Raw genomic sequence first — 47,406 nt, 5'->3', positions numbered from 1 at the left:
GCGCGTCACCTCACGGCGGGGTGGCCGCCCCGATCCGGTAGGGCGGCGGCGTCGCGCCCATCAGATGCGTGACGAAGTAATCCCACATCCGGCGCATGTAGTAATCGTCGTTGCGGAACAGTTCGTGGTCCTGGTTGGGCAGGTAGAGCAGGTCGTAGTCCTTGTTGGCCAGCGTGAGGGCGCGCGCCAACTGGAGGGTCAACGCCGGCATCGCGTTCTCATCCAGGTCGCCGTAGACCAGCATCAGCCGACCCTGCAGGCGATCGGCCAGTGCATCGTTGGCCAGCGGCTGGAACAGCGCTGGCACTGCATCCGCTGCTGGGCGCACGGCGGTGCCGTCTGCATAGACCGGCTGGCCGCCGACCAGGCGGTCCATGCCGTGGATCGCGCCGCCGTACATGCCCTGGAAGCTGTGGCTGCCGGCCGAAGCCACGCCGACTTTGTAGAAGGTCGGATGACGCAGCAGCGCACGCGCCGCACTGTAGCCGCCGAAGGAATGCCCATAGATGCCGACCCGCGTCAGGTCCATGCCCGGATAACGTACGGCAAGCGCGCCGATCGCCGCGACGTGATCGTCCAGCTGCAGATCGGCCGCGCTCAGGAAGCTGGCATCGTGGAAAGCCTTTGAACGTCCGGGTGTGCCGCGCGCATCGATGCTCACCACCACGAAGCCGAGCTGGGCCAGGCTGGAGCGCGCGACGGGGTTCATCGTCGCGGTGGCGTCGACGAAGCCCACCGGGGTATTGGTGATGTGCGGTCCGCCGTACATGGCATCGATGACCGGATGCCGTCCATCCTCGCGGTAGCCAGGCGGCAGATAGACCGTGGCCTGCAGTTCGGTGCGTCCATCGGCGGCCAGGACACTCACCCGCTGTGGTGGCGTCCAGCCGGCGGCGCGCACGGCGCGGTCGTCGCCGCGCTCCAGTTCCAGCACGACCCGGCCATCGGCCGTTGAGCGCAGCACGCTGACTGGCGGCTGGTCCACCCGCGAGTAGCCATCGACAACGTACGCCGCCGAGGGCGACAACAGGTGGGAGGGACGCCCGCCCATGAGCACACCGGTTCCGCCGTCGATCGCATGATCGGCCGCTTCAGGTGTGAGGAGGACCGGCGCGCCACCATCCAGCGACACGCGGTACAGGCGTCGTTGATACGGATCACCCGGCTCGCGCCCGCCCGCAGTGAACAGTACCTGGCGACGCACCTCATCGACGCCGACCACATCGCGCACCAGCCATGCGCCCTTGGTGAGCTGGCGGACCACACGTCCATCGCGTCGATCGACCAGGTACAGATGGCCCCACCCATCGCGCTGCGAGAACCAGACGATGCCGTCGTCGTGCTGCAGGACGTGCACCGCCGGCCGGTTGTAGGGATAGCTGTTGAGCTGCACGCGGGTATCGCTGCGCTCCTCCTGCACGGTACGCACGCTGCCGGTACTGACATCCACCTCGACCAGACGCAGCCGTGCTGGGTGGTCATAGCGCGCGATCGCCGTATAGACCTTGCCGGCATCGGCCGACCAGCCCAGCACGCCGGCTTCGGTCAATGCATGCCAGCCCTCGGGAACGGGGATGCTGCGTGTGGCGCCATCCACCTCGCTGACGAACCACGCATCGCGGACCTGCTCGACGTCGCCCAGCAGGCCCAGCCGTACTTCGTGCACGACCGGGCGGAAGCCGGTGGCCGGCGCGGTGGCCAGGTAGGGATAGGGCAGGACGCGGCGTTCGTCGTAGCGCACGCCGAACAGGCGCTGGCTGTCCGGAGACCAGGTCACCGCGAACGGTGGTATCTGCATCCGGCCTTCCCGGCGCGGAATGCCGCGCAATGCAAAATCGGGCAGTACCCCATAACCGTACGAAGGCTCACCATCAAGAGTGAGCGCCCGTCGTTCGCCGTCGGCGCCGCGCCGCAGCCACAGATTGTCCTGCTCGACCCGCACGCTGTGCCGACCGTCAGGCGCAGGCAGGTCGCGCGGATCGACGGCAGGCGATGACTGCACCTTGCACGGCATCGGCAGCGTGCATGCCGCCACCCGCTGTGCGTCCACGCGCAAGGTAATCCGTAGTCCATCGTCGCCGCTGGCGACGCGGTCCACCTGCTGCATGACGTTGCCCGGATCAGCGACCCCGGCAGCCTGCAGCGCCGTACGCATCACGTCGTCGTCAAACAGCGCCGCGCGCGTGGAGCCCACCGGATCGACCAACACGTAGCCGGTGCGGCCATCGTCCTCCTGGCGGGCATACCAGAAGCGGCCGTCCTGCAGCCAGCGCGGCGCGACGCTGGCATTGCGGACCTTGCCGCGCAGCTGCTGGTCGAGCACGCGCTCGGCGCGCTGGTACTGCACTAGGCCCGGCGCCTCGGCCCCGGCCGGTGGGCTGGTGATCGCGGTGACCGCCACGCCGAGAAAGAGCAGACAGTGAAGCATCCCCGAACGTGGTGTGGCCATGCGTATCGCTCCCTGATGACGGTCGCCCGGCAGGCGGCATCGTCATCATGGCGCGCGCTCCTGCCAGCCTGGAGCACCGAGCATGCCGGTGCTCCAGCGCGCACTCAAGCGGCGCTGCGGCAGCGGGTGCGCCCCTCGGGGCCCCCCGCTTACTGTGTCAGTTCCACCACCGGCACGAAGCCACCGTAGATCATCCGCTTGCCGTCGAACGGCATCGGATTGTTCTCCGGGTTCATCCGCGGGTCCTCCATCATCTTCTGCATGCCGGCATCGCGGGTGGCTTTGTCCGGCCATTCGATCCACGAGAACAGCACGGTTTCATCGTCCTTGGCCGCCACCGCGCGATGGAAGTCGGTCTGCTTGCCATGCGGGACATCGTCGCCCCAGCACTCCACCACGCGCAGCGCGCCATGCTCGATGCAGATCGCATCGCCCATGTGCGCGTGTTCCAGGAATTTCGCTTTGTTCGCGGTGGGCACGGCAAGTACAAAACCATCGATGTAGGCCATGGCAGAGCTCCAGATGACGCGCCGGGATGGGCGTCTTCAAGACATACGACGAACCGGGGGACGGAATCTCGACACTGCGCCCGGTGGCCTTTGCGGCCAGTGAAGTTGTCCAGACGGGTCATGGAGTGAACAAATTCAGCATCCGATACGTCCTTTAGGGCTGCCTTTGGGACAAATGTCAGAAAAGTCTGAGTCATTGAGGGGAACATCCTGATAGTCCAGCTGACGCATTCAGCTCATGATGGCCTTGCCGGGCAGGACGCCCCACGGCGCCCTGCGGTCCAACGCCCCACGGCACGGACCTCGGTGCATCCAGGAGGATGGACGCGTTAGCCGATAACTCCCCAAGAGCGGCTTCCCCAGCGCGTGACGCCCCGAAAGGGCACCGTCGTGACCAGAATCCTTTCCCGCCCCGTCCACCTGCGCGCCGCGCCTTCCCCTTTGCATGACGCCCCCGCGTGATCCCCGCGGCAACGGGCGCTCACGCCGTCCTCGCCTGGAAAAAGTCACGCGCGTATGCCAGAGCGCGTCTGAACGCCGCCCCAAAATTCACTTTTGTGGACCCGGTCAACTTCAGGGCGGGTTGTGTCGAATAACGGAGAATTTACATTCCCGATGCAGTCCGGCCTCCATGCCGGGTGCAAGTAGTCCAAGACATAAAGGTGTACCCCCATGAAGACTTCGTTGATTGCTCTGGCCCTGGCCGCCGCCCTCCCGTTCACCGCTTCGGCGGCTGAAGGCCTGTCCTACAACTACGCTGAAGCCGACTACGTCAAGACCGACGCAGATGGCGGCAAGGCCGATGGTTGGGGCGTGAAGGGTTCCTACGCCTTCCACCCGAACTTCCACGCCTTCGGTGAGTACAACCAGCAGAAGACCGACATCGGCGACTTCAAGATCGACCAGTGGCGCGTGGGCGTTGGCTACAACCAGGAAATCGGTAACAGCACCGACTTCGTGGGCCGCGTCGCCTACAACAAGTTCGACCCGAAGGAAGGCCAGGACTTCAACGGCTACAGCGCTGAAGCCGGTATCCGTACCGCCTTTGGCCAGCATGCCGAAGTCTATGCCATGGCCGGCTACGAGGATTACAGCAAGAAGCACGGCGTCAATCCGGATGGCCAGTTCTACGGCCGCCTGGGTGGCCAGGTGAAGTTGAACCAGAACTGGGGCATCAACGGCGACATCAAGATGGATCGCCATGGCGACAAGGAATGGTCGGTCGGCCCGCGCTTCAGCTGGTAATCCCAGCGTGACCGCATCGCCACGCGCCTGACCGGCGTGGCAGGAAAGGCCCGGCATTGCCGGGCCTTTTTCGTGGGCGCGATCCAGGCACGGGCCCCGAGGGATAATGAAGCACCGCCATGGAGATGCCCGATGCCCCCGTCCTCTGATCTGCAGCACCCCCGCCTCGGCTGCGGTGCCGTCATCCAGCGCGCCGATGGCGCGATCCTGTTGATCCAGCGCGGGCGTCAGCCTGAGCAGGGGCATTGGGGCCTGCCGGGCGGCAAGGTGGACTGGATGGAGAAGGTCGAAGATGCCGTGGTGCGCGAGGTGCAGGAGGAAACCGGGCTGCGCGTCGCAGTGACGCGTTTGCTGTGCGTGGTCGACCACTTCGAGCCGGCACTGGGGCAGCATTGGGTCGCCCCGGTGTATCTGGTGCGTGCGCTCGACGCCACCATCGCATCGGTGAAAGAGCCCGAGGCGTTGCTCGGGCTGGGCTGGTTCATGACGGATGCGCTGCCGGCGCCGCTCACGCTTTCTGCGCGGAAGGCCCTGGAACACCTCTCGATCGCGACTTGAGCTGCACCGTGGCGGCGCTCAGCGCCGCGCCGCCGCCCCATCGCCGCGCGCCACGGCCTCCACTTCAGCCAGGCTGGTGACAGCGCAATCGCCCGGCGTGGACATCGCCAGCGCGCCATGCGCGGCGCCCAGGTCCACCGCTGCCTGCTCGCCCTTGCCGCCGAGCAGGGCATGCACCACGCCGGCCACGAAGGCGTCGCCACCGCCGACACGGTCGAGCAGGTCTACTTCGCGTGCGGCGGAGACATACAGTTGCGACCGGGTGCGCAGCGCGCCGGCCCAGCCGTGGCGGGCGGCGTTGGCGGCGTCGCGCAGCGTGAACGCCACCGCCTGCAGCGCCGGGAACTGCGTCATCGCGCGCTCGGCGGCTGCCTCGGCCGGACCGACATCCATCGGCGTGTGGCGGCGACCGAGATCGCTCAGGTCCATGCCCAGGCATGCGGCGAACGAATACTCATCGCCGATCAGCAGATCGCATTCGGCGGCGATGGCGCAGTTGGTGTGCCGCGCGGCCTCCGGGTCCGGATGGCTGTTCCAGAGGCTGGCGCGGTAGTTGAGATCGTAGGACACCGCCACGCCGTGCCGGCGCGCAGCACGCACCGCCGCAATCGCCGTCGCCGCGCTGTGCTCGGACAGGGCGGCGAAGATCCCACCGGTATGCAGCCAGCGCACGCCGTGCTGGCCGAACAGCGCGTCCCAGTCGAAGGCCTCCGGCTGCAGTTGCGAGGCCGCCGAGTACGCGCGGTCGGAAATGCCCAGCGGCGCACGCGCCCCGAAACCACGCTCGGTGAAGTTCAGGCCCATGCGGGTGTTGCGGCCGATGCCATCGTAGTCGCGCCAGAGTATCTGGCTGGCATCCACGCCACCGGCCTGGATCAGCTGCTGGGCGAGCAGGCCGAGCTCGTTGCGCGGCAGGGCGGTGAGCACCCCGGTGCGGTGTTCGAACGTGCTGCACAGGCCGCGTGCGACGTTGTATTCGCCGCCGCCTTCCCACACGGTGAACTGGCGCGCGCTGCGGATCCTTCCCTCGCCGGGATCGAAGCGCAGCATCACCTCGCCCAGCGCCAGTGCGTCCCAGCGCTGGCCGTTGTCAGGCGCAACGACGAAGCTCTGGGCCGTCATCGCACCGGGCACCCGAGCAGGGCCAGATCGATGCCGTCGGCCATGCGCCGGTAGCCTTCATCGTTGGGATGCAGGTGATCGCGGGTGATGTCCTCGGGCAGGTTCTCCGGGTTGGCCGGATCGCGCAGGATCCGGTCGAAGTCGATCAGGCCATCGAAGCCGCTGCGGCCACCGCGCATCCAGGCGTTGAGGGTGGTGCGGGTGGCGGCCGCGATCGGCTCGTAGCGGTCCGAACCACCGAACGGCGTGATCGTGGCGGCGATCGGGCGGATGCCGTTGCTGTGCAGGCGTTCGGCGATCTGCCGGTAGCCCAGCACCATGTCCTCGGCGTTGCGGCCGGGCACGGGTGGGGTGCCGCCATCATGGCGGATGTCGTTGATGCCTTCGAACAGGATCACGCGGTCCACGTTCGGCAGCGCGATCACGTCGCGGTCCAGCCGCGCCAGCGCGCTGTGGCTGCGGCCATGGTCCATCACCTTGTTGCCGCTGATGCCGGCGTTGACCACCACCACCTGGTCCGGGCAGGCCTGCTGCAGGCGGGCGGACAGCAGTGCGGGCCAGTCGCCGTTGCTGCCGCGGGTGGCGGTGGCCCCTTCGGTGATGGAGTCGCCCAGGGCCACCACGACGATCGGCTTGCGGGTGCGTTCGGCCAGCACGGCCGAGACCACGTTCTGCCGGTAGGCGAGTTTGACCGCATCGCCGACCGTGGCAGCGCGGCCCTCGGCAATGCGCAGCGCGGTACGCCGGACGGCCGGGCGGGTGGCATCCGGGAAGTACACGGTGAGCGAGACGTCGGCCAGCGCCGGTGCGGTGATCGCGACCGGGTCGCTGAGCAGGGCGGCGCCGACCGGCACCACCACCTCGCCACGTCCATTGAACGTGACCGGCCTGGCCGCGGTGGCGGTGCCGGTGAGATGGGCCGAGGCACTGCCGATATGCAGCGGCGCCTGGCCGAGTTCATTGCTGATGCGGAAGCGCAGCGCCCTGGCCGAACTGGCCAGGCGCATGTCCTGGCGCACGGTCTGGCTCGCGAACTGCACCGGGGCCTCGGGGGTGCCATCAAGACGGTCCGGGGCCGGCGAGGCGGTCCAGGCCGGCACCCAGACCTGGGCCTGGGCGGGCAGCGCCGCAGCGCTGGTAGCGAGTGCAAGAGAGAATGCAGTGATCCAGCGCAGCATGGCGGCCCTCCCAGGCGGTCAGCGGGTCAATCAGGAGAAGTAGGTGCCGCCGTTGACGTCGACGTTGGCACCGGTGATGAAACCGGCGGCGTCGGAGGCCAGGTACACCGCGGTATCGGCGGCTTCCTGCGGACGGCCCTGGCGGCGCAGCGGCGTATTGCCGGCCACGGCAGTGCGTACTTCCGGCTTGGTGAATTCATCATGGAAGCGGGTGGCGATCATGCCGCAGCACAGCGCGTTGACGCGGATGCCGCGCGGGCCCAGTTCCTTGGCCATGGCACGGGTGAAGGTCATCACCGCGGCCTTGGCGGTGGCGTAGATCGCCGCGCCGGGGCCACCGCCATCGCGGCCGGCCTGCGACGCGAAGTTCACGATCGCACCGCCCTCGGGCATGTGCGGCACCACCGCATGCGTGGTCAGGTAGACCGAGCTCATGTTGAGGTCCATCACCTTGTGGAAGAAGGCCTCGTCGATCTCGGCCAGCGGACGGCGCTGGACCATGCCACCGGCGACGTTCACCAGCACGTCGATCTGCGGGCCGAACGCGGCCTGGGTCGCGGCGACCATCGCCGCCACCGCCTTGGCATCGGTGACATCGGCGCGATGCACGATCGCCGTGCCGCCGGCGGCTTCGACCTGCTGGAGGGTCTCCTGCGCGCTGGCGTCGTCGTTGGCGTAGTTGATGCACACCTTGGCACCGGCCGCGGCCAGCTTGAGCGAGATCTCGCGGCCGATGTCACGGCCGCCACCGGTGACGATCGCCACCTTGTCCTTGAATTGGGTCATGAAACACTCCTGTGATGCGTTGGGGGAAAGGGAAGAAGGGAATTCAGCGGCGCTCGACCGGGCCGTGGATTTTTTCCACGCGACCGGTGACCAGCCACAGCGCCAGCAGGGAGGCCGGCACCAGGGCCGCCACCAGGATGAAAATCGGTGCGTAGGAGTCGTGGGTCATCACCGGCACCAGCCAGGTGGTGATCAGCGTGCCGGCCACCGCGGCCATGCCGCCCAGGCCAGCCACCGAGCCGACCGATTTGCCGCTGAAGATGTCGCCGGGCAGGGTCTGGATGTTGCCGATCGCGATCTGGAAGCCGAGCAGCACGAAAGCGATGGTGATCACCGCCCAGACCGGATCGGTGGCCAGCACCGCACCGATCAGCGCCGGGGCCATGATCGCGCCGCCCAGGGTGATCACCACCTTGCGGGCTTTATCCACGCTCCAGCCGGCACCGATCAGACGGCCGGACAACCAGCCGCCGCCGAGGCTGCCGATCATCGCGCCTACGTAGGGCACCCAGGCGAAGATGCCGATCTGCTTGATGTCGAAACCAAAGGTGTCGGCCAGATAGATCGGCAGCCAGGACACGAACAGCCACCAGATCGGATCCAGGAAAAACCGCGAGATCAGGATGCCCCAGGTCTGGCGATGGCCCAGCAGCTGGCGCACGTTCGGCACGTACTCGGCCACCGGCACGGCCGGCTGCGCGGTCGGCGCATCCAGGATCAGTGCACGCTCGGCCGCGCTTACCCACGGGTGTTTGTCCGGGCCGGCGCGGTAGATGATCAGCCACGGCAGCAGCCAGATGAAACCGATCGCACCGATCAGGATGAAGGTCCCGCGCCAACCCAGCCACAGGAACAGCACGGCGATCAGCGGCGCGGAGATGATCGCGCCGATCGAGGCGCCGGCGTTGAACACGCCCTGCGCCAGTGCGCGTTCCCGCGCCGGGAACCACTCGGCATTGGCCTTCACCGCGCCCGGCCATGCACCGGCTTCGCTGATGCCGAGCATGGCGCGCACGATGCTGAAGGACAGGATGGAGTGGGTGACCGAGTGCAGCGCGATCGAGATCGACCACACCGCGATCGACAGCGCAAAGCCCAGGCGCGTACCGATGATGTCGAACAGGCGCCCGAACACGAACTGGCCGGCGGCGTAGAACAGCATGAACACCGTGACCAGCAGCGCGTAGTCTTCCTTGGTCGCGCCGACATCCTGCGAAATCTGCGGCCACATCACCGCCAGCGCGTTGCGGTCGATGTAGTTGATCACCGTGGCGACGGCGATCAGCGCCACGATCAGCCAACGGACATAGGTGCGGGCCTGCGTGGTGACCTTCATTTGCTGTCCTTGCCGGCGCCGGTGCCGGTATCGAAGCGCTTCCAGCCGCCGTCCCAGCGCCAGCTGTGCCCATCGCCACTCACTTCATGCGATCCGCCCTGGGTGGGGTCGTCGGCGATGCCCAGCGCCAGCCGCTTGCCGCCGGCCAGGTCGAGCACCAGCACATCCGCATCCTTGCCGCGGTAGTGGGTGAGGCGATCGATGCGGCTGTTGGCGCCGCGCACGGTCTCGGCGGTGCCGTCGTATTGGCCGTGCGGTTCGAGCACACCGTAGAACGTGGTGGCGGCCTGGCCATCCACGCGCTGCAGCAGCATCGGCTCACGGCGCAGGTTGAATGAGGGATCATTCGCGCCGCTCTCGCCGATCAGGGCGCGCGAGGGTGCGGTGCTGGCGAACCGGTAGGTGTAGAAGCGACCGTCCAGCAGCCAGGTCAGGCTGCGCGCATCGCGGGTCGGCTCGCTGGCCGCATCGACCCACACATGCTGGTAGCCGTTGGCCTTGCCCAGCACCGGACGCGCGGCGACGGCGGACTGGGTCTTGAAGCCGACGTCCATGATGTGGCCATTGAAATGCAGCGGCAGGTCATAGCGCGCGGCCTTGCTGCCGGTGACGCGCAGCAGGTCCAGCACCACCGGCTCGCCCAGCGATGGGTGCGAGAGCAGCGCCTGGGTGCGGGTGAAGCTGACCCCGTCGTAGGCGCCTTCCATCCGCGCGGAGGCGATCTGGGTATCGTCGCTGACCGCGAACAGCAGCGGCGTCGGCGCCAGCGGCTGGCCCTTCTTCCAGTCGCCACCGAAGTGGCTCTGCTCGTTCACCACCAGCGTATTGTGCGCGATGGTCTGCCGGGCCCAGCTGTTGTTTTCCGGCAGGTAGATGCCACCGGCCTTGGCCTCGATGTTGAGGAAACGCGCGGCACCGTAATCGGTGACCACGCGCTGGCCGTTGTCGTAGAACAACCAGTTGAGCTTGTCGAAGTGACCGTGGCCCATGCCCTGCTTGGTGTTCTTCATCACCAGCGCCTGGCCGTTCTCGCCGCCCATGCGCAGGATCGCCAGGCCGCCCTCGGTGCCATCCGGGCCATCGCGCAGCAGGGTGGGCACGAACGCAAACGGTTTGGCCTTGTTCTCCGCCAGCGCCTGGGCCACCTGCAGGCCTTCCGGCGAGAGCAGCACGCGCTTCTGCATCCTGGCCACCGACAGCAGGCGGGCATCGCTGGTCTGCGCGTAGGCGATGTCGATGCCGGCCACCAGTTCCTCGGTGTCCAGCCCTTTGTCGAGGATGGCGTCGTTGATCGGGATGAAGTAGCCGCCGTAGCTGCTCTGCACCAGCGCATCGACCGCCTTGAGCAGCACGCCGTCGCGGCGCTTGAAGATGCCGCGCTGCGGTTCGTTGCGCTCGATCGCGTTGGCGAACAGGATGAACGGCGCCAGCGCATACCGCTGGTAGTACGGGCCCTCTTCGTAATAGCCGTCCGGCGAGAACAGCTGGTCGACCTGCTTGAGGAAGCCGGCGCTGCCATCGCGTTTGCTGCCCTGCAACGCCTTGTCGACGTAGCTGGCATCGCGCAGCACGTAGCCGGTCATGCCCACGGCCGCCACGGCCCAGGTGGCGTGGTTGTGGATCTTGTCGAAGTTCTCCGGCGTGCCGGACAGGAAATCGGCCATCGCGCGGAACACGTTGTCGTCGATGGTCGTGCGATCCGCGTCACTGAGCGTGTCGCGGATCGCATCGTAGCCCTGCGCCGCGCTGACCAGCCACACCGAATCGTTGAGGGTCTGCCAGAACAGCCGGCCGGGAATCTGGCCGCGGCCCTGCGGGTGCGCGCCCAGGCCCGGGTAGAGCTTGGCGTAGCCCAGCAGCAGGTCGCGGGCGAAGGTGGCGTAGGCCTTGTCGCCGGTCAGGCGGTACAGCGCGCCGGCGGCCTGGATGGCTTGGTAATTGCGCTTGTGCTGTTCGTGGGTGTAACCGCCGCCCTTGTCCTTGGGCACCGGCACGTCGATGCCGGCCTTCATCATCGCGCGCACGCGCTGTTCGGCGCGCTGCTGTTCCCTGGCGAACAGTGGCGAGCGCGCACCCTCGGCCCGCATCTGCGTCCACTGCGCAGCGGTGACCAGCACCGGTGCGGTGGCGGACGCCGCGGGCGCCTGCCGGGCGGCGGGTGCGGCCAGTGCGGCGGGCAACGCAGCCCCGCCAAGCGTGGCGGCAAGCAGCAGCATCAGGGGCGGGGCGTGATTCATGGCAGGGCCTCAACAGGGGTATCGGACAGCAACGGCGCGGTGGCCGTCAGCGGGTTGTCGCCCATGCGCAGGGTCGGTTCCCCGACGCGATGGCTGAAACGGACGCGGCCGCTGCGGTCGAAGCGGTTGTCGCGGATGCTGGCGAACTGCACGCCATGCAGGCGCAGGCTGGTGTCATCGGCGACGCCCACCTGCTCGAACTGGTTGCCGTGCACCTGCAGGGCCGGGCCGAAGGTGCTCTCGTCGGTGCCACCGCGATACAGGTTCAGGACCGGCCCACCGATGCGGCGGAAGCGGGAGTTCAGCAGATCCACCTGCTCGGCGTTGTAAGTGCCCAGATCATCGGTCTCGGCGGCCGCGGCGATCACGCTGCCGGTGATGTCCTCCACCGTGACGTTCGAGAGCGCGATCCGCGCGGCCAGGCTGCCCTTGCCGGTGGCGATCACATCGAAGGCCTTGTTGGCGGTCAGCCCGTGCACGTGGCTGTCTTCCAGCAGGAGCGTGTAGTTGAACGCCTGGCTGCCCGGCGGCACGCGGATCACCGCATTGCCGGCCGCATCCGGTGCGAGCGCACCGTCGATGTCCAGTCGCGCCAGTCGCAGCGAACCGCCCGCACTGATCTCGAACAGGCTGGGCCGCGAGAACTGCACGCTGGCCTGGCCACGCGCGGGACCTGCCACGCTCAAGGGATGGTCCACCGCGAGCACCTGGCTCACGTTGTAGCGGCCACGCTGCAACTGCAGCCGGTCGCCCGGGGCGCTGGCAGCCACGGCGGCGGTGAGGGTGTCCTCGCCCGGTGCGACCGTGCGTACCGCGCCGCTGTCCAGGGCGGTGGTGGTCAGGGTCTTGGGGTACCAGTCCACGCCGACCTGGTCGCGGGCGATCGGGGCAAGATCGCGCGGGGCGCCGGCATCGAGCGCCGTAGTGGGATAAAGCAGGCCGTTGGGCGCGCGCTGCAGGGTCAGGGTCTGGCCGCTGACACCGCCGGGGAAGCCGGGCGATACGGCCGGGCTCTGCACGTTGCCGGCGAACGTGATGCCGGACAGATCGCCCTGCGTGCGCAGCAGCTCGCGTTTGCCATCGCCGATGAAGAGGTTGCCGGCGATGCGGCTGTTCACCGGCATCGCGTTGCGCTCCTCATCCAGCCCCGCGCCCAGCAGCACGGTGCCGACCTGGATGAAGCTGTTGCGTTCGATCACCGCGTGATCGATCTGCTCGTAGCGGTTCAACGGCGCGTCGTGGGTACCGGCCATCACGCTCAAGGCCGCGGCGAAGTTGTCGCCGGCAATGCCTTCAAAGTAATTGTCGCGCACGGTCTGGTGGCGGTTGATCACGCGCACCCCGCCGGTATGCGCCTTGCCATGGCCGAGGAACACATTGCGTTCGACCCGATTGCCGTGGCCGTGACGCAGCACCAGCGAGCCGCGCGAGTCCTGGAAGACGTTGCCCCGGTAGATGTTGCCGCCGGACTTGTTGGAGACGATCTCCACCTCGCCATCGCACTGCTCGAACCAGTTGTTCTCCACCACGGTGCGCGAGTCCGACTGCGAATCATGGCTGGTGCCGATGCGCATCGTCTCGCCGCCGTTGGAACCGAGGTTGGGGCGCGGGCCGAACCAGTTGTGGTCGATGCGGTGCTGGTTGTCCAGGCCGCTGGTGGCGTTGCGCACCACCACCAGGGTGGTCCCTGCATTGGTCTTGCCGACCAGCTGGTTGTGGTCGAAGCGGTTGTGCTGGCCATACAGCGCCACCCAGTGATCGGACTGCTGGCGGTCCGGTTTGTTGTAGCGGTCGATCACGATCCCGGTCACCCGGCTGCGGTTGGCCCACTCATTGGCCGACCGCCGGAACGAGACCACTTCGCCACCGGGCGCCCAGCCATCGCGGAAGACCAGGTTGGACACCTCCAGATGCTCCCCGGCCAGACGCAGCTGGGATTGGCCGCTGAGAATCACCTTGCCGGGGGTCTGGGCCGTCAATCTAATTGGTTGACCAATTTTCCCGGTTCCCCGGAAAAGCAGGTCCATGTCACGCCAGACGCCGTCGGCCAGGATCACCGTATCGCCAGGGGCAAGCGCGCGGGTGGCGTTGGCATAGGCAGCGGCGTCGCGCACCAGGTAATCGGCGGCCGTGGTCGGGAATAGGGCCAACGACAGGCTCAACAGCAGGGCGTTGGCCATGGGACGCAGCACCATCGGTGCATGCGAGTGTTGCAAAGTCACGGGGTTACCCTCCCAGATGAACCGTGGCGACTGACGCGAACCACGATCCTAACAGGTTGCCGGGCGCGAGCGTCAACCACAATCGCATACCACTTTAGGTGCATGTGGTCTGCGGTTTGCGCATTTTTCTGCTGCGTCCGCACATTAATTCAGTGCAAAGTGGTCTGGACAGTGGTGCGGGGTAGACTTTAGTACCAATTCATTGACATTGGTTCATCAGTCGTGAATCTTCCGGATCGAATCCGTGTAATCGGACGATCCATCCTGGGAGGGAGATCACGATGTTGCATGACCGCCGTACGGCCTCGCCACGAGGCCTCCGCCACACCGCGCTGCACAGCGCGCTGTTCTATGCCCTGTGCGCCACCGCGGCCCTGCCGCTGGCCCACGCACAGGACGCCGATGCACCGGCCTCGCCGCCGGGGCAAGCCACCACGCTGGATCAGGTCCAGGTGACCGGCATCCGCGGCACCATCCAGACCTCGATCGACAAGAAGCGCGAGGAGACCGTGGTCTCCGACGTACTGGCGGCCGACGACATCGGCGACCTGCCGGCGCTGTCCATCGGTGAAGCGATCGAAACCATCACCGGCGCCTCCACCCACCGCGAAAAAGGCGGTGCGTCGGAAATTTCCATCCGCGGCCTGGGCCCGTTCCTGGGCTCGTCCACCTTCAATGGCCGCGAGGCCACCAACGGCAGCGGCGACCGCTCGGTGAACTTCAACCAGTTCCCGTCCGAGCTGATCAACACCGTAGCGATCTACAAGACCCAGCGCGCCGACTTCGTCGAAGGCGGTGTGGCCGGCACGATCAACATGGAGACGGTCAAACCGCTGGAGTACGGCAAACGCACGTTCCAGCTCGATGGTCGCGGCACCTGGCAGGATTACGACGATCGCCTCAAGGACAAGGACGGCGTCGGCTGGCGCGGTACCGCCAGTTACATCGATCAGTTCGACATGGGCAACGCCGGCAAGCTCGGTGTCTCCATCGGCGTACAGGCGCTGGAAGGCAGCAACCCGGAAGAGATGTTCTCCAGCAGCTCCACCTGGGTGGCCTGCGATGGCCGTGAAGTGGTCGGGGCGACGCGCAACTGCACCCAGGTCAACGGCAACCAGGTCGCCAATGGCGTGCCGTACTACCTGGTGCCCAGCAGCCGCATCTATCGCCAGTTCATCGAACACGACAAGCGCGACTCGCAGTTCGCCGCGCTGCAGTGGCGCCCCAGCGATCTGGTGGAAGTGAATCTGGACTACCAGCACTCCAAGCGCGACTACACCGAAGACCGCTCGGATCTGTCGCTGTCTTCGATGATGCGCAACCTCAACAACCGCGTGGTCACCGATGATGGCGCGCTGCTGCACCACACCGGCAGTACCACGGTCGATTCCACCGGCAATTTCCTGGAGCGCCAGGAGGAATACACCGGCGGCGGGCTGAACGTGATCTTCCGGCCGAGCCCGGCGTGGACGCTGTCCACCGATCTGTCCTATTCCAACACCGAGCGCGATCAGATCGAACGCAGCACCCGCCTGCGCGCCGGCCGCACCGACGTCAACGGCCGGCCGGTCGGCGGCATCAAGAACACCCGCTATGTCGATTACACCTACGATTACAGCGGCGATGTGCCGAGCATCACCCTGGATCCGGCGTTCGATGTGAACAACCCGGACAACTTCACCGACTCGGCCCTGGTGCGTCGTCGCCAGCAGCACCGCGAGCACACCATCCGTGCTGGCCGCTTCGATGCCACGTTCACCCCGGAGAGCGGCTTCTTCACCGCCATCAAGGGCGGCCTGCGCCGCTCCGAGGCGACCTACACCGATTACACCGACACGGTGGATGTGACCACCACGAACGTCGCGGCGATCCGCGCCGCCAACCTTGCTTGCCGCCAGGCGTTCCCGCAGGACGACTTCCTGGCCAATGCCAGCGGCAACACCATCGACCAGTGGGCCAGCTTCGACAGCCGCTGCCTGTTCAAGGCGTTCACCGGCGTGGACGATACCGGCCTGAGCGCGGACCTGCGCAACCCGGCCAACAACGATGTCACCGAGAAAACCAGCGCGCTGTACCTGATGGGCGACTACAGCGCCGAATGGTTCGGCCTGCCGGTGACCGGCAATATCGGCGTGCGTGGTGTGCGCACCGAAGTGCGCTCGGTCGGCCTGCGCAGCGGTCTGGATGTGATCAACAATCCAGACGGTACCGTGACCCTGGAACCCACCGGCGATTTCACCTCGCAGGTGCTCAAATCCAGCAATACCGAATGGCTGCCCAGCTTCAACGCCGCCTTCGAACTGCGCCCGGACCTGCTGCTGCGCGTCGGTGCGTATCGGGCGATGTCGCGCCCGGACCTGGCCGCCGAAGGCTTCGGCCGCACCTTCAACCTGGGTGAGGTGGATACCGAGTTCAACAGCGTGGGCGATGCGCTGCGCAGCATCACGGCCACCGGCAACCCGCGCGCCAAGCCCTTGATGTCGTGGAATGGCGATCTCTCGCTGGAGTGGTATGCCAACGAAGACACCATGTTGTCCGGTGCGCTGTACTACAAGCAGTTCAACGGTGGTTCGATGCCGGTGATCGTCAACGAAACCTTCGATATCGACGGCCAGAGCGTGACCGTGCCGGTGGAGCAGCTGGCCACCAGCGACCAGAAGAGCGATCTGTTCGGCGTGGAGTTCACCGCCTCGCACAGCTTCTCCTACCTGCCGGGGATCTTCTCCGGGCTGGGCGTGAAGGCCAGCTACAACTACGCCGATTCCAACTTCAAGACCGAAGACCTGCGCCTGGGCGAGTCCACCGACCCGGCCACCGGCGTGGTGACCCCGGGCATCGTCGAGCCGGCCAACATCTTCGGCCTGTCCAAGCATGTCGCCTCGGCGCAGGTGTACTGGGGCCTGGGCAAGCTCGACCTGCAGGCGATCTACAAGTACCGCTCCGACTATTACCAGCAGTTCGTCGGCGACCCGTCGCAGAACCGCTATGTGCGGGACAATGGCTCGCTGGACTTCCGTGCCACCTACAAGGTGAACAAGCACCTGTCGCTGTCGCTGTCGGCCAGCAACCTCACCGATGAGCCGCGGGTATCGGATATGCCCATCCTCGGCAGCTTCCGCGAGTACACCACGTACGGGCGGCGGTATTATCTGGGGGTGCGCTACCGCTTCTGAGGTCAGTGGCGCGGTTTTCCCGACCGCGCCGCTCTCTGAAGGCGCGGTCGCGTGTCGGTCCCCAGCCACCTGTCAGCAGGCCTTTGATGATGTCCGAACCCCGTCTGTACCAGTCCATTGCCGCCGAAATCGTCGCGCTGATCGAGAAGGGCGAATTCCCGCCGGGCTCGCGCCTGCCGGGCGAACGCGACCTGGCCGAACGCCTGGGCGTGAGCCGGGTGACGGTGCGCGAGGCGGAAATCGCGCTGGAAGCGCAGGGCCTGATCACCATCAAGACCGGCTCGGGCGTTTACGTGAAGGCCAAACCGTCACAGGCGCCGGGCGCACTGCCCGACGTCTCGGCGTTCGACCTGACCGCCGCCCGCGCGGTGATCGAGGCCGAGGCCGCAGCGATGGCGGCCAGCCGCATCACCGACGCCGAACTGGAGGACCTGGCCGGCCTGATCGCGGCCATGGTCGACCCCAATTCGGGCGAAGCGGCGGCCAGCGAGGCCGACCGCCAGTTCCACCTCTCGATCGCGCGGATCGCCGGCAACCCGGTGGTGGAGCACTGCGTGCAGCTGATCTGGCGGATGCGCAACGAACTGCCGCGGGTCAAGCAGGTGTATGCCAACGTGTGCCACAACGACGATGACACCCGCGACGAGGAACACACCCGGATTCTGGACGCCCTGCGCCAGCGTGATCCGGCAGCGGCACGGTTGGCCATGCGCAACCACTTCCAGCGTCTGTTCGAATCGATGCTGGAAGCCACCGAGAACGAAGCGCTGGCCGAAATCCGCCGGCGTACCCAGCAGGACCGCGAACGCTTCAGGGCCGCGACCGGGCACTGAGCCCGGCGCATACCGGCGCGATTATTCGCCCTGGTACTGCTTCTCTTCGACCAGCTGCGAGCCGGCGATGCGGTTGATCTCGTTCTTCACCTTGACCCGCTCGCCATTGGTGCCATAGACGCCACGCGCCAGCTGGATGAAGGCATCGTCGAACACCTGCGCTGCTTCCTTGTCGCGCAGCTGGTCCTGGATCTCCCACATGCGCTCGTTGATCGCCTTGAGCTGCGTCTTCAGTGCTTCCAGCCCCGGCTGAGCACTTACCTGCTGCTGCCACAGCGGCCACAGGCCCTCGAGTTCCTTGCGGACGTTGGCGTTCTTGCCGGCATCGGTGATGCGTTCGGCCTTGATTTCCAGGATGGTGATCTTGTCGATCAGCTCGCCAATCGATACCGGGGTCAGGATCGCGTCCACGCCATTACTCGCAACAGGTCAGAGTGGGCATGATACCGCGCACCCCCGGGCACCACCCTGACGCAGGATTTACAGAAACGTTGCGCTGATCGGGTGGCCACGCCATGGCGGCTTTACGCCGGTCCTGAGGACACTGTCGCTCTCGACGGCGCGGCCGTCATCTGGAGCGGGACACGTGGTGGGTAACTATTCGAAACAGCGCCTGCGCTGCGGCGTGGTGCTGGTGGGGCTGGTCATGAGCGGTGCGGCCGCGGCCGCTGTGGAAGGCAATGCGACGCTGACCTCGGACTACGTCTGGCGCGGCAGCTCGCAGAGCGACGGCGATCCGGCCGTGCAGGCGGGCGTGAAACTCAGTGCGTCCAACGGCTGGTATGCCTCGGCGTGGGGCTCGGGTGTCTCGTTCCGGCCGGACAACGGCGCGCGCAGCGAGTTTGATCTTGTCGCCGGCTGGAGCGGGGCGGTGACGCCGGACTGGAGCGTGGACGTCAACCTGACCCGCTACGTATATCCGTCCGCCACGGTCGATCTGGACTGGACCGAGCTCAATGGCACCGTCACCTGGCGGCAGCGCGCCTGGCTGCAGGTCGGCGTCTCCGACAACGCGTTGGCCGGTGGCCATGGCGGCACATACGCCCAGCTCGGTGCGCGCCTGCCGCTGGGCGAGCAGTGCCGCATCGAGGGCGCGGTGGGACACTACTGGCTGGACAGCGCGCAGGCCGATGACTACCTGCATGGCCAGCTCAGCGCCATCTGGAAGGTGCACGGCCCGTGGGAGCTGCGCCTCACCGCGCACGACACCGATGGTGCGGCCAAACGCCTGTTCCCCGGCAACGCAGGCTCGCGCGTCGAGTTCGCGGTACAAACCGCCTTCTGACGGAGCGCCCACCCACCCCGCGCGGTAGAGCCGACCGTTGGTCGGCTGCTCGAGCCAACCTCACTCGATATTCCAGACGTCGGGTGCGAATCCCACCGGGTAGAGCCGACCGTTGGTCGGCTGCCCCAGGCGGCGCGCAATGCAGCCGACCAACGGTCGGCTCTACCGGCGTACTACCGCCACTGTCCACACCGCGATCGCCACCATCGCGACGCCGGCACCGGTCACGCACACGCCGGTCCAGCCGAAGCGATCAAAGACCTGCGCCGAGACCAGTGAGCCCAGCGAGCCGCCGATGAAATAGCCGGTCATGTAGCCGGCATTGAGCCGGTTGCGGGCGTCCGGACGCAGCGCATAGACCACGTTCTGGTTGCTCACGTGCAGCAGCTGCGCGGCCAGGTCCAGCACGATCACGCCCAGCACCAGTGCGATCAGCGAGTGCGTGGAAAAGCCCAGCGGCAGCCACGATGCGGCCAGCAGCACCAGCGCCACGGTGGTCGCCAGCGCCGCCTTGCCCCGGTCGGCCATGCGCCCGGCCACGCCCGCGGCCAGCGTGCCGGCCGCACCGACCAGCCCGAACAGGCCGATCGTCGCATCGCTGTAGCCATACGGTTCGGCGGCGAGCAGGAACGCCAGTGGCGTCCAGAAGATCGCGAACATCGCAAAGCTCAGCGCACCCAGCACGGTGCGCAGGCGGAACACCGGCTCCTGCGCGAACAGCGTGCCGATCGAGCGCAGCAGCTGCAGGTAGCCCAGCCCGGCGGTCTGATGGAAGCGCGGCAGATGCCGATAGAGCATGCCCGTGGTCAGCACCAGCGCGGCCGCGGCGATCCAGTACACGGTGCGCCAGTCGCCCAGCGAGGACAGTGCCCCGGCCACGGTGCGTGCCAGCAGGATGCCGAGCAGCAGCCCGCTCATCACCGTGCCCACGACCTGGCCGCGTTCTTCGGGCCGCGCCAGCGTGGCCGCGAACGGCACCAGCACCTGCGCCACCACCGAGAACAGGCCGGTCAGCGCGGTGCCCACCAGCAGCCACACGAACTGATGGCTGAGCGCGCTCAGCACCAGCCCCGCCGCGGACAGCAGCGACATCACCACGATCAACCGGCGGCGCTCGAACAGATCGCCCAGCGGCACCAGCAGGATCAAGCCGGCCGCATAGCTCAGCTGGGCCACGGTCACCACCGTGCCGGCCCGCGCGAAGGACACGCCGAACTGGCCGGCGATGGTATGCAGCAGCGGCTGCGCGTAGTAGTTGCTGGCCACGGCCACGCCGGTGGCGAAGGCCATCAACAGGACCTGCCAACGGCTGAGTGGCGAGGGCGCGTCGTTGCTCATGACGGGCTCTGGGAAAGAAGGGGCGCCAGTGTCCGCCTGATGGGCGAAAGGGGGAAATGAAACGTCTTCATCCCATGCATCTGAAATCCAGATGGCTCACCCACGCCAGGCAGTTGAGGCGCGTGGCCCCTGCATCGGAGCCACGCATCAACGACGTCTTCAGGCGCCGCGCACGCGCAGGGTCAGGCCCTTGAGGAAATTGCGCAGCATCTGGTCACCGCAGGCGCGGTAGTTCTTGTGGTCCGGCTGACGGAACAGCGCGGACAGTTCCGGCTTGGAGACCGAGAAACCCGCCGCGTCGAACACTTCGTGCATGTCCACGTCCTTCAGCTGGAAGGCGACGCGCAGCTTCTTCAGCACCAGGTTGTTGGTGATGCGCTTTTCCACCGGGCGCGCCGGCTGGCTCTCGTCGCGGCCGCGGAAATGCACGATCAGGCCATCCAGGAAATGCGCCAGGGTGCGATCGTCGCAGGGCACGAAGCCTTCTTCGTCTTCCTTGCGCAGCCAGCCGGCCACATCGGCCTTGTCGACCACGAAGGCCGGATCGGCCAGGGCACAGGTGTCGGCGATCATGCCGTCGCTGAGGTCGAGCATGTAGCGGATGCTGCGCAGTACATCGTTGTTGATCATGGGACGTCCAATACCGCCGGCGCGGCTGCGCGGCTGGCGGTCATTTTACCCCGTGCCGGGCGCGCGGCCGGCTGCGACCGGTGGTCGCTGTCATCTGGTTGCCACGAAAGTGACGCACAGTGCCGCGATCAGGCATCGACAGGCAGTGGAGCAGGCAATGCGCAGGTGGCAGGTTCTCGGGTGTGTGGGCATGTTGCTGGCGGCCCCGGCGTGGGCGCAGGCCCCCTATGTGGCGCTGGAGCAGCGGCTGGATCCGCAGGCGCTGGCCGACGTCGGGCTGACCCCGGCCCAGCTGCAGGCCCTGAACCGCCTGCTGCGCCAGGCCCAGGCCGATGCCCCCGCCCCGGTAGCCGTCGCGGCGGCACCTGCCGCAGGCCCGGGTGTGCCGACGCCGGCCCCGATGTTCCCCGGGCTGGACGACGGCCCCATCAACGCCAAGGTCACCGGCCAGGTGGACGGCTGGGCCCCCGGCACGGTGTTCACCCTGGACAACGGCCAGCAGTGGCAGGTACTCAAGGGCGAGATGAAGCTCAAGACTGCCCGCAGCAACCCCGGGATCGTCGTGGTGCCCGGCATCGCCGGGCGCTGGTTCCTGCAGGTGGATGAAGACCTGCCCAAGGCGCGGGTGTTCCGCATCCGCTGACGGGACGACCCGTGGCGCCGGTCAGCCGGGTGGCGCCCGGCGCCACACCGGGCGCGCATCGGTGCGAAAATGGTCGGGATCTTCACGGAGTACCTCGATGACCCGTACCGCTCTGATTACTGGCGCCACGTCCGGCTTTGGCGCCGCCGCTGTCCACCGTTTCGCCCAGGCCGGCTGGCGCGTGATCGCCACCGGGCGCCGTGCCGAGCGCCTGCAGCCGCTGGTCGACGCCTACGGTCCCGAGCGCGTGCATGCCGCGGTGTTCGACGTGCGCGACAGCGTGGCGATGGAAGCGGCCTTGGCCGCCCTGCCGGCCGGCTTCGCCGACATCGACCTGCTGGTCAACAACGCCGGCCTGGCCCAGGGCACCGCCCCGGCCCAGAGCGCCTCGCTGGAAGACTGGCGCACCATGATCGACACCAACGTCACCGCCCTGGTGACGCTGACCCATCGCCTGTTGCCGCAGCTGGTCGCGCGCAAGGGCGCGATCATCAACATCAGCTCCGTTGCCGGCGTCTACCCGTACCCGGGCGGCAATGCCTACGGCGGCACCAAGGCCTTCGTCAGCCAGTTCTCGCTGGGCCTGCGCTCGGACCTGCACGGCAGCGGCGTGCGCGTGACCACGATCGAGCCGGGCATGGCCGAAACCGAGTTCACCGTGGTCCGCACCCATGGTGACCAGGCCGCCTCGGACAAGCTCTACACCGGTGCCAACCCGATGACCGCCGACGACATCGCCGAGCAGATCTTCTGGGTCGCCTCGCTGCCGGCGCACCTGAACATCAATCGCCTCGAAGTGATGCCGGTCAGCCAGTCGTTCGCCGGCTTCCAGGTCGCGCGCGACTGATCCAAGGGCACCGCTGGCCAACACCTCGGCCACACACCCGAACGGGAAAACACCTCGGCCGCACGCCCGAACCGGCGAACGCTTCGGCCGCACGCCCGAAACCGGTAGAGCCGACCGTTGGTCGGCTGCCCTTGGCGCATACCCACCGCTGACGGCAGCCGACCAACGGTCGGCTCTACCTGCATCCTGGCAACCGACCAACGGTCGGCTCTACCTCAGGCGGCCGTCCACACCGCCAACTCATACCCATCCGGATCGCGGAAATGAAACCGCCGCCCCCCCGGAAAATCGAACGCCGCCTGGCAGATGTCCGCGCCGGCCGCTTCCAGCCGCTGCTGCGTGGCTACCAGGTCATCGGCATACAGAATCACCAACGGCCCACCGGCGCGCACCGGCGCGTCGGTGGTGAACCCACCGCGCAGGCGGCCATCGTAGAACTCGGTATAGCCCGGGCCGTAATCGGTGAACGACCAGCCGAACACGCTGCCGTAGAACGCCTTGCTGCGCGCGATGTCAGCCACGTTGAATTCAATGTTGTCGATCCTGCGATCGTTGCCGTGTGCGGTGCTCATGGAGGCGTCTCGTTGAAAGGTAGCCCCGTAGCGCCGACCGTTGGTCGGCTGCCTTGGGCGGTAAAAAAAAACGCCAGGCAATACCCGGCGTTCCTGTATATGTCGCGGCGCGCGGCTACTGCGCCTTGATCGCCATCGCCTGAAGCCCCGTCCCATCCAGCTTCTGCTTGGCTTCGGCCAGTTCACCGGCGCTGCCATACGGCCCCATGCGCACGCGGTACACCGTCTTGCCGTTGATCTGTGCCGATTCCACCCGTGCGGCCAGGCCAATCATCGCCAGCTTGGCCTTGGTGGCCTCGGCATCGCCAGACGCGCCGAATGCACCGGCCTGCAGGATGTAGCGCACGTTGCTGGCTGCCGGCTCAGCCGCCCCGGCAGCCGGCGTCGCCGTCGGCGTCGGTGCAGCCGGAGCAGCCGCCGCGGTCTGTGCCGGCGTCGTCGCCGGAGCCGTGGTCGCCGCCGGGCGCTCCGCCACCGGAGCCGGCAGCGGGGCGGTACTCACCGCCGCAGGCGAGGTGGTCGCAGCGGTGCTGGTCGGCGCCGGCGCGGGCGGCAACGGGCGGCCTTCCAGCGCGGCCTGCGCGCGCTGCGCTTCGGCCTTGGCACGGCGCTGGTCTTCGGCGCGTGCGCTGGCGGCCAGCTCCGCATCGGACATTTCCACTTCCTTGCCGGGCAGCAGGGTGTAGAAGTCGTACTGCGTCGCCGCCGGCTTGGCCGGCTCGGCCGGCTTGGCGGCACCCGGCTTGGGCAGCTCGGTGCCGACGTCGGTGTCGGCATCGCTCACCGGGGCCGGCTGGGCGTTCGGGTCCGGCTGCGGGCCGACCCGCAGGAAACCGTCACCGTCGTTCTTGAACAGGTTGGGTGCCGCCAGGAACACCACGGCCGCAATCGCCACACCCGCGACCAGCCACACCCATCCCGGGGTGCCCTGGTTGCTGTTGCGCCGTGCCTGGCTCTTGCCGCGTCGTGCTGCCATTTACTGCTTCTCCACTGCTTACATTTTTTCCGGGGCGGATACGCCCAGGATGTTCAGACCATTGGCCAGGACCTGGCGCGCGGCGCAGGCCAGCGTCAGCTTGGCGTTGCGTTCGCTTTCGTCGGCCACCAGTACCTGCGTGCCGTGATACCACGTGTGGAAGGCATGCGCCAATTCACGCAGGTACTGCGCGATCAGGTGCGGTTCCAGCGCCAGGCCGGCCGCCTCGACGACTTCCGGGAAGCGCGACATTTCCACCATCAACCACAGCGAGGCCTCATCGCCCAGCGAGGACAGCCCGGCCAGCCCTTCGGCCGGCGTGTAGCCCAGGCCCTTCTCCTGCGCCTGGCGCAGCAGGCTGCAGACGCGGGCATGCGCGTACTGCACGTAGAACACCGGGTTGTCGTTGCTCTGCTGGCGGGCCAGATCGATATCGAAGGTCAGCTGCGAATCGGGCTTGCGCGCGATCAGGAACCAGCGGGTCGCATCGCGGCCGGCTTCTTCGATCAGGTCGCGCAGGGTCAGGTAGCTGCCGGCACGCTTGGAGAGCTTCACTTCCTCGCCGCCGCGCATCACCGTCACCATCTGGTGCAGCACGTATTCCGGCCAGCCCTTCGGGATGCCGACGTCCAGCGCCTGCAGGCCGGCGCGCACGCGCGCCAGCGAACCGTGGTGGTCCGCGCCCAGCTCGGTGATCGCGCGCTCGTAGCCGCGCTGCCACTTGCTCAGGTGGTAGGCCACGTCGGGCAGGAAGTAGGTGTAGGTGCCGTCGGACTTGCGCATCACGCGGTCCTTGTCGTCACCGAAGTCGGTCGAGCGCAGCCACAGCGCGCCGCCTTCCTCATAGGTGTGGCCGGCCGCATTGAGCTGGGCAACGGTCTCTTCGACCTTGCCGTCCTTGTACAGCGAGCTTTCCAGGAAGTAGATGTCGAAATCCACGCCGAACGCGGCCAGGTCCTGGTTCTGCTCGTTGCGCAGGTAGGCCACGGCGAAGCGACGGATCGCATCGAGGTTGTCCGGGTCGCGCTCGCCGACCACCGAATGGCCTTCCAGCTCCACGGTGGCGCCGGCCAGGTAAGCCTTGGCCACATCCTCGATGTAATCGCCGCGGTAGCCCGCTTCCGGCCAGCCGGCGTCGTCGGGCTTGAGGCCCTTCGCACGTGCCTGGGTGGACAGCGCCAGGTTCTCGATCTGCACGCCGGCGTCGTTGTAATAGAACTCGCGCTTGGCGTTCCAGCCGTTCACTTCCAGCAGGCGCGCCAGGCAGTCACCGATCGCCGCCGCGCGGCCGTGGCCGACATGCAGCGGACCGGTCGGGTTGGCCGACACGTATTCCACGCCCACGGTGCGGCCGTTGCCGCTCAGGTTGTGGCCGTAATCGGCGCCTTCCTTGAGCACACTGGCCGCTTCGCGCTGGTAGGCGCTCGGGGCAAGGTGGAAATTGATGAAGCCCGGGCCGGCAATCTCGACGCGGGCTACGTCATCGCTCTTGGGCAGCGCATCCAGCAGCGCCTGGGCCAGGGCGCGCGGATTGCTGCGCGCCGGCTTGGCCAGCAGCATCGCGGCGTTGGTGGCGAAATCGCCGTGCTCACGGGTCTTCGGGCGTTCGACCACGAATTCCGGGGTCAGGGTATCGGCCGGCAGAGTGCCGTTGGCGCGCAAGGCTTCGATGCCTTGGCTGATCAGGGCGCGGAGGAGATTTTTCACAAGGCCTGCTTTGGGACTGGAGCGGCGGAATCGGCAATTTTAGCCCAGAAGCCACCCCGATCCATTGAACCGGGGCCGAGCGGCGGCGTTTCACGCCCGGATCAGGCCGCTGCGATGCCCATCCAGCCGCGCGCGGCCATCGATACCGGGGCGCCGTCGCCGATGACGACATGGTCGAGCAGGCGGATGTCCACCAGCGCCAGGGCCTGCTGCAGCAGCGTGGTGATCCGGCGGTCCTCCAGCGAGGGTTCGGCGCTGCCGGAAGGGTGGTTGTGGCTGACGATCACCGCCGCCGCGTTGTGCAGCAGGGCGCGCCGGACCACCTCGCGCGGGTAGACCGCCGCCGCGTCCACCGTGCCGCTGAACAGTTCCTCGCAGGCCAGCGTGCGGTGCTGGTTGTCCAGGAACAGCGCGGCGAACACCTCGTTGGGACGGGACCGCAGCCGCTGCTTGAAGTAGCGCCCGGCGGCGGCGGGGTCGCGCAGGCTGTCGCCCCGGGCCAGCTCGGCGGCCAGATGCCGGTGCGCCAGTTCCAGCCCGGCCACCAGCTTGCAGCTGCGGGCCGGGCCGAGGCCGGGCAGGGCGGCCAGCGCGGTGGCCGGCAGATCAAGCAGGTTGCGCAGGGGGCCGTGGGACTGCAGCAGGTCGCGCGCGGTCTCCACCGCATCGCGCCCGCGCAGCCCCGAGCCCAGGAAGATCGCCAGCAGCTCGGCATCGGACAGGGCGCCGGCGCCCTGGGCAAGCAGCTTTTCGCGGGGACGCTCGGCACTGGGCCAGTCTCGGATCGACATGGCCTCAGTCTCCACTCCCTGCCGGCCCCGCCACCATCGGTGAACCAGGCGCCATCGTGTCGGTAAATGCAGGAAATCGTGCCCAGTCCGGTGGTTGCTTATGACGAAAACCTGCCTCCTTATGCCGCTGGCGCATCAGGCGCTCTACAGACCATCGGGTAAGCTAATCGCCTCGGTTCGACAGGAACACCCAAGGTGGCTGACTCCCCCCAGGCTTCTCCGGCGGCCGCGCGCCCGTTGGAAGGCCAGAAGCTGTTGTTGTGCGTTGGTGGCGGGATCGCTGCCTACAAGTCGCTGGAACTGGTGCGCCGCCTGCGCGATGCCGGGGCCCAGGTGCAGGTCGCGATGACCGCCGGGGCCCAGCAGTTCGTCACCCCGCTCAGTTTCCAGGCACTGTCCGGCCAGCCGACCCGCACCACCCTGTGGGACAGCGCGGCCGAGCAGGCCATGGGCCACATCGAGCTGGCGCGTTGGGCAGACCGCATCGTGGTCGCGCCCGCGACCGCCGATCTGCTCGCGCGGCTGGCCAATGGCCACGCCGATGACCTGGTCACCACCCTGTGCCTGGCCACCACCGCGCCGCTGACCGTGTGCCCGGCGATGAACCACCGCATGTGGCTGCACCCGGCCACCCAGGCCAACATCGGCCTGCTGCGCGAGCGCGGTGCCCAGGTGATCGGGCCCGAAGACGGCCCGCTGGCCGAAGGCGAATCCGGCCCCGGCCGGCTCACCGAACCGCACGCGATCGTGGCCGCGCTGGCTACGCTGCAGGCACCGGCCCCGGCCGAGCCGCCGGCCGCCAGTGAACTGAAGGGCCTGCGCGTGCTGATCAGCGCCGGTCCCACCTATGAAGACATCGACCCGGTGCGTTACGTCGGCAACCGCAGCAGCGGCAAGATGGGCTATGCCCTGGCCGCCGCCGCCGCCCGCCTCGGCGCGCAGGTAGTGCTGGTCAGTGGCCCGGTCCAGCTGGCCACGCCCGCGGGCGTGCAGCGTGTCGATGTGCGCTCGGCCGCACAGATGCGCGAAGCGGTGCTCGCTGCACTGCCGGCCGACATCTATATCGGTGCGGCCGCCGTCTCCGATTACACCCCACGCCAGGTCGCCCCGCAGAAACTCAAGAAGACCGCCGGCACCCAGAGCCTGACCCTGGAGCTGGTGCGCACCCCGGACATCCTGGCCGAGGTCGCCGCGCAGACCAATGCGCTCAAGCTGGTGGTCGGCTTCGCTGCCGAAACCCACGACGTGGAGAAGTACGCGCGCGGCAAGCTGGTGGACAAGCGCCTGGACCTGGTGATCGCCAATCAGGTCGGGATCAGCACCGGCGGTTTCGAAAGCGATGAAAACGCGGCCACGGCCTACTGGCAGGGCGGCGAACAGGTGTTCCCCGGCACCTCCAAGGCCGTGCTGGCCGAACAACTGTTGTCCCTGATTGCCCAGAGGTTGCACGCATGACCATCGATTCCTCCCTCCAGCCCCTGCAGGTCAAGCTGCTGGACCCGCGTTTCGGCGACGAATGGCCGCTGCCGGCCTATGCCACCGAACACAGCGCCGGGCTGGACCTGCGCGCGGCGCTGGAAACCGAGCTCACCCTGCAGCCGGGCGATACGGCGCTGATTCCCAGCGGTATCGCGATCCATATCGCCGATCCGAACCTGGCCGCGGTCGTGTTGCCGCGTTCGGGCCTGGGCCATCGCCACGGCATCGTGCTGGGCAACGGCACCGGCCTGATCGATGCGGATTACCAGGGGCCGCTGCTGATCAGCGCCTGGAACCGCGGGCGCGAGCCGTTCACCCTGCAGCCCGGCGATCGCATCGCCCAGCTGGTGGTGCTGCCGATTGCACGCGTGGCGCTTCAGGTAGTGGATACTTTCACCGACAGCGCCAGGGGAACGGGTGGATTCGGCCATACCGGGGTGCGCTGACAGGGGAGCTTGATGAGCAAGGCGAAGGCGGAAGGACGGCCGCGGTTCACGACAGGGCGCTCGGTGCCGCTGTTGGCCGTGCTGCTGGTGCTGTTGGCGGGCTGGTTCGGGTGGAGCGGTGTGCGCCAATGGCGCCAGGCGGCCGTTGGCGCCGAGCTTGAACAGTCGCGCGACCGCGTGGTCGAGGGGCTGCAGACGGCGGTGACGGGTCAGCTGGGCAGGTTCGGCAAGGTGCTCAAGACCGGGCCCGTTGCCAGTGCACTGGCCAGCGGCAACGCACAGGGGGCGGTCGTGGCCATCCGCGAAGGCTGGCCGGGCGTGGAAGACGTCCATGTCCTGACCGCCGATCTCGATGCGGCCTACGCCGATCCGAAGGCCTTCGGTTACTCGCGCCTGGCGCTGCTCGAAGCCGCCATCGCAGATGACAAGCCGGTGGCCCGCGTCGTACGCGATGCCGGTGGGCAGCGTCTCGGCCTGGCGGCCGCCGTCGATCTGGGCCCGCAGGGTGCGGCAGTCGTCTATGTGCGCCAGCCATTGCTGCGTTTGACCGGCGTGTTCGATCAGGTTGCCGTGCCCGCCGACGGTTACCTCGCACTGCGCCAGGGCAACCACAACGTCGTCGAACAGGGCAGCCGCGCGCTGTCCGGCGGCGCTGAAGCGTTGGCGCGCCCGATCGGCACCAGTGGGCTGCGCCTGTCTGCAGCGGTGCCGGACATCGAACCGGGCCCGTTGGGGCTGGGGGCGATCTCCAGTGCGATCGTGGCGCTGTTGCTGCTGCTGATCGCGGTGCTGCTGGTGCTCGGCAAAGGCAAAGTGCCCTTGCCGCGCCGCCGCGGTGCGGATGACGGTGCCGCCGACGCCGGCCCGACCCTGAGCGAAAGCCTCGCCCAGGCACCGCTTGCGGTGGAGGCCGTCGACACCAGCGACGAGGCAGCACCGCCGCCGCCGTCCGTGCCGGGCGAATCCGTTGCCGCCGATATCTTCCGCGCTTACGACATCCGCGGCGTGGTCGGCCGCGAGCTGACCCCCAAGGTCGCCGCCCTGATCGGGCAGGCGATCGGTTCGGTCCTGCAGGTGCAGGGCCTGCGCGACATCGTGGTGGGTCGCGATGGCCGCCTGTCCGGTCCCGAGCTCACCGCCGGCCTGATCGAAGGCCTGCGCCGCGCCGGCTGCAACGTCACCGACATCGGCCTCGCGCCGACCCCGGTGGTGTACTTCGCCAGCTACCACCTGCGCGCCGGCAGCTGCGTGGCGGTCACCGGCAGCCACAACCCGCCGGACTACAACGGGTTCAAGATCGTGGTCGGCGGCGAAACGCTGTCCGGTGATGCGATCACCGAGCTGTACCACCGCATCCGCGATGGCCAACTGCACGTGGCATCAGAACCGGGCAGCTTCCAGACCCGCGAAGTCAATGCCGATTACATCCAGCGCATTGCCGATGACGTGCAGCTGGACCGCCCGCTCAAGGTGGTGGCCGATGCGGGCAACGGCGTGGCCGGCGAACTCGCCCAGCCGCTGCTGGAGGCGATTGGCGCCGAGGTCATTCCGCTGTACTGCGATGTGGACGGCAGCTTCCCGAACCACCATCCGGACCCGAGCGATCCGCACAACCTGGAAGACCTGATCCAGACCGTGAAGCGCTTCGACGCGGATATCGGCCTGGCCTTCGATGGCGATGGCGACCGGCTTGGCGTGGTCACCCGCGAAGGAAAGATCATCTATGCCGATCGGCTGTTGATGCTGTTCGCGGCCGACGTGCTGATGCGCAACCCGGGCGCGCTGGTGATCTACGACGTGAAGTGCACCGGCAAGCTCTCCGACTACGTGCTGCGCAACGGTGGCAGCCCGCTGATGTGGAAGACCGGCCACTCGCTGATGAAGGCCAAGATGCGCGAGACCGACGCCGAGCTGGCGGGCGAGATGAGCGGCCACTTCTTCTTCAAGGAACGCTGGTTCGGCTTCGACGACGGTCTGTACGCCGCCGCGCGCCTGCTGGAGATCCTGGCCCAGCGCGATGAGACGCCGTCGGAGGTGCTCGACGAGCTGCCCGACAGCGTCTCCACCCCGGAGTTGAAGGTGCCGGTCGATGCGGGTACCCCGCACGCGCTGGTGTCCTTGTTCGTCTCCTCGGTGCAGGTGGAGGACTCGCCGTTCGCGGGCGCGCGCCTGTCCACCATCGATGGCCTGCGTGCCGATTTCCCCGATGGCTGGGGCCTGGTGCGCGCATCCAATACGACGCCGGTGCTGGTGCTGCGTTTCGAAGCTGACGACGAGGCGGCACTGGAGCGCATCAAGGCATTGTTCCGCGCGCAGCTGCAACCGCTGCTGCCGGGTGTGGAACTGGGCTTCTGATCTGTGGGTACCGACCGTGGCACTACCGTGCATCTGCGCCACGCGCATGTGCATCCATGCCCTGCCCATGCAGATCCACGCCATGCGTGGATGCCGTCGATCACCCCTTGAAGCGCAGCCCCACGCCCGGCTCGGTGAACAGATAGCGCGAATCCAGCGCCGAATCGCCCAGCTTGTGGCGCAGCTTGCCGACCAGGATCCGCAGGTAGTGGGTGTCGTGCTGGTGGGTCGGCCCCCAGATCTCCTGCAGGATCTGCGGCTGGGTCACCACCCGCCCGGCGTTGCGCAGCAGCAGCGACAACAGTGCGTACTCCTTGCGGGTCAACGCCACCGGCGCGCCGTCCAGGTGCACTTCGCGCCGGACCAGATCGATATGCAGGTGGCCATCATCGAACTGCGGCAGCACGCCTTCGCTGGACACCGTGCGCGAGCGCAGCAGGGCACGCACACGCGCCATCAGCTCCTGCGTACCGAACGGCTTGGTCACGTAGTCGTTCGCACCGGCATCCAGCGCCCGCACCTTCTCGGTCTCGCTGGCGCGCACGGTCAACATGATCACCGGCACCTGGCTCCACTGGCGCAGCTCGCCAAGTACCTCATGGCCTTCCATGTCGGGCAGGCCGATATCCAGGATCACCAGATCCGCCCCTTCGCCGACCAGTGCTTCCAGCCCGGCCTGGCCGGTCGCGGCCTGGGACACGCGGTAGCCCTGCGCGCGCAGGCTGATCTCCAGGAAGCGCCGGATCTGCGCTTCATCGTCGATCACCAGCACGCGCGCCGGCGGCACGCCGTGGGAAGCCTCAGGAATCGTCGTTGTCATCGGCGGGGTGGGGATGCAGCAAGGGCAGGGTGATGCGGATCAGGGTACCGCGTCCGTCGCGGCCCGGCAGCGCCTGTACGCTGCCGCCATGCGCGCCGATCATGCCCTGGCAGATGGTCAGGCCCAGCCCGGTGCCATGCCGGCCGCGGTCGCCGCGCTCCACGCTGTAGAACATGTCGAAGATGCGCGCGCGCTCCTCGTCCGGGATGCCCGGTCCGGCATCGAGCACGTCGATGCGCAATTCGCCCTCGACCAACCGCGCCTGCACCTCCACCGCCGCGCCGGGCGGGGAGAACTTGGCGGCGTTTTCCATCACGTTGAACACGGCCTGTTCGACCAGCGCCGGATGCACCCAGATCGGCGCCAGCTCAGCGGGTATGTCCAGCTTCAACAGCACATCGGGCTGATAGCGCTGCAGGCGGCGCGCGGCCGAGCCGACCAGCTCGTCCACGCCGATCCAGTCGCGGTTGATCTGCAGCCCGTCATGGCCCAGCCGGGTCATGTCCAGCAGGTTCTGGATGTAGCGGTCCAGGCGCTCGCCTTCCACCAGGATGGTGTCCAGCAGGGCGCGCCGGTCGCTGGCGTCCATCGCATCGGCATAGCTGGAGAGGCTGTCGGCCGAGCCGATCATCGCTGCCAGCGGCGAGCGCAGGTCATGCGAGACCGAGGACAGCAACGCCGAGCGCAGGCGCTCGGTCTCGTTGCTCACATGCGCCTTTTCCAGGTCGGCCACCAGCTGGGTGCGCAGCGCGGCCTGCGCGATGTCGTCCACCATCGCTTCGGCCAGCTGCCGTTGTTCCGGTGTCAGCCGCGGTGCCTCGCGCGGGAAGCGCATGCCGGCCACGCCGATCGCGCGGTCGTCGCCGTCCAGCAGCGGCAGGAACCACCAGCCAGCACCGGCCAGGGTATCGGTGAAGCGTCCGCTGGGTTGGCCATGCCGGTGCGCCCAGTCGGCCGCGGCCAGATCGGTGTCGCCTGGTGCGGCGCTGCCGCTGGCACTGGTGTACTGCCCGATGCGCAGCCACGCCGGGGCGTCCATCGCCTGTTCCAGTGCCTCGCGCCCGGCCTGCGCGACCTGCTCGTTGCTCGCCGCACTGGCCAGTTGCCGGCCCAGTGCCTGGCGCGCATGCGCGTGCCGGTTGGCCGCGCGCAACGCGACCACCTGCATGCGCAGGCGCGAGGCCAACCGCCCTGCCACCAAGGCAGCGGCCAGGAACAGGAAGACCGTGATCACACCCTGGCGCGCACTGATCGCGAAGGTGAAGCGCGGCGCGATGAAGAAGAAGTTGTAGGCCAGGAAACACAGCGCGGCGGCGATCACCGCCGCACTGGTGCGGCTACGCGCAGCGACCATCACCACCGCCACGATGAACACCATCGACAGGTCGTACAGCCCGATCCAGCGCTCGGCGACCAGCGCCACCAGGCAGGCCGCCGCCGTGGCGCCGAGCGCCAGCAGCGCGTCCTTGCCGGCGCTGCGGCTGGGAATGGACAGTCCCGACCGGCGCGCCCGCGCCCGCGCCTGCGGCGTGCCGATGATCGTGATCTCGAAATGCGCGCCACGACGGATCAGCTGCTGGGTCAGCGTGCGGTTGAGCATGCGCGCCAGCGGCCGCTCGCGCGTGCGGCCCAGCACCAGCGTGGAGACCCCGTTGTGGGCGGCGTGATCGAGCAGCGCATCGGCGATGCTGGAGCCGTGCAGCAGCTCGGCCTCGCCCCCGAGGCGGCGGGCGAGGGCGAAGGCGGCATCGATCTCGCGCCGGGTCTGCTCGTCGTGCGCGCGCGCCTGCACCGTCACCACCGTCCACGGCGCATCGCGCCGCTCGGCGATGCGCCGGCCGACCCGCACCAGGTACTCGCTCTGGCCGCCGCCATCGATCGCCACCAGCACGCGGCGGCGCAGCGGCAGGTTGCCTTCGCCGCGCGCGGCACGGGTCTCGCGCAGGCTGCTGTCCACGCGGTCGGCGGCTTCCTGCATCGCCAATTCGCGCAGTGCGGTCAGGTTGGCCGGCGAGAAAAATGCCTGCAGCGCCTGCGCCGCCTGCTCCGGCACATAGACCTTGCCCTGCTGCAGGCGCTCGATCAGTTCGCGCGGCGGCAGGTCCACCAGCACGATGTCGTGCAGACGGTCGAGCACCGCATCCGGCACGGTCTCGCTGACGCGCACCCCGGTGATGCGCATGACCACGTCGTTGAGGCTTTCCAGGTGCTGGATGTTGACCGTGGTCCACACGTCGATGCCGGCATCGAGCAGTTCCATCACATCCTGCCAGCGCCGTTCATGGCGACTGCCGGGCACATTGCGATGCGCCAGTTCGTCGACCAGCACCAGGGCCGGGCGACGCGCCAGCACCGCGTCCAGGTCCATTTCTTCCAGCGCGTGCTGTTGGTACTCGCGTTGCAGTAGCGGTACCTGCGGCAGGCCCGCCAGCAGCGCCGAGGTCTCGGCGCGGCCGTGGGTTTCCACCAGCCCGATCACCACGTCCACGCCGCGGCGCAGCTGCTCATGCGCGCGGGTCAGCATGCTGAAGGTCTTGCCAACCCCCGGGGCAGCGCCCAGGAACACAGTGAGCTTGCCGCCGGCTTCGCGCTGCAGGGTGTCGACCAGGGCATCGGCCTGGCGGGTACGGGAGTCGCTCATGGGCGGGGATTGTGCGCCGGTTCGCGCGATCCCGGCATCACGGTCGGGCCTTGAGATCCTCCAGCGCCAGGTTCAACGTCATCACGTTGACCCGGGCCTGGCCGAACACGCCCCACTGCGGGCCCAGCGTGTTGGCCTGCACCAACGCGGCGACGCGCTCGGCCGGCAGCCCACGGCTGCGTGCCACGCGGGCCACCTGCACCTGCGCGGCGGCCGGGGAGATCTCCGGGTCCATGCCGGCGCCGGACTGGGTGACCAGATCGCCGGGCACCTGCGCGGCAGGCACGCCTTCGCGTGCGGCCACCGCCGTGATCGCCGCCTGCACCCGTTCCTGCAGCGCCGGATTGGTGCGCGCCATGTTGCTGCCGGCCGCGGCCATCGGGTCGTAGTTGGCCGCCGACGGCCGCGCCTGGAAGTAGCCATCGCCGACGAACGGCTGGGCGATCAGCTGCGAGCCACGCACCTGCCCGTCGCGGATCAGCAGGCTGCCATCGGCCTGCGCCGGGAACAGCAGCCGGCTCACGCTGGTCGTGGCCACTGCATAGGCCAGGCCGAGCAGCAACAGGCTGCTCAGGCCGAGCACGAGGGCCGGGCGCCAGGCGCTGTCCTGCTGCAGGTGGAGGGAGGCGGCCGCGCGACTGCGCGCCGAACGGGGAACAGAAGCAGCTAGCGAGCGGTTCATGCGCCGAACACCGAGACAAGGAAGAGGTCGATCAATTTGATGGCCGCAAACGGCAGCAGCACGCCGCCCAGGCCATACACCAGCATGTTCCGGCGGAGCAGTGCGGTGGCCGTGGCCGGGCGGAAGCGCACCCCGCGCAAGGCCAGCGGGATCAGCGCCGGGATCACCAACGCATTGAAGATCAGCGCCGCCAGCACCGCATTGCGCGGGCTGGACAGGTGCATCACGTTCAGCGCCGCCATCGCCGGCAGGGTGGAGGCGAACAGCGCCGGCAGGATCGCGAAATACTTGGAGACATCGTTGGCCAGCGAGAAGGTGGTCAGCGCACCGCGGGTGATCAGCTGCTGCTTGCCCACTTCCACCACCGCCAGCAGCTTGGCCGGGTCCGAATCCAGATCGACCATGTTGCCGGCCTCCTTGGCGGCCTGCGTGCCGGAGTTCATCGCCAGCCCGATGTCGGCCTGGGCCAGCGCCGGGGCGTCGTTGGTGCCGTCGCCGACCATCGCCACCAGCCGCCCACCGGCCTGCTCGGCGCGGATGCGGGCCAGCTTGTCTTCGGGGCGGGCCTCGGCGATGTAGTCGTCCACACCGGCTTCGGCGGCGATCGCCGCAGCGGTCAGCGGGTTGTCGCCGGTGATCATCACCGTGCGGATGCCCATCGCGCGCAGCTGCGCGAACTTCTCGCGCATGCCGTGCTTGACCACGTCCGACAGCTCGATCACGCCCAGCACATGGCGGCCTTCGCACACCACCAGCGGGGTGGCACCGTTGCGCGCCACCTGCTCCACGCGGCCCGGCAGCTCCGACGGCACGGTCCCGCCCAGCTCACGCACATACGCGGTGATCGCATCGGAAGCGCCCTTGCGGATGCGGCGGCCGCCGTCCAGATCCACACCGGACATGCGGGTCTGCGCAGAGAACGCAAGATAGTCCGCACGGTCCGGCTCGGCGGTGGTGCAGCCCAGCTCACGCGCGAGACGCACGACCGATTTGCCTTCCGGCGTCGGGTCGGCCAGCGAGGACAGCAGCGCTGCTTCGCGCAGCTGCGTGGCATCAATCCCCGCCAGTGCATGGAAGTGCGTGGCCTGGCGGTCGCCATGGGTGATCGTGCCGGTCTTGTCGAGCAGCAGCACGTCCACGTCGCCGGCCACTTCCACCGCCTTGCCGGACTTGGCCAGCACGTTGGCGGCCAGCGCCCGGTTCATGCCGGCGATACCGATGGCCGGCAGCAAGCCGCCGATGGTGGTCGGAATCAAACACACCAGCAGCGCGATCAACAGCAGCGGATCGACCTGCACACCAACGAACGCACCGATCGCCGGCAGCGTCGCCACCACCACCAGGAAGGTCAGCGTCATCGCCGCCAGCAGCAGGGTCAGGGCGACCTCGTTCGGGGTCTTCTGGCGGTTCGCGCCTTCCACCAGGGCGATCATCCGGTCCAGGAAGCTGTGGCCCGGCTCGGCGGTGATGCGCACGATGATCTGGTCGGAGAGCACCTTGGTGCCGCCGATCACGCCGCTGCGGTCGGTACCCGCTTCGCGCAGCACGGGGGCCGATTCGCCGGTCACCGCCGCTTCGTTGATGGTGGCCAGGCCCTGCACGATCTCGCCATCGGCCGGGATCAGTTCCCCGGCACTGACGATCACATGGTCGCCCGGGCGCAGTTCGGCCGCCGGGACCTGGGTCTCGCTGGCCCCGGCATGCGCGGCCGCCAACCGGCGCGCGCTGAGGTCCTGCCGGGCGCGTCGCAGCGAGGCGGCCTGGCCACGGCCGCGCGCTTCGGCCACCGCCTCGGCGAAGTTGCCGAACAGCACCGTCAGCAGCAGGATCGCGGTGACCGCCAGGCCGAAGCCCAGCGGCGCATTGCCGGTCAGCGTGACCAGGGCGCTGACCACTGTGCCGACCATCACCACGGCCATCACCGGGCTGTGCAGCAGGTGCCGGGGCGAGAGCTTGATGACGGCGTCGCGCAGGGCACGGCGCCAGCCGGCGCCGTCGAGCAGGCGCTGGCGGCGATGGGAAGAAACGTTCAACGGATACGTACTCATGGAAGGCGGTCTCAGTGCAGCGTCAGCGACAGGTGATCGGCGACCGGGCCCAGCACCAGCGCCGGCATGAACTGCAATACGGTGAGGATGACGATCAGCGCGATCAGGGTCAGCGCGAAGGTCGGGGTTTCAATCTGCAGCGTGCCGGCCGATTCCGGCGCCCGCCGCTTGGCCGCCAGCTGCGCGGCCACGATCAACGGGATCACCAGCACCGGATAGCGGCCCAGCAGCAGCACCAGGGTGCAGCTCAGGTTCCACCACACCGTGGCATCGCCGAGGCCTTCAAAGCCCGAGCCGTTGTTGGCGAACGCCGAGGTGTACTCGTAGAACACCTGGCTGATGCCGTGGAAGCCGGGATTTGAGGTGCCGGTGATCGACGGGATCGCCAGGGTCAACGCGGTGAAGCCCAGGATGGTGATCGGCTGCAGCAGCACCAGCAGCGCGAGCAGGCGCACCTGCGGCGTTTCCAGTTTGCGGCCGAACAGTTCCGGGGTGCGGCCGGTCATCAGGCCGGCCAGGAACACGCCCAGCAGTAGGTACACGATGAACTGCTGCAGCCCACAGCCGATGCCGCCCCAGATCGCATTGACCAGCATGTTGACCATCGGCACGGCGCCGGCCAGCGGGCTGAGCGAGTCATGCATGCCGTTGACCGAACCGTTGGATACCTGGGTGGTGATCGCGGCCCACAAGCCCGTGCCATCGGCACCGAAGCGCACTTCCTTGCCCTCCATCAGCAGCGGGCTGGCCGCAGTGGCCGAGTGGCCTTCCAGCCACACCGTGGCGGCGATCGACACACTGGACATCGCCAGCATGCAGCCGAACACCAGCCCGGCCAGGCGCTTGCGTCCGGTGAAGGCGCCGAGCATGAAGATCACCGCGATCGGGACCAGCAGGATGCCGATCAGTTCCAGCGCGTTGGACAGTGGGGTCGGGTTCTCCAGCGGCATCGCGCTGTTGGGGCCGTACCAGCCACCGCCATTGGTGCCCAGCTGCTTGGCCGCGACCATCGCCGCGACCGGCCCGAGCGGCAGCTTCTGCGTGCCCATGCCGGCCGAGGCGTCGATCGGCGTGGCCTGCGGACCGCCGGCGAGGGTGGCGGGCACGCCCTGGCTGGTCAGCAGCACCGCCCACAGCAGGCACAGCGGCAGCATGAAGCGCACGCTCGAGCGCACCACATCGGCGTAGTAATTGCCCACATCGACGCGGCGGTCCGCACTCAGCAGCGCAGCCTGGTCGGCCGGCACATCCTCGGGGCGCGCGCCGAACAGCGCACGCAACGTGGCCACCACCAGCGCCAGGCCCATCATCGGCGTCACCACCTGCAGCCCGGTGATCGCGGTCATCTGCGAGAAGTACGACAGCTGCGCCTGCCCGGAATAATGCTGCTGGTTGGTGTTGGTCAGGAACGACACCATGGTGTGCAGCGCCGTATCCCAGCGCATGTTGGGGATCTGGTCCGGATTGAACGGCAGCCAGGCCTGGGTCATGAAGACGGCCTGCACCAGCACCGCGATCACCACGTTGCTGAGCAGGAAGGCGCCCACGTAGCCACGCCAGGACATGCCGCGCGCCGGATTCACCCCCAGCAGCCGGTAAAGGGGTTTTTCAACCAGCCCGAACAGCGCATCGCCACGCATCGGGCCACCGCGCATCACCCGGGCCAGGTACAGCCCAAGCGGAAAGGCCAGCACGATGCTGGCCAGCAGGATCAACAGGATCTCGGTCATGGTCGGCTCCGGTCAGAAGGTTTCGGGCCGAAGCACGACGTACAGCAGATAGGCGGCGGCAACGAGCACCAGCACGCCGCACAGCAGGGAAAGCCAGGCAGACATGGTCGTGGCCTCAAACGCGGGAAAGGGAGCGCGCGGTGCACGGGGCACCGGCGGGGAAGACAGGCAGATACGGGCTCATGAGACGTCCAGGTGGAACCACTCCACGTCAGGCGCCCATGGTCTGCCTGCACGGCATAAACGCTCCACGCCCGAAACCGGCGCACCGCGTAAAAAGTGCATAAAAAAAGGCGACCCCAAGGCCGCCTTCGTTTCAACGCCATCGCACCTCCGCCCTTACCCGCGCGGATCGCTCCCCACACCCTTGAGCAACCGATAGCGCTGCAGCGTGCTCTCGATCTCCACGTCCAGCGCCCGGCGCTGCTGCTCGAACGAGGCCTGCATGCGCCGCTGCGTCACCAGCTCGGCATGCCGCTGGCGGATGCGCTCGGCCTGCTTGTCCGGCACCGGCTGCCCATCCAGCTCGCGGTTGCCCGCACTGGCCAGCAGGGTGACCAGCGCATCACGCACGCTGGCCACGTTGTAGCTGGCAGTGTGGATGTTGTTGTCCAGGATGCCGCCGCGCTCGGCGAACACCCGGCGCAGGTCGTCCTCGCTCTCGTACGTGGCCAGCATCGCCTGCTCGGTACGCTGGCGGGTCTGCTCGGCGGCCAGGTCCAGGCGCTGCTGCGCGGCCTGCGCCGCGGCATCGGCGCGTTCGTCGTCAGTCAACGCGCGCTGCACTTCCCCACTGCGCATGCCGCTGCGCAGGTTGAACTCCTCGCGCGCACTGTTCACCGCCTCCTGGGGCAGGGCATCACTGCAGATCCGCTCGCTGCCCTTGTTCCAGCAGTACAGCTTCTTCGGCGCTGCGTCGGCCGCGCGCTTCTGTGCCTGGGCAGGCAACAGCGGCACGGCCAGCAACAGGCCGACAACGGTGAACGAGGCAAACCTGGACATGGTGAAAGCCCCCTGCTCTCAACGTGTAGGACGGCTGCCGTAGCGGGAACGATAGTCCTCCAGCGGCTGCCGGTAGCCCACAAGTTCCGGATTTCCGGAGGCAAAATCAAGCAGGTCGGCCAGCGTGGCCACGGCGACCACCGGAATGCCGGCTTCTTCGGCCACGGCCTGCGCGGCCGAACGGCGGTCGGTTTCCGAGGCGATCTCCTGGCGGTCCAGGGCCACCACGATGCCGGCCGGGGTGCCACCAGCGCCCTTGATGATCGCCAGTGCTTCGCGGATCGCGGTGCCGGCGGTGATCACATCATCGACGATCAGCACGCGCTTGCCATTCATGTCCGCGCCGATCAGGTTGCCGCCTTCGCCGTGGTCCTTGGCTTCCTTGCGGTTGAACGACAGCGGCAGGTCGCGGCCGCGCTGGGCGAATTCACAGGCGGTCGCGGTGGCCAGCGGGATGCCCTTGTAGGCCGGGCCGAACACGACGTCGAACTTCAGCCCGGTGGCTTCCACGGCATCGGCGTAGCAGGCCGCCAGCTGGGACATGCGCGCGCCGGAATCGAACCGGCCGGCGTTGAAGAAATAGGGGCTCAGACGGCCGGACTTCAGGGTGAACTGGCCGAAACGCAGGGCATCGGCGGTCAGGGCCAGTTGCAGGAAACGGTGGCGATGGTCGCTCATCAAGACTCGATTCAATTCATTTGGAGCGCAAATCCTAATGCATGCCCGCACTTTTCCGCTCGTCGAGCCCTGCGGCCCGGTGTCGCACGGGCTGGCGAGACGGCTTCGCCAGATGGCCGCGGGCGGTAATGCCGTCCGTTTCCAGCCAGCCCCTGCAAGGGCCGAAACGGTATGCTCTTGCGGGTATCGTTCCAGACCCGGGTCAGCATGCGCATCATCAGTTTCAACGCCAACGGCATCCGTTCCGCCGCCACCAAGGGCTTTCTCGAGTGGTTCCGCGCCCAGGACGCCGACGTCCTGTGCATCCAGGAAACCAAGGCCCAGGAAGACCAGCTGACCGACCCGATGTTCCGCCCGGACGGGCACCACTGCTTCTACCGCGACGCCATCACCAAGAAGGGCTACAGCGGCGTGGCGATCTACAGCAAGCGCGAGCCGGACCAGGTGATCACCTCGCTGGGCTGGGCCCCGTTCGACGATGAAGGCCGCTACATCGAAGCCCGCTACGGCAACCTCAGCGTGGTCTCCTTCTATATCCCCTCGGGCAGCTCGGGCGATCTGCGCCAGGGCTTCAAGTACGAAGTGATGGAGTGGCTGCGCCCGATCCTGGCCGGCTGGCTGGCCAGTGGCCGCGACTACGTGCTGTGCGGCGACTGGAACATCGTGCGTTCCGCGCTGGACATCAAGAACTGGAAATCCAACCAGAAGAACTCCGGCTGCCTGCCGCCCGAGCGCGACTGGCTCAACGGCCAGTGCGTGGATGCCGACCAGGCGCTGGACATCGCCGCCGGCCAGGGCTGGACCGATGCCTACCGCCTGCTGCACCCGCAGGGCGAGGACTACACCTGGTGGAGCAACCGCGGCCAGGCGCGCGCCAACAATGTCGGCTGGCGCATCGATTACCAGTTCGTCAGCCCGGGCCTGCGTGACCGCCTGCGCAGCTGCTCGGTGTACCGCGATGAACGCTTCTCCGACCATGCGCCGTTCACGGTGGACTACGCCCCATGACCGAAGCGGTCGAGCCGGTGTCCTACAAGGGGTGGGCGGGGATCAAGCGCGCCTTCGGTACGCCCTCGGCGCTGACGATGGCCTTCCTGGGCTTCGGCAGCGGCCTGCCGTTCCTGCTGATCGCCTCGCAGACGCTGTCCACCCGCCTGCGGGATGTCGGCCTGGATCTGGGCAGCATCGGGCTGATCAGCCTGGCCAGCTTCTTCTATCTGATGAAGTTCGTCTGGGCCCCGCTGATCGACCGCTACGCGTTCCCGCTGATCGGCTTCCTCGGCCGGCGCCGCTCGTGGCTGCTGGCCTCGCAGATCGGCGTCACCGGCGGGTTGTTCGCGCTGGCCTTCGTCCGGCCCGAACTCGGCGTCACCCCGCTGGTGCTGTGGGTGCTGGTGGCTTCGTTCGCTGGTGCGACCCAGGATTCGGTGGTGGACGCCTACCGCATCGAGATCGCACCGGAGAGTGCCCAGGCGGCGCTTGCCGCGACCTATACGCTGGGCTATCGCATCGGCCTGATCCTGGCCGGCGCGGGCGCGCTGTACCTGGCCCAGTTCGAGAGCTGGATCGTGGCCTACCTGGCGATGGCTGCGTTGATGATCCTGCCGATCATCACCACGCTGCTGTGCCGCGAGCCGGAGCAGCCCGAGGTGCGCATCCAGCGCCGGATCGATTTCTTCGGCGCGTTCTGGCAGCCGATCGCCAGCTTCTTCAGCACCAATGGCGTGGTGCTGGCGCTGGTGCTGCTGGCCTTCGTCGGGCTCTACAAATTCCCGGACCAGGTGATCGGGGTGATGGCCGGTCCGTTCTATCTCGATTCGGGCTTCACCAAGGCCGACATCGCGACCGTCTCCAAGCTGTTCGGCGTGTGGATGGGCATCGGCGGCGCATTCCTCGGCGGCATCGCGGTGGCTGCATTCGGCTTTCGCCGCATGTTGCTGGTCGCCGCGCTGGGCGTGGCGCTGTCCAACCTGGCGTTCCTGCTGATGGCGCACAACCCGGGCCAGCTGTGGGCGTTCTATGCGGCGCTGAGCGCGGACAACCTGTTCCAGGGCTTCGCCGGCACGGTGCTGGTCGCCTTCATGTCCTCGCTGACCGACCGCAACTTCACCGCCACCCAGTACGCGCTGCTGGTCTCGCTGGCCAACCTGCCGGGCAAGTTCGTCGGCGGCGTCTCCGGTTACATCGTGGAGGCGAGCTCGTACAGCACCTTCTTCATCCTCAGCGCCACCACGGTCATCCCGACCCTGCTGCTGCTGATCTGGCTGTGGCCACGGATCCGGGACCGCAGCTCGGCCTGAGTGGTTTGCGTGCCGGCAGAGCCTGATGGATCATGCCGGCACAGTCGCTGCGGGGATGGCGGCGCGCCAACGGGGAGAACGATGGCTGATCTACTGCTGCGGGATATGGACCCGCTGTTGCTGGAACGTATCCGCCGCATCGCAGTGGCGCGTGGCTGGTCCCGCGAGGACACCTGCGTGGCATTGCTGGAACAAGGCCTGTTCGCCAGCGAACTGGAGGTCCGCAGCGGCTTCCACGATCCCGAAGTCGATGCGCTCGCCGATGCCATCGCGGCACTGCAGGCGCTGCCGGACGCGCAGGGGCTGTAACGGCGGCACGCGCCGAGCCGCGCATCGGCGATCACCGCCGCACGCAGCGCCCGCCGCCGTGGCGCCTCAGGCCGGGTGGATCGCCCCGAGAATCCGCGGCCCCCGCGCGCCACTCACGCTCGGCAGATTGCCCGGCAACCCGGCCAGCGTGCGCTGCGCCAACCACGCAAACCCCATCGCCTCCAGATAATCCGGATCCAGCCCGTGCACCGCGCTTGACTCGATCACCACGCCCGGCAGGCGTGCGCCCAAGCGCCGCAGCAGCTGCGGGTTGCGCACGCCACCGCCGCAGACCAGCACCCGCTTCGCGCCCGGCAGGTGCGCCAACAGCGCATCGGCCACCGTCGCGGCGGTCAGCTCCAGCAGGGTCGCCTGCACATCCGCGCCGGAGACCTGTCCCTCGCCCAGTTGCGCCTGCGCCCAGTCCAGGTGGAACTGCTCGCGCCCGGTGCTCTTGGGCGGCGGCAGCGCAAACCATGGATCGGCCAGCCACCGCGCCAGCAGCGCCGTATCGACCTGCCCGCTGGCCGCGAATGCCCCGTCGGCGTCGAACGGTTCGCCGCGGTGGCGCTGGCACCAGGCATCCATCAGCGCATTGGCCGGGCCGGTATCGAAGCCGCGCGGGGTGCCCTGGCGCGGGATCAGGGTGAGATTGCCGATGCCGCCCAGGTTGAGCACGGCGCGGTCTTCGTCGCTGTCACCCAGCATCGCCAGGTGGAACGCCGGCATCAGCGGCGCGCCATGGCCGCCGGCGGCCACATCGCGGCGGCGGAAATCGGCCACGGTGGTGATGCCGGTCAATTCGGCGATGCGGTTGGCGTCGCCGATCTGCATCGTGAAGGCAGGATCGGCCAGCGGCCGATGGCGTACGGTCTGCCCGTGCGAACCGATGGCGTGCACCTGGGTGCGGTCGATGCGCGCGCTGTCCAGCAGCCGGTTGGCAGCCGCGGCGAACGTGATCCCGACCTCGGCATCGAGCCGGCCCAGCGCGTCCAGCGAGGCGATCGTGCCGCCTTCGCCCAGGGCGATCAGTTCGGCGCGGATCGCCGGATCCCACGCGTGGGTCAGTCCATCGACAAAGCGGCAGCCGCCCTCGGCGGGGAACTGCACCAGCGCGGCATCGATGCCGTCGGCGCTGGTGCCGGACATCAGGCCCAGGTAGAGCGGGGTGGTGGGATCAACAGCAGAGGTCATGGCCAGGCGGTCCAACGGGTTGCATGCAGCTTCCGCGCAACCCGTTGCCGCCGTCAATCGATGCGATCAGCCGCGGTTGGATTTGACCGGCTTGCCGGCCTTTGCGGTGGCCGTATCGGCCGACGTGGCAGCCGGGGCCGGGCTGGCGTCGGCGTAGATCAGCTTCTCCATGCCCTGGATGCGCGCCAGTGCCGGCGCGGTCTGCGCACGGAAGGCGGCCAGCTCGGCACCCTGCAGCGGCTCCGGCGGCGGCATCGTCACCGACAGCGGGTTGCGGTGCACGCCGTTGACGCGGAATTCGTAATGCAGGTGCGGGCCGGTGGCCATGCCGGTCGAGCCGACGTAGCCGATCACGGTGCCCTGGGCCACGCGCTGGCCGGTCTTGATGCTGCCAAAGCGCGACATGTGCCCGTACAGCGTGGTGTGGCCACGGCCGTGGTCGAGGATCACCACGTTGCCGTAGCCGCGCTGCACGCCGGCGAACTGCACGCGGGCATCGCCGGCGGCCATGATCGGGGTGCCGGTGCGCGCGGCGTAGTCCACGCCCTTGTGCATGCGCATCTTGCCCAGCACCGGGTGCTTGCGCGCGCCGAAGCTCGAACTCAAGCGCGCGAACTGGATCGGCATGCGGATGAAGCTCTTCTTCAGGGGGCGGCCGCTGGCATCGAAGTATTCGGACTTGCCGTTGCGGTCGAAGCGGAAGCCGCTGTAGGTCTTGCCACCCGAGCTGAAGGTCGCCGCGAGGATCTTGCTGGTGTCCACCTTCTCGCCTTCGCGCCAGGTTTCGTCCATCACCACGCTGAAACGGTCGCCGGGCTGCAGGTCCTTGGAGAAGTCGATGTCGTACTTGAAGATCTCGTCGGTCATCGTCGCGATCGCCGAGGGCGACAGCCCGGCCTTGCGCGCGGCGGCGTACAGCGAACTGGTGATCTCGCCACTGGCGACCACCCGGCGGGTGGAGGTCTCGCGCTTGCTCACCGTCTCGGTGATCTTGTCGCCAGCCAGGGACAGCTCGACGCGGTTGTCGGCATCGCGGTCGAAGCGGATCGTGCGCAACTCACCGGACAGCGGCAGGTCGAAGGCGATCTCCGCGCCGGGGCGCAGCTTGGTCAGCGAGTCGCGCACACCGGGGTGCTCCAGCACCTGGTGCATCACCGTGGCCGGGATCCCGGCCTGGTCGAACAGATTGCTCAGGGTCTGGCCGCGCTGCACGCGCAGCACCTGCCAGCTGTCGCCGGGGGTCTGCTGCTGGCGCTCCAGCGACAGCGGCGGCAACGGCAGCGCCAGGGTCGAATGGCTGACCGAGTAGGGCGAGTCGATGGTGTGCGAGAAGCCCGGGACGATCGTGGCCACCAGGGCGCCGATGGTGGCGAACAGGCTGGCGTGCATCCAGTGGCGGCGGGTCCAGCGCTGGTTGAAGGCCGCGGGAAGATGCTGTTTGAGCTTCCGATGGAGGGCGGTGTCGTGGAGGACGTGGAGACGTTCCTTGAAGCGCTGCTTGCGCGCGCGGCCTTGATCGGAATTGAGCATCGTCGGTCTGTTCCTGGCTGGCCCGGGAGCGCGGGCCCAAACGTCGGTAACATAGACAGGTATAAATACCGCGTCAAACCCTTGTGCCTATTGGCTTTTGTGAAGCACCTGCGGTTAACTTGTACTTAACGTCATTCATATAAATAAGGCATTGCCGGGAGTTGTCACGTGTCCTCGATTGAAGAAGCCATTGCCCTGATCGGGCGAGGCGCCGATGAGATCCTCAAATCCGACGAACTGCGCCAGCGTCTGGAAAGCGGCCGTCCGCTGCGGGTCAAGGCCGGCTTCGACCCCACCGCCCCGGACCTGCACCTGGGCCACACCGTGCTGCTGAACAAGCTGCGCCAGTTCCAGGACCTTGGCCACCAGGTGATCTTCCTGATCGGCGACTTCACCGGGATGATCGGCGACCCGTCCGGCAAGAACGTCACCCGCAAGCCGCTCACCAAGGAAGATGTGCTCGCCAACGCGCGTACCTATGAGGACCAGGTCTTCAAGGTGCTGGACCGCGAAAAGACTGAAGTGCGCTTCAATTCGGAGTGGTTCGGCAAGATGGCCGCCGCCGACATGATCCGCCTGGCCGGCCAGCACACCGTGGCGCGCATGCTCGAGCGCGACGATTTCGCCAAGCGCTATGCCGCCCAGCAGTCCATCGCCCTGCATGAGTTCCTGTACCCGCTGGTGCAGGGCTATGACTCGGTCGCACTGGAAGCGGACGTCGAACTGGGCGGTACCGACCAGAAGTTCAACCTGCTGATGGGCCGTGGCCTGCAGGAGCACTACGGGCAGAAGCCGCAGATCGTGCTGACCATGCCGCTGCTGGAAGGCCTGGACGGCGTGGCCAAGATGTCCAAGTCGCTCAACAACTATATTGGTATCAGCGAGCCGGCCATCGACATCGTCACCAAGACCATGAAGATCGGCGACGACCTGATGTGGCGCTGGATCGAGCTGCTCTCCTTTGATATCAGCCAGGCCGAGGCCAAGGCCCTGCGTGAGCAGGTCGAGGCGGGCGGGTTGAACCCGCGCGAGGTGAAGCTGCGCCTGGCGCGTGAGCTGACCACCCGCTTCCATGATGCGGCGGCAGCCGAACAGGCCATCGCCGGCTGGAATGCCGCCGTGACCGGGCAGGGCGATGTGACCCTGCTGCCGCTCCAGGAAGTGACCATTCCGGCCGAAGGCCTGCGTATTGGTGCCCTGCTGACCGCTGCCGGGCTCACCCCGAGCAACTCCGAAGCCTCCCGCAAGCTCAAAGAGCGTGCAGTGAAGGTGGACGGCGAGGTGGTGGAGGACGCCCAGCAGGTGTTCGCGCCCGGTTTTGAAGGCCTGCTGCAGGTCGGCAAGCGCACCTTCGCACGCGTGCTGCTGGTCGCGGCCTAAGTGGCACAAGGGGTCCGGGCGATCCGGCCCCCTTCCAGCATGAATGGGAGGGAGGCGACGTGAAAAAATGTCGCTTACCCCCTTCACAAACGATGCGGATAGGGACATACTTTCCCTCCCCCGACGCAGGGGCCACCGCAAGGCGGCAACCGCGAAGGATCAGGACTTCAACTTCTTCGAAAGAAGGTGTTGACGGAAACGAAAAGCCTGACATAATAGGCGGCTCGCTTCGACGAAAAGACCTTCGGGTCGCACGACGAAGCAGCATCGGCAACAACGTTTCACTTCGGTGAAACGACCTTGAAAAAAGGTGTTGACGAGGCGGAAAAGCCGGCTATAATGGGCGGCTCGCAACGACGGAAACGTCGTGGCACG

The 47,406-nt window shown here is 67.8% G+C and carries 40 protein-coding genes; 14 read left to right on the top strand and 26 right to left on the bottom strand.

Annotated features, from left to right (window positions below):
• Positions 1–10 precede the first annotated feature (10 nt).
• Together ORK51_RS16680 and ORK51_RS16675 are read right to left on the bottom strand one after the other, a co-directional pair.
• Complete coding sequence (locus ORK51_RS16680; RefSeq protein WP_266085958.1) at positions 11–2,428, bottom strand: S9 family peptidase; 2,418 nt, start codon at positions 2,426–2,428, stop codon at positions 11–13.
• 170 nt (positions 2,429–2,598) lie between these two features.
• Positions 2,599–2,958 carry a DUF1428 domain-containing protein gene (locus tag ORK51_RS16675; RefSeq protein WP_070426444.1) on the bottom strand — a complete coding sequence of 120 codons (360 nt, stop codon included), beginning with the start codon at positions 2,956–2,958 and terminating at the stop codon, positions 2,599–2,601.
• A 672-nt stretch (positions 2,959–3,630) separates the two neighbouring features.
• On the opposite strand from ORK51_RS16675, the gene ORK51_RS16670 reads away from it, so the two are divergent.
• Positions 3,631–4,203: an OmpO family porin gene (locus tag ORK51_RS16670; protein ID WP_019185563.1), complete on the top strand. Its 573-nt coding sequence runs from the start codon at positions 3,631–3,633 to the stop codon at positions 4,201–4,203.
• A 132-nt stretch (positions 4,204–4,335) separates the two neighbouring features.
• Positions 4,336–4,761 carry an NUDIX domain-containing protein gene (locus ORK51_RS16665; RefSeq protein WP_266085954.1) on the top strand — a complete coding sequence of 142 codons (426 nt, stop codon included), beginning with the start codon at positions 4,336–4,338 and terminating at the stop codon, positions 4,759–4,761.
• An 18-nt stretch (positions 4,762–4,779) separates the two neighbouring features.
• Here ORK51_RS16665 and ORK51_RS16660 read toward each other — a convergent pair whose 3' ends face one another.
• From ORK51_RS16660 to ORK51_RS16635, 6 genes are read right to left on the bottom strand one after another with little or no spacing between them, the layout of a single operon-like run.
• Positions 4,780–5,883, bottom strand: a complete 1,104-nt coding sequence (locus ORK51_RS16660; RefSeq protein ID WP_261997845.1) for a sugar kinase — start codon at positions 5,881–5,883, stop codon at positions 4,780–4,782.
• Positions 5,880–7,061, bottom strand: a complete 1,182-nt coding sequence (locus tag ORK51_RS16655; RefSeq protein ID WP_261997844.1) for a GDSL-type esterase/lipase family protein — start codon at positions 7,059–7,061, stop codon at positions 5,880–5,882. Before ORK51_RS16655 ends, ORK51_RS16660 begins: the two co-directional genes overlap by 4 nt.
• Positions 7,062–7,091: 30 nt before the next feature.
• Positions 7,092–7,847, bottom strand: a complete 756-nt coding sequence (locus ORK51_RS16650; RefSeq protein ID WP_266085952.1) for an SDR family NAD(P)-dependent oxidoreductase — start codon at positions 7,845–7,847, stop codon at positions 7,092–7,094.
• Positions 7,848–7,890: 43 nt separating this feature from the next.
• On the bottom strand, positions 7,891–9,183 hold the full coding sequence (locus tag ORK51_RS16645) for an MFS transporter (protein ID WP_266085950.1): 1,293 nt from the start codon (positions 9,181–9,183) through the stop codon (positions 7,891–7,893).
• Positions 9,180–11,420, bottom strand: a complete 2,241-nt coding sequence (locus ORK51_RS16640) for an oligoalginate lyase (RefSeq protein ID WP_266085948.1) — start codon at positions 11,418–11,420, stop codon at positions 9,180–9,182. The genes ORK51_RS16645 and ORK51_RS16640 overlap by 4 nt, the downstream gene beginning before the upstream one ends.
• A complete protein-coding gene (locus ORK51_RS16635; protein ID WP_266085945.1) occupies positions 11,417–13,642 on the bottom strand; it encodes a polysaccharide lyase 6 family protein in 2,226 nt (741 codons plus the stop codon). Before ORK51_RS16635 ends, ORK51_RS16640 begins: the two co-directional genes overlap by 4 nt.
• Positions 13,643–13,923: 281 nt before the next feature.
• Here ORK51_RS16635 and ORK51_RS16630 point away from each other — a divergent pair, with 281 nt between their 5' ends.
• Complete coding sequence (locus tag ORK51_RS16630; RefSeq protein WP_070426451.1) at positions 13,924–16,815, top strand: TonB-dependent receptor; 2,892 nt, start codon at positions 13,924–13,926, stop codon at positions 16,813–16,815.
• Between the two features lie 89 nt (positions 16,816–16,904).
• Positions 16,905–17,648 (top strand): FadR/GntR family transcriptional regulator, encoded by a 744-nt coding sequence (locus tag ORK51_RS16625; RefSeq protein ID WP_179460437.1) that lies wholly within the window; start codon positions 16,905–16,907, stop codon positions 17,646–17,648.
• Between the two features lie 21 nt (positions 17,649–17,669).
• Here ORK51_RS16625 and ORK51_RS16620 read toward each other — a convergent pair whose 3' ends face one another.
• Positions 17,670–18,059: a DUF6165 family protein gene (locus tag ORK51_RS16620; protein ID WP_266085941.1), complete on the bottom strand. Its 390-nt coding sequence runs from the start codon at positions 18,057–18,059 to the stop codon at positions 17,670–17,672.
• Positions 18,060–18,294: 235 nt separating this feature from the next.
• Here ORK51_RS16620 and ORK51_RS16615 point away from each other — a divergent pair, with 235 nt between their 5' ends.
• The gene (locus ORK51_RS16615) at positions 18,295–18,933 is read left to right on the top strand and encodes a TorF family putative porin (protein WP_266085960.1); all 639 of its coding nucleotides are present in this window, start codon (positions 18,295–18,297) and stop codon (positions 18,931–18,933) included.
• Between the two features lie 162 nt (positions 18,934–19,095).
• Here the strand turns inward: ORK51_RS16615 and ORK51_RS16610 are convergent, their stop codons facing one another.
• Positions 19,096–20,271, bottom strand: a complete 1,176-nt coding sequence (locus ORK51_RS16610) for an MFS transporter (RefSeq protein ID WP_019185575.1) — start codon at positions 20,269–20,271, stop codon at positions 19,096–19,098.
• Positions 20,272–20,430: 159 nt separating this feature from the next.
• Entirely contained in the window at positions 20,431–20,901 is a 471-nt protein-coding gene (locus tag ORK51_RS16605; RefSeq protein WP_046274114.1) for a YehS family protein, read from the bottom strand.
• A gap of 190 nt (positions 20,902–21,091) precedes the next feature.
• Between ORK51_RS16605 and ORK51_RS16600 the strand changes: the two genes are divergently transcribed.
• Positions 21,092–21,544: a hypothetical protein gene (locus ORK51_RS16600; RefSeq protein WP_152663802.1), complete on the top strand. Its 453-nt coding sequence runs from the start codon at positions 21,092–21,094 to the stop codon at positions 21,542–21,544.
• 97 nt (positions 21,545–21,641) lie between these two features.
• Positions 21,642–22,391: an SDR family NAD(P)-dependent oxidoreductase gene (locus ORK51_RS16595; RefSeq protein WP_019185578.1), complete on the top strand. Its 750-nt coding sequence runs from the start codon at positions 21,642–21,644 to the stop codon at positions 22,389–22,391.
• A gap of 215 nt (positions 22,392–22,606) precedes the next feature.
• On the opposite strand, the gene ORK51_RS16590 is transcribed toward ORK51_RS16595, so the two are convergent.
• The 4 genes from ORK51_RS16590 to radC all read right to left on the bottom strand — a co-directional run bounded on the left by ORK51_RS16590 (position 22,607) and on the right by radC (position 26,437).
• Positions 22,607–22,963 carry a VOC family protein gene (locus ORK51_RS16590; RefSeq protein ID WP_261997839.1) on the bottom strand — a complete coding sequence of 119 codons (357 nt, stop codon included), beginning with the start codon at positions 22,961–22,963 and terminating at the stop codon, positions 22,607–22,609.
• A 115-nt stretch (positions 22,964–23,078) separates the two neighbouring features.
• On the bottom strand, positions 23,079–23,939 hold the full coding sequence (locus tag ORK51_RS16585) for an SPOR domain-containing protein (RefSeq protein ID WP_261997838.1): 861 nt from the start codon (positions 23,937–23,939) through the stop codon (positions 23,079–23,081).
• An 18-nt stretch (positions 23,940–23,957) separates the two neighbouring features.
• Entirely contained in the window at positions 23,958–25,646 is a 1,689-nt protein-coding gene (gene argS / locus ORK51_RS16580; protein ID WP_019183971.1) for an arginine--tRNA ligase, read from the bottom strand.
• Between the two features lie 101 nt (positions 25,647–25,747).
• Positions 25,748–26,437: a RadC family protein gene (gene radC / locus ORK51_RS16575; RefSeq protein WP_070426457.1), complete on the bottom strand. Its 690-nt coding sequence runs from the start codon at positions 26,435–26,437 to the stop codon at positions 25,748–25,750.
• Between the two features lie 195 nt (positions 26,438–26,632).
• On the opposite strand from radC, the gene coaBC reads away from it, so the two are divergent.
• The 3 genes from coaBC to ORK51_RS16560 are packed head-to-tail and all read left to right on the top strand — an operon-like array spanning position 26,633 to position 30,717.
• The gene (gene coaBC, locus ORK51_RS16570) at positions 26,633–27,892 is read left to right on the top strand and encodes a bifunctional phosphopantothenoylcysteine decarboxylase/phosphopantothenate--cysteine ligase CoaBC (protein ID WP_070426458.1); all 1,260 of its coding nucleotides are present in this window, start codon (positions 26,633–26,635) and stop codon (positions 27,890–27,892) included.
• A complete protein-coding gene (dut, locus tag ORK51_RS16565; RefSeq protein WP_046272982.1) occupies positions 27,889–28,362 on the top strand; it encodes a dUTP diphosphatase in 474 nt (157 codons plus the stop codon). Before coaBC ends, dut begins: the two co-directional genes overlap by 4 nt.
• Before the next feature lie 12 nt (positions 28,363–28,374).
• Positions 28,375–30,717, top strand: a complete 2,343-nt coding sequence (locus ORK51_RS16560) for a phosphomannomutase/phosphoglucomutase (protein ID WP_266085931.1) — start codon at positions 28,375–28,377, stop codon at positions 30,715–30,717.
• A 100-nt stretch (positions 30,718–30,817) separates the two neighbouring features.
• Here the strand turns inward: ORK51_RS16560 and ORK51_RS16555 are convergent, their stop codons facing one another.
• The 8 genes from ORK51_RS16555 to pyrE form a co-directional block, all read right to left on the bottom strand.
• Entirely contained in the window at positions 30,818–31,537 is a 720-nt protein-coding gene (locus tag ORK51_RS16555) for a response regulator transcription factor (protein ID WP_019183966.1), read from the bottom strand.
• Positions 31,518–34,178 carry a sensor histidine kinase gene (locus ORK51_RS16550; protein ID WP_019183965.1) on the bottom strand — a complete coding sequence of 887 codons (2,661 nt, stop codon included), beginning with the start codon at positions 34,176–34,178 and terminating at the stop codon, positions 31,518–31,520. The genes ORK51_RS16555 and ORK51_RS16550 overlap by 20 nt, the downstream gene beginning before the upstream one ends.
• 37 nt (positions 34,179–34,215) lie before the next feature.
• A complete protein-coding gene (kdpC, locus tag ORK51_RS16545) occupies positions 34,216–34,860 on the bottom strand; it encodes a potassium-transporting ATPase subunit KdpC (RefSeq protein WP_070426460.1) in 645 nt (214 codons plus the stop codon).
• Positions 34,857–36,908 carry a potassium-transporting ATPase subunit KdpB gene (gene kdpB / locus ORK51_RS16540; protein WP_266085927.1) on the bottom strand — a complete coding sequence of 684 codons (2,052 nt, stop codon included), beginning with the start codon at positions 36,906–36,908 and terminating at the stop codon, positions 34,857–34,859. The genes kdpC and kdpB overlap by 4 nt, the downstream gene beginning before the upstream one ends.
• A gap of 11 nt (positions 36,909–36,919) precedes the next feature.
• A complete protein-coding gene (gene kdpA, locus ORK51_RS16535) occupies positions 36,920–38,638 on the bottom strand; it encodes a potassium-transporting ATPase subunit KdpA (RefSeq protein ID WP_266085925.1) in 1,719 nt (572 codons plus the stop codon).
• A 12-nt stretch (positions 38,639–38,650) separates the two neighbouring features.
• Positions 38,651–38,743 carry a potassium-transporting ATPase subunit F gene (locus ORK51_RS16530; protein ID WP_019183961.1) on the bottom strand — a complete coding sequence of 31 codons (93 nt, stop codon included), beginning with the start codon at positions 38,741–38,743 and terminating at the stop codon, positions 38,651–38,653.
• 234 nt (positions 38,744–38,977) lie between these two features.
• On the bottom strand, positions 38,978–39,640 hold the full coding sequence (locus tag ORK51_RS16525) for a hypothetical protein (protein WP_266085923.1): 663 nt from the start codon (positions 39,638–39,640) through the stop codon (positions 38,978–38,980).
• An 18-nt stretch (positions 39,641–39,658) separates the two neighbouring features.
• A complete protein-coding gene (gene pyrE, locus ORK51_RS16520) occupies positions 39,659–40,318 on the bottom strand; it encodes an orotate phosphoribosyltransferase (RefSeq protein ID WP_046272987.1) in 660 nt (219 codons plus the stop codon).
• Positions 40,319–40,525: 207 nt separating this feature from the next.
• On the opposite strand from pyrE, the gene ORK51_RS16515 reads away from it, so the two are divergent.
• The 3 genes from ORK51_RS16515 (at position 40,526) to ORK51_RS16505 (ending at position 42,927) form a co-directional block, all read left to right on the top strand.
• Positions 40,526–41,326, top strand: coding sequence for an exodeoxyribonuclease III (locus ORK51_RS16515; protein WP_019183958.1), 801 nt, complete (start codon positions 40,526–40,528; stop codon positions 41,324–41,326).
• Positions 41,323–42,618 (top strand): AmpG family muropeptide MFS transporter, encoded by a 1,296-nt coding sequence (locus ORK51_RS16510; protein ID WP_019183957.1) that lies wholly within the window; start codon positions 41,323–41,325, stop codon positions 42,616–42,618. Before ORK51_RS16515 ends, ORK51_RS16510 begins: the two co-directional genes overlap by 4 nt.
• A gap of 81 nt (positions 42,619–42,699) precedes the next feature.
• Entirely contained in the window at positions 42,700–42,927 is a 228-nt protein-coding gene (locus ORK51_RS16505; protein ID WP_019183956.1) for a hypothetical protein, read from the top strand.
• Positions 42,928–42,993: 66 nt separating this feature from the next.
• Here the strand turns inward: ORK51_RS16505 and ORK51_RS16500 are convergent, their stop codons facing one another.
• Positions 42,994–44,121: an anhydro-N-acetylmuramic acid kinase gene (locus ORK51_RS16500; RefSeq protein ID WP_266085917.1), complete on the bottom strand. Its 1,128-nt coding sequence runs from the start codon at positions 44,119–44,121 to the stop codon at positions 42,994–42,996.
• A 66-nt stretch (positions 44,122–44,187) separates the two neighbouring features.
• Complete coding sequence (locus ORK51_RS16495; RefSeq protein ID WP_261997834.1) at positions 44,188–45,651, bottom strand: M23 family metallopeptidase; 1,464 nt, start codon at positions 45,649–45,651, stop codon at positions 44,188–44,190.
• Positions 45,652–45,819: 168 nt separating this feature from the next.
• Between ORK51_RS16495 and tyrS the strand changes: the two genes are divergently transcribed.
• A complete protein-coding gene (tyrS, locus tag ORK51_RS16490; protein WP_019183953.1) occupies positions 45,820–47,031 on the top strand; it encodes a tyrosine--tRNA ligase in 1,212 nt (403 codons plus the stop codon).
• A 159-nt stretch (positions 47,032–47,190) separates the two neighbouring features.
• Here tyrS and ORK51_RS16485 read toward each other — a convergent pair.
• Positions 47,191–47,406: hypothetical protein (locus ORK51_RS16485; RefSeq protein ID WP_266085914.1), on the bottom strand; the 216-nt coding region annotated here is incomplete at its 5' end.

Source organism: Stenotrophomonas sp. RIT-551 (genome assembly GCF_026241915.1).
Lineage (GTDB): Bacteria > Pseudomonadota > Gammaproteobacteria > Xanthomonadales > Xanthomonadaceae > Stenotrophomonas > Stenotrophomonas bentonitica_A.
Note: the sequence above shows the minus strand (reverse complement) of the source record. Positions and strands in the feature narration are given on the sequence as shown.

Excerpts from the sequence above, each read along its gene's own strand:
- pyrE (WP_046272987.1), bottom strand. The coding sequence starts at position 40,318 with ATGAGCGACCATCGCCACCGTTTCCTGCAACTGGCCCTGACCGCCGAT.
- ORK51_RS16600 (WP_152663802.1), top strand. The coding sequence starts at position 21,092 with ATGTTGCTGGCGGCCCCGGCGTGGGCGCAGGCCCCCTATGTGGCGCTG.
- dut (WP_046272982.1), top strand. The coding sequence starts at position 27,889 with ATGACCATCGATTCCTCCCTCCAGCCCCTGCAGGTCAAGCTGCTGGAC.
- ORK51_RS16505 (WP_019183956.1), top strand. The coding sequence starts at position 42,700 with ATGGCTGATCTACTGCTGCGGGATATGGACCCGCTGTTGCTGGAACGT.
- kdpB (WP_266085927.1), bottom strand. The coding sequence starts at position 36,908 with ATGAGTACGTATCCGTTGAACGTTTCTTCCCATCGCCGCCAGCGCCTG.
- ORK51_RS16495 (WP_261997834.1), bottom strand. The coding sequence starts at position 45,651 with ATGCTCAATTCCGATCAAGGCCGCGCGCGCAAGCAGCGCTTCAAGGAA.
- ORK51_RS16615 (WP_266085960.1), top strand. The coding sequence starts at position 18,295 with ATGAGCGGTGCGGCCGCGGCCGCTGTGGAAGGCAATGCGACGCTGACC.
- ORK51_RS16670 (WP_019185563.1), top strand. The coding sequence starts at position 3,631 with ATGAAGACTTCGTTGATTGCTCTGGCCCTGGCCGCCGCCCTCCCGTTC.
- ORK51_RS16630 (WP_070426451.1), top strand. The coding sequence starts at position 13,924 with ATGTTGCATGACCGCCGTACGGCCTCGCCACGAGGCCTCCGCCACACC.
- ORK51_RS16585 (WP_261997838.1), bottom strand. The coding sequence starts at position 23,939 with ATGGCAGCACGACGCGGCAAGAGCCAGGCACGGCGCAACAGCAACCAG.
- ORK51_RS16665 (WP_266085954.1), top strand. The coding sequence starts at position 4,336 with ATGCCCCCGTCCTCTGATCTGCAGCACCCCCGCCTCGGCTGCGGTGCC.
- ORK51_RS16530 (WP_019183961.1), bottom strand. The coding sequence starts at position 38,743 with ATGTCTGCCTGGCTTTCCCTGCTGTGCGGCGTGCTGGTGCTCGTTGCC.
- ORK51_RS16510 (WP_019183957.1), top strand. The coding sequence starts at position 41,323 with ATGACCGAAGCGGTCGAGCCGGTGTCCTACAAGGGGTGGGCGGGGATC.
- kdpA (WP_266085925.1), bottom strand. The coding sequence starts at position 38,638 with ATGACCGAGATCCTGTTGATCCTGCTGGCCAGCATCGTGCTGGCCTTT.
- ORK51_RS16680 (WP_266085958.1), bottom strand. The coding sequence starts at position 2,428 with ATGCTTCACTGTCTGCTCTTTCTCGGCGTGGCGGTCACCGCGATCACC.
- ORK51_RS16555 (WP_019183966.1), bottom strand. The coding sequence starts at position 31,537 with ATGACAACGACGATTCCTGAGGCTTCCCACGGCGTGCCGCCGGCGCGC.
- ORK51_RS16500 (WP_266085917.1), bottom strand. The coding sequence starts at position 44,121 with ATGACCTCTGCTGTTGATCCCACCACCCCGCTCTACCTGGGCCTGATG.
- ORK51_RS16675 (WP_070426444.1), bottom strand. The coding sequence starts at position 2,958 with ATGGCCTACATCGATGGTTTTGTACTTGCCGTGCCCACCGCGAACAAA.
- kdpC (WP_070426460.1), bottom strand. The coding sequence starts at position 34,860 with ATGAACCGCTCGCTAGCTGCTTCTGTTCCCCGTTCGGCGCGCAGTCGC.
- ORK51_RS16560 (WP_266085931.1), top strand. The coding sequence starts at position 28,375 with ATGAGCAAGGCGAAGGCGGAAGGACGGCCGCGGTTCACGACAGGGCGC.
- ORK51_RS16515 (WP_019183958.1), top strand. The coding sequence starts at position 40,526 with ATGCGCATCATCAGTTTCAACGCCAACGGCATCCGTTCCGCCGCCACC.
- ORK51_RS16645 (WP_266085950.1), bottom strand. The coding sequence starts at position 9,183 with ATGAAGGTCACCACGCAGGCCCGCACCTATGTCCGTTGGCTGATCGTG.
- ORK51_RS16610 (WP_019185575.1), bottom strand. The coding sequence starts at position 20,271 with ATGAGCAACGACGCGCCCTCGCCACTCAGCCGTTGGCAGGTCCTGTTG.
- ORK51_RS16625 (WP_179460437.1), top strand. The coding sequence starts at position 16,905 with ATGTCCGAACCCCGTCTGTACCAGTCCATTGCCGCCGAAATCGTCGCG.
- ORK51_RS16595 (WP_019185578.1), top strand. The coding sequence starts at position 21,642 with ATGACCCGTACCGCTCTGATTACTGGCGCCACGTCCGGCTTTGGCGCC.
- radC (WP_070426457.1), bottom strand. The coding sequence starts at position 26,437 with ATGTCGATCCGAGACTGGCCCAGTGCCGAGCGTCCCCGCGAAAAGCTG.
- ORK51_RS16550 (WP_019183965.1), bottom strand. The coding sequence starts at position 34,178 with ATGAGCGACTCCCGTACCCGCCAGGCCGATGCCCTGGTCGACACCCTG.
- ORK51_RS16650 (WP_266085952.1), bottom strand. The coding sequence starts at position 7,847 with ATGACCCAATTCAAGGACAAGGTGGCGATCGTCACCGGTGGCGGCCGT.
- ORK51_RS16590 (WP_261997839.1), bottom strand. The coding sequence starts at position 22,963 with ATGAGCACCGCACACGGCAACGATCGCAGGATCGACAACATTGAATTC.
- ORK51_RS16605 (WP_046274114.1), bottom strand. The coding sequence starts at position 20,901 with ATGATCAACAACGATGTACTGCGCAGCATCCGCTACATGCTCGACCTC.
- ORK51_RS16655 (WP_261997844.1), bottom strand. The coding sequence starts at position 7,061 with ATGCTGCGCTGGATCACTGCATTCTCTCTTGCACTCGCTACCAGCGCT.
- ORK51_RS16640 (WP_266085948.1), bottom strand. The coding sequence starts at position 11,420 with ATGAATCACGCCCCGCCCCTGATGCTGCTGCTTGCCGCCACGCTTGGC.
- ORK51_RS16660 (WP_261997845.1), bottom strand. The coding sequence starts at position 5,883 with ATGACGGCCCAGAGCTTCGTCGTTGCGCCTGACAACGGCCAGCGCTGG.
- ORK51_RS16525 (WP_266085923.1), bottom strand. The coding sequence starts at position 39,640 with ATGTCCAGGTTTGCCTCGTTCACCGTTGTCGGCCTGTTGCTGGCCGTG.